The organism is Mesorhizobium xinjiangense (genome assembly GCF_009749525.1).
GTDB classification, from domain to species: domain Bacteria; phylum Pseudomonadota; class Alphaproteobacteria; order Rhizobiales; family Rhizobiaceae; genus Mangrovimarina; species Mangrovimarina xinjiangensis.
The window spans coordinates 113,496-167,500 of sequence record NZ_WOAC01000008.1; the positions used below are offsets into that span (position 1 = coordinate 113,496).

The window sequence follows — 54,005 nt, forward strand, 5'->3', positions numbered from 1 at the left end:
AAGGCGCTTGAAGGCTTCGGCCTTGTCGGCCTGAATTTCAACCGTCAGTTGCTCGCCCTGCATACGCAGGCGCGCGGTCACTTCACCGAGGCTGGCCGGGTTGAGCTGTATGCGAAGATCCCTGACCGGTCCGCTCGGCTGTGATTGCTCGGAATCCTTGACAGCCACGTTTTTGTCCAAAATCTGCTGCCAGTCCTGATCCTCGCCGAGCGCTGTGGCGAGGCTCGTGGCTGTCGGCGACGCGGACTGTATTGCAACCGGAGAGGGGATCGACTGATCTGCGACGACTTTTACCCCGGCGGGGCCATTCAGACCCTTCTCGAACGGATTGGAGGACGCCCGCCCGTCGCGGTTCGAAGGTGCCGGTTCCTCGCCTGCCGTGGCCGACATGCCGTCGCCAGCCGCCCCGCTCGCCGCAGGCTGTCGCGTCTGGCTCATCGCGTCGGCGGGATCCGACGGCCGGGACGGGGCAGGACCGCTGCGAGCTGCGTCTGGTTGTCCCGACGTCTTGCCGGCGTCGCCGGCGCGGTTTGTCCAGTCGAACGACAGCTTGCGATCCTGCGCGGCAATCGGCTGCATCAGGCTCGCTTCGGGCTGGTCGCCGGAGGCCGGCAGGATCGTCAGTGCGGCGGCAGGCAATGCCGCTCGTCCGTCGGGTGCAGGCGTTTCCCCGCCATCGATCTGCGCCTGCTGGCCGGTCCCCTCGGCGTCCGGCGGGGCGGACGTCTGCGCGCTGGCCCAGGAAAAGAGCAGTTCGAGAATCCCGGCCTGCGGCCTTGCGGCATCCTCGCCGTCTTGCTCGGGGTCGCGCTTGAAGCTCGGTCCATCCTCTTCGACAGCGGACGCGGCCGTGCGAGCGGAATTGTCGGACTCGGCATTGGACCCACTGGCTGACAACAGGCGCCCGAACGTCTCCGAGCCGTCCTTGTTTGCCGATTGCCGGCCACCGTCGCGGGCCGGCGGCTGCGTGCCGAGAACGGTTCCAACCTGGTTCATCGCTCGTCTTCCTCCAACAGGCGGTCGATCGCCCGCAGCTGCTCGCGCACGCTCGAAGCGATCTGCGGAACCTCGCCGGCGCTGTCTTCAAGCGCGGCAAGGGCATCGGATGCGGTCGCATCCGGTTCGCGGTCGAAATCGGCGGCGGCATCGCGCACGGTTTCGGACGATGCAGGACCATCTGCGGCGTCGTCCGTCTGCCTCGTCTCGGCGTCGGTTCCTGACGCGTCGTCGGCCCACACGATCGGCGGCGACAGGATCTGTGACGCGACGGTTTGCGCGCCGGCCAGCAGGCGCCTGTCGCGCGGCGACAGTGTGGTTGCATCGATGCGGTCGAACGCGGCGACGGCCTGGTCGATATCGTTGGACGTGATTGCGGCCATGGCCGCGTAGAGTTCGGTGCGCGCGTCCGACCCGGCTTCGACGGGGCCGGCAATCTCCTCGGCCCGTCCAGCGGCAAATGCCGCGCGTTCGCTGTGGCCCTGAATCGTGCTCGCGCGAGCCAGGCGCAGATAGATCGCTTCCTGCTGCGGGGTTGGCATGTAGGACACGATGCTTTCGATCTCCTGAGTCGATATCGTGCCGTGAAGTGCGACCAGACCGGCGACGAACGCATCGGCGAACTCGCTTGCATAGGGCGAGCGCAGGAAGCGCCGCGTATACTGGTTGGCGGCCCGCAGGAAGCGCTCGGCGTCGTCCAGCGCCACGCATATGGGCAGGCTGCGCCGCAGTGCCGCTTCTTCCACCAGCGTGCCGGGGGCGAGCAGCCGCGCCCGGTCGAGCGCTTCCAGACCGCTGGCGGCGTTGGCGGGGCCGGCGATCGATCCCCTGACCAGCGCCAGCAGCGCGCCGATCTCGCTTTCCTGCGCCATGGGATCGACCGATGCCAGCAACTGGCCAGCCTTGGGCAATTCGCCATGCGTATAGGCGACCAGCGCCTGGCTGATGGCGAGTTCGTCACCTTCAAGGCCGATGCGCGAAATCGCGGCCTCGACGGTCGTCGGGTTGCCGCCACTCATGGCGTAGATGAACAGGGCCGTCAGGTTGCGGCGGTCGTCGAACGCCGCGCCACCGGCCGTGCGGAACAGGTCGTCGGCAAATTCCAGCAGCTTTTTCTGCATCGGCAGCGCGGCGTGGTCGCCGCTGGCGAGCTGGTCCTGCACGAGCTGCAGCGAGCGCACCATCTGATAGGGTTCCAGCCTGGCAAACTCGACGGCCGGCGCGGGGCCGGTGGACATGGCGATGAGCGCGGCCAGTGCCATCCGGCGCATCATCCGTCGACCTCCAGCAGGATCTCGATGCGGCGGTTGGCTGCCGCCATCGGATCGTCGGGCTCCTTCAGCTTGCGGTCGGCGAAGCCTGCCACCACCACGATGCGCTGCTCGTCGAGGCCGGCGCGCACCAGCATGTAGTAGGCGCTGTGGGCGCGCGCCGTGGAAAGCCGCCAATTGTCGTAATCGCCGGAGCGGAAGGGGCGTGCGTCGGTGTGCCCCTGGATCTTGATCGCTCCGGACCTGCCGTCGAGAATGGCGGCGATCTTTTCCATGGCAAGAACGAGCTCGCGCCGCGGCACGGCCGAACCGATCTGGAACATCCCGTAATCGAGCTGGTCGGTCAGCGAGATCATGATGCCGCGATCAGCAGGCATGATGGAGATGCCGGCAAGTATCTTTTCCTTGTCGGGGAAGGCACGCGCCAGTTCCTCGCGCATTTCGCGCGCAATCTGCTGTGCCTTGTCGTTTGCCGCCGGTTGCGGAGCATTCTCGCGCTCATCCGGCGCGGGAGGGGCCTCATCGTCCTGCGGTTCCGGCACGGCCGTAGCAAGGGCGGTGTCCGGTTCCACGGCTTCTTCCGGCGTGTCGGCCGCCGGCGCGCCATCCGGCGTATCCGACGCGGCCTGGTCCTGGCGGGTGCCTTCGGTCGGGGTGGGGGACTGCGGAACCTCGTAGAGGCTGGGCGCGCCCGGCTCATCCTGTTCGACCTGCGTCGACCAGAAATCCGGGGCGAAAGGGTCGCGATATTGCTCGCCGCCCGAAGCGCCGGTCGCCGGACCTGAATCCTGCGCCCCGCCGTCGCCCTTGGGCGAGAGGTTCTGCAATTCGCCGGACTCCGCCGCGATCTCCGCCAGAACGGCATAAGGATCGGCAAACAGGTGTTCGTCGGATGCGGCATCGGACCGTTCGGCGTCCGCATCGCTCTGACGCGAGCGGGCGGCGGCCGTTTCTCCCGCTCCCGCATCGGCCGCCGATGCTCCCCTGGTTTCCACGTCGATGCCGCCGTCCTCGGCCTGAACCCCGGAGCCGGCTTCCTCGAGACCGCGGCGGCTGGTGTTGCGGTCGACCAGCTTGATGGGGTTGAAATAGCTGGCCACCGCCAGCCGGGTTTCCTCGTTGGAGGCGTTGATCAGCCACATGACGAGGAAGAAGCACATCATGGCCGTCATGAAATCGGCGAAGGCGATCTTCCACACCCCGCCATGGTGCCCGTCCTCGTCATCGCTGCGGCGATGCTTGACGATGATGATTTCCTGGGGCCGTTCGCTCGTGTCGCTCACGTTCATGCGACCGCCTCGGAAATCGCCTCGGACCATGCGCCAAGCCGCGTCTGATAGACGTTTTCGTCGACGGTCACGGTAAGGTCGTGGTCGCCGGTTTCGCTGAATTCGATGCTTGCCGTCCACGTCTCGGCGCGTTGGCGCAGCGCCTCGCAAAGCGAAGCGGAACCCTGGACCTGGATACGCACCGCGTCGCTATCGCGCACGGCCTCGCCAATCAGCGTTGCCAGCCGCTCGACCGCGCGCGTCTGCGCTTCGCCGCCGAGCACCGGCGTCAGCAGGCGGGCGACGATCGTGGTCGTCAGATCGGCCAGCCGGGACTCCATTTCGTTGAGCCGCTCCAGGAGCTTCTCGCTCGTCTCGGCCGAAAACTGTTCCTGCACGGCCGCCAGTGCCGCGGCATGGCGCTCGCGTTCGGCGGCCAGCGCTTCTTCCGCCTCGGCGTTGAGGCTTTCGGTGAGGGCGGCTTCGGCCGCTGTCACGGCTTCTGCGACCAAGGCATCGACGTCGGGTTGCGCTACCGCAGGTTCGGCTCCGCCCTGATCGAAGGGCATGTCGCCGAACACCGGCGCCAGTGCCGGAGCCCTGTCCTGCCGGCGTGCCGGGCCCCTGCGTTCGCCGAAATCGATCAGGTGATCTATCAGGGAGTGTGCCGTCATCAGGCTGCCGCAGCCTCGTTCTGCGCCCATTTGCGCAGGATCGCCGCCGTGCGCTCCTCATTGAGCTCGACCATCTGCGCGAGCCGTTCCTGCGGCGCCGGGCGCAGCTTCATCTTCAGTTCGTCCATGACGTCGGGATCGGCGTGCGCCTGCTGCTCCAGCGGGTCGGGCAGGGCGATGTTGCCGAGCGGGGCGCCGAGCGAAAGCTGCAGGTCCTCGAAGGTACTCGGTATTTCGGCCGGCGGCTCCTTGCCGGTCAGCGCATTGACCATCGGACGCAGCCCGAACCAGGACACGAGGAACACCACCGCAACGAAGGCGAGCGCGTTGATCATGGAGCCGGTATAGCGCCCGGCAACCTCCATGAAGCCCGGCGCGGCGATGCTCTCGCCGGCGATGTCGTCGACGAAGGTGACGGCCGACACGGTGATCCGGTCGCCGCGCTCCGTGGTCAATCCCGCCGCCGTCGAGGCCATGGCCTCGATCTCCTTGACCTTGGCGTCGACCATCTCGGGCGTCGCCTGCTGGCCGAGCACCTGCATGATGCGCTCCTGGTTGACGACGACGGCGATCGACATGCGGGTGATGGAATAGCCGTTGCTCACCGTTTCGATATGCTTGGAGTTGAGCTCGTAATTGGTGATCTCCTCGCGCCGCTGGCTGGCTTCGCTCGATTGCGGACCCTGTGTCGAGGCAACATCCTCTTCCGGCAGGTTCTGCTCCACCGTGGCCGGGGTGACGGTCGTGGTCTGCTCGGAATTGTCGTTCTCGCGGATGATCTGCACCGAACGCTCGACCCGGGAGTCGGGGTCGAAGATGGTCTCCTCGATCTGCCGGGCGTCGGTGTTGATGTCGGCCTTGACGCTGGCGCGGAAATTGTCGTGGCCGAGATAGGGCGACAGCGCCCGGTAGATGTTGTCCTCGATCTGGCTTTCCACGGTGCGCTCGATGCCCATGGAGCGGTTGAGAGCGTTGCTCATCGGGTCGTCGCCGGCGGCCAGGAGCGAGCCGTTGGAATCGAGCACGGTAACGTTGTCGACGGTGAGGCCGGGCACGGCGGCGGCCACGAGATGGCGGATCGCCACGGCGCTCCTGGCGGCGTTGGCGCTGCCGCCGGTGCGGATGACGACCGAGGCGCTCGGCTGGCGCCCCTGGCGGCGGAAATTGGCCTCTTCGGCCATGACGATGTGGACGCGCGCCGACTTGACGCCGGAAATCGACTGGACCGTGCGGGCGATCTCGCCTTCCAGGGCGCGCACCCGCGTGACCTCCTGCATGAAGGAGGTGAGGCCGAGGGAGCCGACATTGTCGAACAGCTCGTAGCCGGCATTGGCGCTGCCGGGCAGGCCCTTTTCGGCCAGGATCATGCGGGCGCGGCCGGTCTGGCCCGCCGGCACCATGACGGATTTGCCGTCCGAGCCGATGTCGTAGGCGATGCCGGCTTCGCCCAGCACGACGCCCATCTGACTGATGTCGCCGCGGTCGAGCCCGACATAGAGCGTCTCGTTGGCCGGTTTGTTCAAGTAGATCGAGCCGCCGATGACGACGGCCATGACGATCGCCATGATGCCGCCGAGCATGAGGAGGCGCCTGGTTCCGAGCGCGCCGAGATTGTTGAGGATCGTCTGAAGCTGTTCCGGCACTGTGTGCAATTCCCGCCGCAATTTCCGAATGATCGCGGCGGAAGGTTAGTGCGCGAAGCTTGTGCGAGAATGTAGAAAGGCCGCGGTCCGAAGACCGCGGCCATGTTTCCCCCGCCCAGCACCCCGAAGGGTGCTCCGACCGTTCGCTAGCGCGCGTTCGCTTCAAACGGAAACGTTTGAAGCAAAGATATGCGCGCCAGCTCAATATGCTGGAGCATGTACCTTTCGCTCAAACGATTCCGTTTGAGCGGGACATGCTCGGCGGTTTCGGGGATCCTGGTCCCCACCTGCCCCGAAACCGCGTGTCCGATTAGCGGAACAGCGACAGGATGGTCTGCGGGTTCTGGTTGGCGATCGACAGCGCCTGGATGCCGAGCTGCTGCTGGACCTGCAGGGCCTGCAGACGCGTCGACTCCTCGTTCATGTCGGCGTCGACGAGTTGGCCGACGCCACGGTCGATGGCATCCATCAGCGACTTGGTGAAGTCGTTCTGCATGTCGATGCGCGACTTCGCCGCGCCGAGTTCGGATGCGCCAGTGGTGATGCCGGAAAGGGCGGTCTCCACGTCCGTCAAGGCGTCGTTGAACGCGTCGTCGTCGGCGAGCGCGGTGACATCCAGATCAAGGATGCTAACACCGGATGCACCGGTCGCATCGTCGAGGATACCTGTCGTGGCGGCGGTGCTGTCGACCAGCCGGATGTTGGCCAGCGCCACATCGATTGAGCCGGTCGTCACCGCGCCAGTTGCGTCACGATTGTAAGATGCAATGACACTGAAATCCGTCGTGGTTCCGTCCGTATCGAGCAACTTGGCCCCGGCATAGCTCGCACCGGCAGCCTCGCCAAGCTGGTCCTGGAGAGCGGAGATTTCGCTCTGAATCTTGGCGCGGTCCTCGTCGCTCGACGATTTGGCAAGGAGAACCTTTTCCTTGATATCATCAACCAGGTCTTTGGCCGAGTTGATGGCCGTATAGGCAGTGTCGACCTTGCCTGCTGCGAGGCCAAGCGCGTCCTGGACGACGGAGTTGGCCTTGTTGTCGGAGCGCATGGTGGTGGCGATCGACCAGTAGGCGGCGTTGTCGGAGGCCTCGGCGACGCGCAGACCGGTCGAAATGCGACCCTGCGTGGTGGCCAAGTCCTTGTTGGTGTTGCGGAGCGTCTGCAGCGCGGTCATGGCCGACGCGTTGGTCAGGATACTGGACATGGATTGAGTCCCTTTTGAATGTACTACGATGTTTTGAGGGACATACCGGGCTGACCGGTAAAGCGGAGCGGCATCATGCCCATTGATCTCTGCATCGAGATCGTCCGCCATGCGTTCGGAAATCACTTGTGACGGCAATTTCTTACGAAATCTCTAACATACCGCCCATGTCAGGTAAATGACCGCACGAGGCTTCCCACCAGCAGGTTCCAGCCGTCGATCAGGACGAAGAACAGGATCTTGAAGGGCAGCGAGATCACTGTCGGCGGCAGCATCATCATGCCCATGGCCATGGTCACCGTGGCGACCACGAGGTCGATGACCAGGAAGGGCAGGACGATCAGGAAGCCGATCTCGAAGCCGCGGCGGATCTCGGAAATCATGAAGGCCGGCACCAGGATGCGCAGATCGACCGCCTCGTCCTGCACGACATCCTGGCCGCGCTCGCGGGCGAGATCGGCGAACAGGTCGAAATCGCTCTCGCGGACATTGTCGAGCATGAACTGGCGGAACGGCGAAGCGATGCGCTGCATCGCCTCGCTTTCGTCGATCTCATTGTTGACCAGCGGCCGCACGCCCTGGTTCCAGGCCTGATCGAAGGTCGGCGTCATGACGTAGAAGGTCATGAAGAGCGCGAGGCTGATCAGGATGAGGTTGGCCGGCGTCGTCTGCAGGCCGATGCCGGTCCTCAGAATGGAAAAGGCGATGATGAAGCGGGTGAAGCTGGTCACCATGATGAGCAGGCCGGGCGCCACCGACAGCACCGTCAAGAGGCCGAACATCTGGATGATGGTGCCGATCGTCGCCCCGTCGGCCTGGCCGGTCAGCGCGCCGAGGTCGATCTGCTGGGCGTGGGCGGGCGCGGCCAGGATGAGGAGCGCCGCGGCGGCGAGGAGCACTTTCATTCGAACAGCAGGGTCCTGATCATCAAGTCGCTCGCCAGCCCGTCGGAGCGGATGCGGGCGCGTTCGGCCAGATCGGTCTTGAGATGCTGGAAACCGCTTGCCCCTTCGATCTGGTTGAGGGTGACGGTGCGCATATAGGCCAGAAGGTCCTGATGGATCTTGCGCACGATCTCATCGTCCGGCGTGGCCGAGAAAACGACCGAGAGTTCCATGCGCACCCAGGTTTCGCTGGGCGCGGCGATGTTGGTCGTGATCGGCTCCAGCGGGATGATCGCGCGCGCCGGCCCGCCGCGGTTCTTGATGCCTGTCTGCGTTTCGTCTGCCGGCGCATCGCGTCCCGGCACGATCGAGCTCGGCTCCGGCATCGGCGTGCGGGCCAGGCTGTCATGCTTGAGATAGGCGCCGGTGAACCAGCCGCCGCCGATCGCCAGCAGCGTCATCGCCACGAGCACGCCGCTCTGCACGAGCAGCGAAGGGGATTTGTCCGGAGCGGATTGGTCCTCGGTGTTGGCCATGGCCGTGTCCAAGCAAGCGGTTCAGAAGGGCGAGATGGCGTCGAGGACCTGCGCGCCCCAGGGCGGCTGCTGGACCTCCGACAAGCGACCGCGACCGCCATAGGAAATGCGTGCCTCGGCGATGCGCTCGTAGGGAATGGTGTTGTAGGCGTCGATGTCGATCGGTCGCGCGATGCCGGCGATGGTGAGCACGCGCAATTCGGCGTTGACACGCACTTCCTGGGAGCCGCGCACGATCAGATTGCCGTTGGGCAGCACGTCGGTGACGACGGCGGCGACCGACAGCCTGATCTGCTCGGAACGGTTGGTCTCGCCGGACCCCTCCGACTTGGAGTTCGAATTGATGTCGAGATCGGCCGATCCGGACGAGCCGGCGCCGTCCCATTCGAATGCGCCGCCGATGCCGGTCGAGCGGCTCGTCTTCCGGCTGCGGTCGGATTCGTTGACCAGCTCGGCCTTGTCGTTGATCTTGATGAGGACGGTGAGGATGTCGCCGACGCTCAAGGCGCGCGCGTCCTTGTAGAGCCGGCTCTGGTCGTCGTCCCAGAGCGAGAAGCGCTTGACCGGCCTTGCCGGCGGCTCGGGATAGGCGCTGGCGGTCGAGGCCGCCGTCTCCAGCCCGGAACCGACGGGCGAGAGGGCAGGCTCGCGGCCGAGCTCGCGAAAATCGGTGGCGCAACCGGCAAGCAGCAGACCCGCAAGCAGCACGGCGGTGCGGCAGATCATGTCGGGTCCTCCGGCTTGGCGACGGCGGCAATGACACCGGTCAGCCTGGCGGCGGCCGGTGCGGCCATTTCGTTGAGGATGCCGCCGGCCTGGCGTTCCTTCAGCTTCATGAGAATGGCCGCGGCCAGGGCCGCATCCATCGCCTCCATGCGCTCGGCGGCGGCGTCCGGCCGCATCTCGGCATAGATGCCGACAAGGCTTTCCTTGGCCTGCTCGATGACCTTGTTGCGCCGCTCGAGCCACTGTTCGTACTCGCTGCGCTTGGTCTCGAGCTCGGTCATGCGTGCGTCGATCTCCTTCTTGAGATCCTCCAGCTGCCCGGCCTGTACGGCGTAGCGCCGGTCGCGCGCGGCATCGGCGATGTTGGAGCAGAAGGCGCGCACCTCGTCGGTCATCTCGAGCGTCGCGTCCTTGACCTGGGCCAAGGTCGGGCTCACCCCGGCGCTGCCCACGGCAAGGCCGGCGGCAAACATGGCAGCGGCGATGCCGATGCCGAGGTGCGGCCGGTCGGATTTGCGCCTGTCCTTGTCAGCCATTGCCGCCACCTACTGCACCACCAGCTCGGCCTGCAGCGCGCCGGCCGACTTGATGCCCTGGAGAATTGCGATGATGCCGTCCGGCTTGACGCCGATGCGGTTGAGCCCGGCGACGAGCGTTTGCAGGTCGGGCCCGTCGAGCATGGCGACCCGGCCGTCCTCCTGTTCGGCATCGATGATCGTCGAGGGCTCGACGGCCGTCTCGCCAAAGGAGAAGGGCTCGGGCTGGACGATGACGGGTTGCTCGGTGACGCGCACGGTCAGCGCGCCATGGCTGACGGCGACCTGCGATATCCGCACGTCCTGGCCGATCACGATGGTGCCGGTGCGTTCGTCGACGACCACTCGTGCCGGGCTGTCGGTATGGACCGGCAGGTTCTCGATCTCGGCGTAGAACCGTGCCGCCGAAATATCGGCCGGGCGCTTGATGAGAATGGTCCGCGAATCCTGCTCGCTCGCCACGCCGCGGCCGAAGCGCTCCTGGGCATAGCGGTTGATCCTGTCGGTGACGCGGATGGCGGTCGAGAAGTCGGGATTGCGCAGTTGCAGGGTGAGCACGCGGTCGTCGTTGAAGCGGGCTTCTATCTGGCGCTCGACGATGGCGCCGTTGGGCACCCGCCCGGAGGTCGGCACGCCCTTTGTCAGGGTCTCGGCCTCGCCCTGGGCCGTGAAGCCCGACACCGAAACCGGGCCCTGTGCAACCGCGTAGATCTCGCCGTCCGGCGCGCGCAGCGGGGTCATGACCAACGTCCCGCCGGCAAGCGAGGTGGCGTCGCCGAGCGAGGAGACGTTGACGTCGATGCGCGCGCCCGACTGGACGAAGGGCGGCAGGCTTGTGGTGACGATGACGGCGGCGACATTCTTGGCCCGGTTGCGCCCGCCATCGAGCACGATGCCGAGATTTTGCAGCATGGCGCGCACGGACTGCTCGGTGAACGGCGCGTTGCGCAGGCCGTCGCCCGTGCCGTTGAGACCGATCACCAGGCCATAGCCGATGAGCTGGTTGTCGCGCGCGCTTTGCACCATCGCGATGTCCTTGATGCGGGCGCTGGCGCCCGAAGGCTCGGGCAGATGGGACGGACCGCCGAGCGCGGCGATGTCGCGCCCGGCGCCGCCGCCCCCCGCAAACCCGCCGGACGGTTCGAAATCGGCGGCCACGGCCGACGCCGCGAGCAAGCCGGTTGCCGCGAGGATCATCAGGAGCCGCCGTGCGATCATCGGCCGCCGACCCTGATCGTGCCGTCGGCCATCACCATTCCGGACAAGATGGAGCCACTGTCGAGATTTCGCACCTTGACCACGTCGCCGATCGCGCCCGGCTGCAGCGGCACGCCGGTCGTCGAAATGCGCAGCGCGCCCTGGATATACTTGACCTGTACCGCCGTCCCGGCTTCCACCGCATAAGCCTCGCGCAGTGCGCTCAAGGAGACATATTTGCCCGGCAGAAGCGTGCGCCTGGCCACCTTGCCCTCGATCTGGTCGATGACGAGCGCGACGGAGCCCGGCGCCTTCCTGCCGGCGCGCAGGGTGACCTCCTTCAAGGCGTCGGCCTGGACCGTCTCGCCGGGATAGATGACCCGCTTGGGCGTCACGACGACGTCCTGGGCGATGGCCGGCCCGGCACCGCAGGAAGCGGCCAGAGCGACGGCAAGGGCGCACAGTGTTTTTGCGGAAAGCCGGCCCGACATCGTCCTACCTGATGTTCTGGGTGATGACGGCGGCCATCTCGTCGGCCGCCTTGATGACCTTGGAGTTCATCTCATAGGCGCGCTGGGCCGAGATGAGCTGGGTGATCTCCTTGACGGGATCGACATTGGAGTCCTCGAGATAACCCTGCTCGACCGTGGCGAAGCCCGGATCGCCGGGAATGCCGACATTGGCCTGGCCGGACGCCTCGGTTTCACGGAAGAGATTGTCGCCCAGTGGCGCAAGACCCGCCTCGTTGGCGAAGGTGGCGATGCTGAGCTGGCCGAGGTCTTCGAGGTCGAGCTGGCCGTCGATGCGGGCGAAGACCTGGCCCGACTTGTTCACGATAACCTCGACCGCGTCTTCGGGAATGACGATGTCGGGCACGACATTGTAGCCGTCCGCCGTCACCAGTTCGCCATTGGCATTGGTATTGAAGGAGCCGGCGCGCGAGTAGAGCGTCTGGCCGTCGGTGCCCTCGATCTGGAACCAGCCCGGCCCGCTGAGCGCCAGGTCGAACTTGTTGCCCGTGCTCGTCAGCGATCCCTGGACATGCAGGTTGCGGATGGCCGAGGTCTTGACGCCCAGGCCGATGCTCGCGCCCTCGGGCACCACGGCCTGGTTGGCGCGGTTGGGAACGCCTTCCAGCCGCTCGACCTGATAGAGCAGATCGGAGAATTCGGCGCGCGCCCGCTTGAAGCCGGTCGTGTTGATGTTGGCGATGTTGTTGGCAATGACTTCCAGGTTGAGTTGCTGGGCGTTCATGCCGGTTGCTGCGATGGCCAGGGCTTTCATGTCGGCTCAGCTCCTCAAATCGACATACGGCTGATTTCGAGATAGGCGGTCACGATCTTGTCGCGCACGGCGATCGCCGCCTGCAGGCTCTGCTCGGCGCTCATCACGGCGTCGACAACCTCGCGCGTTTCCGCTCCGCCCTGCAGCGCCTGCATGGACAGTGTCTCTGCGCGGTCGAGCGCGCCCACCGTCTGGGTGGCCGCTGCGGACAGCGCTTCGGCGAAGCTGGTGGCCGTCGCGGCAGGCGACACCGGCGCCGTCGGGCGGGCATCCAGTTCGCCGCCGGCCGGGCTGATGCCGATCCTGTCGAGTGGGTTTATTCCCGTGATCATGATTGCGACCTCATCAGATCGATCGTCATCGAAATCAGTTCGCGCGCCTGCTTGATGACCTGGAGATTGGCCTCGTAGGAGCGGTTGGCCTCGGTCATGTCGGCCATTTCGATGATCGGGTTGACGTTGGGCATCTTGACGAAGCCGTCGGCATTGGCCGCCTCGTGGCCGGGCATGTATTCGAGCGGAAACTCGGAACGATCGCGCTGGATGGAATCGATTTCGGCGAAAGCGGCGCCGATCTCGCGGTCGAGCGCCGAGGCGAAACTGATCGTCTTGCGCTGATAGGGATCGGCGCCCGGTTCGGTGCCCGTCGACTGGGCATTGGCCAGGTTTTCGGAGACGATGCGCAGGCGTTCCGATTGAACGTTGAGGCCGGAAGCGGCGATCTTGACCGTGGCGGAAAGCGGATCGAGCGGCATCACGTCCTCGTCGTCATCATCATCATGCGGTGGAAGGCCTTGACGATCGCCGTGTTCATTTCGAAGGTGCGCCGCACCTCTCCGGCTTTCACCATTTCCTGTTCGAGCGACACCGAGTTGCCCGACTCGTTGACGACGGCGTCGGCGTCCTCACGCACATTGACCGCTCCGGGGGCGGTCCCGATCGGTATGTGGCCGGGATGCGTGGGCGCGACGGCAAGCTTGCCGTTGTCGAGGACGCGCTCGAACGGTTCCACGTCGACCGCCTGATAGTCAGGCGTATTTGCGTTGGCGATGTTGCCGGCAACCGCCGACTGGCGAACCGAGAGCCAGCGTGCCTGTTGCGCAGCGAGATCGAACAGCGATACGGGTTCCATGATCCTTCCCTCGTCTGCGAAGAATCATAGGTGGCCAGTCTTGTGTGGACCTTGCGGGCAGCGCCCTGTTGCAAAGTGTAGCGGAATGCCGGCTCAGCGCTTTACCGATACCTGCAGGGCGCCGGCGTCTTGCGAGATTTCGACGACGCGATTGTCGTTGGTGCGCAACACCCATGCGCCGTTGAGGGTCTCGATCGCGGCCACGCGGCTGTCGTCCGGCAGGACCGAGCCGCGTTCGACGATCCACAGGCCTTTTGCGTCGCGAATGAGCGCCCGGCCGTTTGCCACATGGATCAGCGCATAGTTGGGAGGCGTTCCGGGGAAGGGCTGCTTGGCGGCGGCCGGCGCGTCCGGCCTTTGCCCGCGCGGCGGCAGGGAGCCGGTGGCCGCGTAGTCAAGCGACAGCCCGGTCAGATCCTCGGGAGGAAAACCTCTCGGCGTGTTCGTCATGGCCGCGCTGATGATGGAAGCGGCTTCGTTTCCCTCGAATTCGAGCGCGGCGACGCCGAATTTGTCCTGGTTGAGGAAGACATACCAGGGGAACGTCGCGGCGGCGACGGCGATGCCGATGCCCAGTCCGGCAAGCACGGCATCGGACATGTTGAACGTGTTGCGCCGATACCAGGGGAGCCTGTATGCGGCAGGCTCGGCAGCATTGCCCGGGTTCGCAATTGCGGACGGAGAAGCGAACATATTCTGTCCTGGAGCGGCATTAGCCATCGGTGTTCTCCTGTCGCTTCAAATGCTGCGCCAGATCGGCGAAGGGATCGGGGGAGCGCCGGTCGTGGGGGCTTTGCATCAGCGCCTCGTAGATCACCGGCACCTGCTTGACCGCGTTGTCGAGCTCGGCATCGGCGCCCGGCTGATAGGCGCCGAGCAGGCGGATGTCGCGCGTCTCCTCGTAGCGCGCGATCATGGCTTTCAGCCGTGTCACGAGCTTGCGCTGGTCTTCGGTCCAGGCCCGGCTGGCCAGACGCGAAACCGATGTCAGCGGATTGACGGGGGGATAACGCCCCTGTTCGGCGATCGACCGGTCGAGAACGACATGCCCGTCGAGAATGCCGCGCACGGAGTCGGCCACGGGGTCGTTGTGGTCGTCGCCATCGACCAGGACCGAAATGATCGCCGTGATCGAACCGGCCCCCTCGCGGCCCGGCCCGGCCCTTTCAAGCAACTTCGGCATATCGGTGAAGACCGAGGCCGGGTAGCCGCGGGCGACCGGCGGTTCGCCGGCGCCGATCGCCACCTCGCGCAGGGCGTGGGCAAAACGGGTGATCGAATCGAGCACCAGCAGGACCCTGTGGCCCTTGTCGCGGAAATATTCGGCCACCGACATCGCGGTTCCCGATGCGCGCCGGCGCATCATGGCGCTTTCGTCGCTCGTGGCGACGACGGCGACCGTCTTGGCCATGCTTTCGGCGCCGATCGTGTCTTCGAGAAATTCCCGCACCTCACGCCCGCGCTCGCCGACGAGCGCCACGACCACCGTGTCGAAGGCGTCGGCGCTGGCAAGCATGGCAAGCAGCGTCGACTTGCCGACCCCCGAACCGGCAAAGACGCCCAAGCGTTGCCCGTAGCAAAGCGGCGTGAAGATATCGATGACGCGCACTCCGGTGCGCAGATGGGCGTCGACGCGCTGCCGCGACAAGGCTGATGGCGGCAGGGGTGCCGTTTCGTCGGCGCCGGAAATGAGCGGTGCCCCGCCGTCCACCGCGCGTCCCAGCGCGTCGATCACGCGACCGCGCCAGGCCATGTCGGGGGCCAGCCTCTGCTCGCCGCGAATGAAGGCGATGTCGCCGACGCCGGCATCGGCTCCTTGCTCGTAAGGAGCGACGAGGACGTGATCGCGCGTGATCTGGACAACCTCGCCCGACCGGCTGCCGCGACGCGTGCGGTGCTCGACGACATCGCCGAGGCGGCAGGCCGAAGAGACGCCACGGACACGAAAATGCGTTGCCGAAACCTCCGTCACCGGGCCGCCCCGCCGGACCAGATTATCCCCCCGCGCCATCGCGGCATGAACAATCTCGAGGCGTTTCAGCGCGTCGGGCCGCGGCGCATGTTCCGTTGGATCAGGCGCCGGCTGTGCCGTATCGGCGAGCGACGGGACCGGTATGCCGGGTGCCTCCTCAGCGCTCGTCACCGTGCCATCTTCCATCAGGTGCCGATGGTCTTGACGGTCTTGTCGAGGGCTTCGCCGCTGTCACGCATGAGGGCGGAGGCCCGTTCGAAGGCGCGCTGAACCATGATAAGGCGCGTCATCTCCTCGACGGGATTGACGTTCGATTCCTCGACGAAGCCCTGCACCACGCCGATGTCGGTGCGGTCGACCAGCGCCTCGGGCGGTGCGGCCGGGACGACGGCGGAGTTGCCGTAGCGGACGAAATCGTCTCCGGGCGTATAGGCAAACAGCCCGATCGCCGCCACGGGGGCACCATTCTGGCGCAGCATGCCGTCGGCGCTCGCCACGGGCGGGCCTGCCAGGGGATCGAGCTGAATGGCCGCGCCGCCGGGATCGAGCACCGGATGGCCCTCGAGCGTCACGAGATCGCCGTTCTCCAGCATGGTAAAGCGCCCGTCGCGGGTCAGCACATTGCCGGCCGGGGTGTCGATGGAAAACCATGCATCGCCCTGGATGGCGAATTCGAGCGGATTGCCTGTCTGGCGCAGCGGCCCGGCCTGCGTGGGCAGGTAGGTCTTGCCGGTCGAGACGAAGGAGGTCGATTCGACCCCGACGCCCGACACCAGATCCTCGAACTTGACCTCCGTCGCGCGAAAGCCGACCGTGCCGGCATTGGCGACATTGTCGGCGATCGTCGTCAGGCGTTTTTCGAGCGCGAGTTGCGCCGAAAGGGAAACGTAGAGACCTGTTTGCAAGGGGTGTCCTCAGCTCTTCATCTGCTGCAGGGTCAGGAGCAGGTTGGTCGAAATGCCGTATTCGGCCGGCTCGCTGAACAATATGGAGACATTGTTGACGGCGGTCGTGTCGGGATTCTGCACGTCCCACATGGCGGTGAAGCGCCGCACCATTTCCGCCAGCGCTTCGGGGTCGCCGAAGTCTTCGATGTCGATGCGTTCCTTGATGAATTCGGCCTGCTTGTCGATGTCGAGCGCGGCGAACGAGTCGGGAAGGCCGAGCATGGTGTAGGTGACCCGGGCCAGGGCGCTGTCGGCGAGCAAGCCGTAGACGGATCCGACCTCCGGCGCCTTCCTCTCGAAATAAAGCGCAAGCCGCACGGCTTCGTTCTGGTTGCCCGCATCCTCTTCCAGAGTCTGGCGGACGTAGCGATCGACCGTGCCCTGCTGGGCCCTTTCGAACAGCGTCGCAGTCTCGCCGTGGCGGGCGAAGTTGAAGACCTCGGCGAATTCCTTGTAGCGCGAATCGGAAAGCTTGTTGGCAAAGCTCTCCTCGTCGTCGATGCCTTCCGTAAGCACCTTTTCCATGAAGGCCTTGGCGTAGTCCATATCCTCCAGGCCGTAGGCCTTCATGGCATAGCGAAACAGCCGGTCGTCGGACAGGAACGCGTCGATCGACTTAACGCTGGTGATGTTTTCCAGATAGTACTCGCTCTCGCGCTGAACCAGCGGCCGAGCTTCGACGCGATCCAGCGACCGGTCGAGGTCGCGCGTAATCAGGTTGTAGCTGAAATAAGTGCTGAGCATCGATGCCCCCGCATTGAGTTCGCCCATTGCGGACCATAACGGGCAATCCTTGCGCGAAGCTTTCCGGACGCCGCGTTCAAGCTTCACGCAAGGCACGGGCGCTAGGCAGGAAGCAAGTCGGGTTGTCTGGAGGCTGCGCGTTGGGGATCATCATTGGTTTTGCCGTTACCATGGGCTGTGTGCTCGGCGGCTTCATGGCCATGGGCGGTCATATCAACGTGCTCATGCAGCCCTACGAGTTCGTCATCATCGTCGGCGCCGCCCTTGGCATCTTCCTGGTCGGAAATCCGATGTCGACGGTCAAGGACACCGGGCGCGCGCTGATGGAGGCGTTTCGTCACGCGGTGCCCAAGGAGAGCGACTATCTGGAAATGCTCGGGCTGCTGCACAGCCTGATGCGCGAGTTGAAGACCAAGTCGCGCAGCGAGGTCGAGGGGCATATCGACAGCCCCGACGAATCGCCCATTTTCCAGGCCTACCCGCTGATCCTGAAGGACAGGGATCTGACGAATTTCATCTGCGACTATTGCCGCATCATCATCATCGGCAACGCGCGACCGTACGAGATCGAGGCGCTGATGGATGAGGAAATCCATACCATCCGCCACGACAAGCTGAAATCCTATCATGCGCTGATTGCGGTGAGCGACGGCCTGCCGGCGATCGGCATCGTTGCCGCGGTGCTCGGCGTGATCAAGGCAATGGGCGCGCTCGACCAGTCGCCCGAGATCCTGGGCGCGCTGATCGGCGCCGCGCTCGTGGGAACGTTCCTCGGCATCTTCCTGTCCTATGCGGTGGTCGGCCCGGTGGCCGCGAAGATCAAGAGCGTGCGCGACAAGCGCAACCGGCTCTACGTTATCGTCAAGCAGACATTGCTCGCCTACATGAACGGCGCCTTGCCGCAGGTGGCGCTGGAGTTCGGCCGCAAGACAATCTCGTCCTACGACAGGCCGTCCATCGATGCGGTGGAGCAGCAGACGCTGAATATCGGCAACGGCGAAATGAAGAAGGCGGCCTGAGATGCCCGAGACGATGCCCAAGGACGGCAACGGCATGGAAGCCTCGGTCCTGGAGCGGCTCATCGGCGCCACCGGGGCGCCGGACCATGTCATGCGAGCGGCGCGCAACTTCGCCGAACGCTCGCTGAAGCCGCTCGAGGACGCGCTCAACGAACTGTTCGGGCACAGGATCGATGTCGAATTGACCGACGTCAGGGTCGACCGGATGGCGGCGACGCTCGAGGGTTGTGCGTCAAACGAGGCGGTGATCGTTACGGCCTCGTCCATTTCGCCCGATGCACTGACCATGCGTCTCGACACGCAGGCCATCGGCGTCATCGTCGATCACCTGTTCGGCGCCGGTCCCGATATGCGGGCCGGCATTCTGGAGCACGAACTGTCCCAGATGGAGATCGACGCGTCCGCTCTGGCGCTGCAGAAAGCCGCCGGCGCTTTCAACGGCACGGGATGGCGTTCGCTGCAGATCAGGTTTCCACTGCCGCCGGTGGAGACCGGCGATGCGTTGCGCAAGATGAGCTTTCGCGACGGACCGTCGGTGCGGGTCGAGTATTCGATCGGCGCGCCGGGCCATTCCGGGACGCTGGTGGCGGTGCTGCCCCAGCGCGTCCTTCTCAACCGCGCCAATGCGGATGCCGGCGACGCGGCGGCGGCCGGCAAATGGAGCGAGCGCTTCAGCGAGGAGGTGCTGTACTCTCAGGTTACCCTGCAGGCGACCGTTCCGGCCGGGACGATGTCACTCGGCGAAGTCGCCGAATTGAAACGTGGGCAGCTTATCGAATTGAGCGCCGATGCGCCGGGCGAGGCACGATTGTCGGCCCGCAACAAGACGTTGTTCATGTGCGAGTTCGGCCGTCTCGGGCAGAACTACACCGTACGTATCAAGTCGGCCTACCGGGCCGGAACCGAGTCCCATGAAGGGCCGGGAGCCGCCTGATGACAATTGCAGGCAGCATCCCCGGCCACAGCGGAGAGTGGAGATGAGCAAGGCGAGAGCGGCCAAGACCGAGAACGAGGAAGTCGCGGCGGAAGATTTGGACAAGGCCATCGACGAATTGCGCGATGTGTTGCACGAGCAGCCCGGCGATGCATCCGGCGAGCCGGCGTGGCCCTCGGCAGACGTCGCCGCGTCGTTCGAGGCCGCGCAGCCGGCCGCGGCTTCGAACGGCCAGGACACCGGCGATGAGGAGGTTGGAACAGGCCTCATCATGAATATTCCCGTCGATGTGCAGATCGTTCTGGGCAGCGCGGAAATGCAGGTCTCCGAGCTCATGTCGCTCAAGAAGGGGGCGACCGTCGCGCTCAACAGGCGCATCGGCGAACCGGTCGACGTCGTCGTCAACGGCCGGCGCGTGGCGCGTGGCGAAATCACCGTGCTGGACAACGACCCGTCGCGCTTCGGCATCCGGCTGACGGAAATCATCGGCGGTTCGAGGGCCGCCTGAGGTGGAGATGGAGCAGCCTTTCGCAGACGCCGGCGGGGCGCCGAGCATGCATCTGCCATTCCTGACAAGGGCCCAGAAGGCAGCCGCCATACTGGTCGCCATGGGCAAGCCGGCGGCGGGAAAACTGCTGAAATATTTCAGCCATGAAGAACTGAAATCGCTGATCGAGGCGGCACGCCTGCTCAAGACCATCCCGCAAAGCGAGCTCGAGCGCATCATCGCGGAATTCGAGGACGAGTTTGCCGAAGGCGCCGGGCTGATGGATTCGGCTGCCACGATGGACAAGATCCTCAACGAATCGCTTTCGCCCGAAGAAGTCAGCGCGATCATGCGTTACGGCGCCGTCGAGGAAGCCGGCGACGGCACGCAATCAATGTGGGAAGCGCTCGAAAACCTCGAGCCCGACGTCGTCGGCTCGTTCCTCGCCAATGAGCGGCCGCAGACGGCCGCCCTGATCCTGACCAACCTCGCCTCCGGTGTCGCGGCAAAGGTGATGGTGACCATGCCCAAGGCGACACGCGGCGAGGTGATGAAACGCATGGTGGCGATCGGCCCGGTCAAGCCGCAGGCCATGAAGATCGTCGAAAGCAATGTCCGGCTGCGCTTGCTCGGCGAAAGCGCCAAGAAGTCGTCGACGGCCGGCCAGGCGCGCGTGGCGACGCTGCTCAACCAGCTCGACAAGAGCGATGTCGACGAAATGCTGGCCGATCTCGAGGGCGCGGGTTCGGCGGACGTGGCCGGCATCCGCGCGCAGCTCTTCGCCTTCGAGGACGTGGTTCACATGGGCGAGAAAGCGCGCAGGCTGTTGTTCGACGGATTCTCGACAGAGATCGTGACGATTGCCCTGCGTGGCGCCAGTTCCGATATTTCGGAGGCCGTCCTGTCGGCGCTCGGTGCGCGTTCGCGGCGCATGATCGAGTCCGAGCTTTCGGCCGATGACGGGAACACCCCGTCGTCCGACATCACCAAGGCCCGTAGGGCAATCGCCTCCACGGCCATCCGCATGGCCGGAGATGGCCTGATCGAACTGCCCTCGGCGGAGGATGCCGTCGCGTGAGCCGGGCAACCTGTTGCAGATGGTGCGGTTCGGACCGGTGAGGAATGGCTGAAGAACCCGACAAGGAAAGCAAGACCGAGCAGGCCACCGAGAAGAAGATCCGCGACAGCATGGAGAAGGGCAATCTTCCCTTCGCCCGCGAAATTCCGATCTTCGCCTCGCTGCTGGCCTTTGTTCTTTTTGCGCTGTTCTTCGCCTATGGGACGATGCTCGATCTGGCGGGTTTTCTGTCAACCTTTCTGGAGCGCCCCGAGGAATGGCGCCTGGAGACGGCGATGGATGCCATCGCCCTTTACAGGCTGGTGTTCATCGAGATCGGACGCGCCATCATCGTTCTGCTGTCTCTGGTCATGGCGGCCGGCATCGCCGCCTCCGTGCTGCAGAACACGCCGCGCATGGTCGGCGACCGCATCATGCCGAAACTGTCGCGCATCTCGATTGCCAAGGGTTGGGGGCGGCTGTTCGGCGCCAAGGGTTTTGTCGAATTTCTCAAGCAGCTCGGCAAGGTCCTCTTCGCAGGCATCTTCCTGATGTTCATCATGCACGACGCCCATATCCGCCTGCTCAGCGGGATGACCACGCATCCCGCCGCCTTCGGGATCGTCATTCGGGACCTGGTCGTGCAACTGGCGGTCGGCGTGACGCTGGCGATGGCCATCGTCGCTGCGGCGGATCTCTTGTGGTCGCGCTATCACTGGCTGCAGGAACTGCGCATGACGCGGCAGGAAGTGAAGGACGAGATCAAGCAGGCGGAAGGCGATCCGATCCTCAAGTCGCGCATGCGTTCGCTGGCCCGCGACCGTGCGCGGCGGCGCATGATGACGGCGGTGCCGACGGCGACGATGGTGATCGCCAATCCGACCCATTACTCGGTCGCACTGCGCTATGTGCGCGAGGAAAGTGCAGCGCCGATCGTCGTCGCCAAGGGACAGGACCTGATCGCGCTGAAGATTCGAGAGATCGCGGCCGAGCACGATATTCCGGTTTTCGAGGATGTGGCGCTCGCCCGCTCCATGTTCGATCAAGTTTCGGTTGATAGTTTGATACCTCCGCAGTTCTACCAGGCCGTGGCGGAACTGATCCGAATCATCCAGGCCAACGAGAAGGGCCCGACAACAGGCGACAGGCATCAATGATCCGGCAGCCCCATTCATCCGCCAGAGAGATCATCGTCGGCAAGGCAATTCAGGAGGTCGTGCGCGAGTTGCGCATGGTCGAGGTCGCCGACTATGTGGCCTTCATCCGGCTGGAGCATTTCGCCGCCATCGACGATCTCGTGGAATCGGCGGCCGAACTCTACTTCATGCCGGGCACGCTGCGCTTCGGCCATGGCGGCGACGTCGATCTGGCCTGGTCCGGCGAACCGACGATCACGCTCGACATGCAGTTGCGGCCGAGCGGGGCGACGATCTATTTCACGCTGACGCTCACCGCGCTGCGCGCCGGGATCGATGTGAGCTATGTCTCCTTCGACGACGCCTCCAACGATCCGACGGAAAACACGCGCCGCCTGGCCACGGCGATTGCAGGCGCGCGCATCATGAAATCGGAAACGCTCGGCGCCTGATCCGGATTTTCGCCGTGTCGGGCAGGCGGACTATTCCACGATCGACATGCGCATGGCCTTTGCCACGGCATGCACCCGGCTGACCGCATTGAGCTTTTGCGTCGACGCGGCGAGGTAGCGGTTGACGGTGTGCACCGACAGGCCGAGCTGGGCCGCGATCTCCTCGCTCGTCCTGCCGTCTGCGGTCAGTTGCAGGCATTGCACTTCGCGGCTCGACAACGCATCGAAACCGTTGACATGCGCCTGGGCCACGCTGCGGGCCGCGGCAAACAGCGGAAAGCAGCGCCGGTGCAGCTCGCACAGCGCCGCGTCATCCAGCGTGAGGCCATGACCGGCGAAGACGACGAAGCCCGAACCACTTCGGCAATAGACCGGCAGGGCGATGCCCGGCAGGTTCGGCGTCAGGGCGGCGATGGCGCGGGCCAGGATGAAGCGGCGCGAACCGGCGTCGGTGCGGTTTCCCGCCTCGCCGTGCCACCACACCGGGTCCAGCGGTCGCGCCTGTCGACGCGGCCAGGCATCGTCGGCAGTGCAAATGCGCCGGCTGGTCGCCGACACCTTGGGAAACTCGCTGTCGATGCATATGACGGGCTGGGAAGCGTGATCGGCGAAAACGCCGTAGAAGGCGGCACCCGCTTGGCTTGCCAAGGTCCGTGCCAGGCGCACTGCCTCGACAATCGCTTCGACATCGTGGAGGCTTGTCGCCTCGCGGTTTGCCGATCCCGTGGAAGCCGGCCCTTCGCCTTGTGTATATCCGTTGTGCCGGGCCATCCGCTCAGATCGCTCCCGAACGGATCGCGGCGGCGACCGCCATGGCCCGATTGCGGGCCCCGCAGCGCTGCATGGCGTGAACCAGATAGCTGTTCACCGTGTTGGAGGTGAGGCCGAGAATGACGGCGATCTCGTCGGTCGTCTTGCCCTGTGCCACCCAGTGGATGCATTCGCGCTCGCGATCCGACAGCGCTTCGCCGGACCCGGCCGAAGACAGCGCCTTGGACAGGCGCGACAGGACATAGGCGCTCATCATCTGAAGTTCGCCAAGCCTCTCCGGGCGGAAGGCATTTGCGGCGGGCGCGGCCAGGACGAGGTGATAATGTCTGGGGCCGGGGCGCAATTCGAGGCTGCAGAACGCCGCCAATCCGTGCTCGGCCAGGACTTCGCTGACCGATTGCGAAAACATCACCTCGGCAACGGCTTGGATCGACGCGGCCTGCTCGCCCATGGCAACGGCGTGCGCGCCCTCGGCCAAAGCGAGAATGTGATCGAGCCCGACGAGGTGGACGAGATCATAGGTCCAGTTGGAGGCGAGGATGCGTTCGCCCTGCCGTCCCGCGTCGCCCATGGTGGCGACGAGCAGGAAATGCGGCGCGCCGGCCACGCAGCATGCCGATGCCAACCAGCGCGAGAGATCGCGCCGGGTCGCGATTTGGTCGATGGCGGCCAGCGCCTCGGCGGAGACAAGCGAGGACGGCTTCGTCATGACCATCGACCCGCCGCGCATTTCATGCCCGCACCGGTGGCCGAGCGGGTTCGGTCCGGCCGGCATGGGGGCGAGGGGGTATCTGCGAATCGGGGCGCCATCTCCTCCGATGATCCCTGACGTGGCGTAAGGGTCAAGGCTGATGGTGCCAATGCACAAGGTTGTCACACGATTGTCGGCGTACGGGCCGCTATGCCTATACCGTCAGCCCCAGTGCCTCGCGGCGCTGCCAGCGCACGATCAGCATGACGGCGACGGCAGCGAGCCCGCCCGACAGGCCGATCCATATCCCCGCGCCGCCGAGGCCGGCGGGAAAGGCCAGCACCACGCCGAGCGGCAGGCCGATGCCCCAGTAGCCGATGGCGGCCTGGATCATCGGCACCTTGGTGTCGTGCAGCCCGCGCAGCATTCCGCTGGCGACGGCCTGTGCTCCGTCGACGATCTGGAACAGCGCGGCATAGGCCAGGAAGCTGACGGCGAGCGCCGCCACGGCCGCATTGTCGGGCACGGACGGGTTCATGAAGGCCCTGATGAGCAGATCGGGGAAGAACAGCATGACCAGCGCCATGATCGACATGAATCCGGTGCCGAGCCAGAAGGAGGTCCAGCCGGCGCGCGTTATCGCATCCGTGTTGCCGGCGCCGTAGGCGCGCCCCACGCGCACGGTCACCGCCTGGCCGATGCCCATCGGCACCATGAAGCTCAGCGAGGCGATCTGGATGGCAATGGCATGGGCCGCCAGCGCCGTCGCGCTGATGAGGCCCATCAGGAGTGCCGCGGCATTGAAAATGGAGACCTCGAAGGTCACGATGCCGGCGATCGGCAGCCCCAGCCTCAGGAGCTCGAAGAAGCGCGGCCAGTCGGGCCGCCAGAAACGGCCGAACAGGTTGTAGCGGCGGAACTGCCGGTCGGTCGTGACGACGATCACCAGGCCGATCAGCATGAACAGGCTCGACAAGGTGGTCGCCAGGCCGGAGCCGGCCACGCCCATGGCCGGAAAGCCGAGATTGCCGAACATCAGGCACCAGTTGGCGAGAACGTTGAAGGCGACGGCCAGGATGACGATGAACATCGCCCAGCGCGGCCGCTCCAGGGCGGAGATGAACGATCTGAGCACGATGTACCAGTAAAACGGCAAGAGCGCCCATTGCAGCCAGTGGACGTAGCTGCCAGCCCCGGCGGCCAGGTCCGGCTTCTGGCCCATGGCCAGGAGGATCGGCTCGGTGAACCACAGGATCAGCCAGATGGGAATTGCCACGGCAAGCGCGATCCACATGCCCTGGCGTGCGGTGCGGCGCACGTCGCGCACGGAATGGCGATCGCGGCCGAGCTCGCGCGCCATCATCGGCGAGGTCGCCAGGATGAGACCGAGGCCGAAGATCTGCGGCGCAAAGTAGAGATTGAAGCCCAGCGAACCGGCCCCGAGCGCCAGCGGGCCGAGCCGTCCCATCATCATGACGTCGGTTGCCGTCATGGCGTTCTGGGCGAGATTGGTCAGCACCATTGGCCAGGCGAGCCGGATCGTGGCGCGCAGTTCCGCGCCCCAGCCTGCCTCCCGCGCCGGAAGGGCCGGCGCCGAATAGATGTCGGTTCTCGCCATGTCGGGTGCTCCGGCCCGCGGGCATCGCAATTGCGCCCGCTGCCTCAAAAGGCAGCAGATGGACGTTCAGGACGCAGTCTGCAAGCCACTATGCGGAAATTTCGATTGTTCCAGCCATGCACTGTCGGACGGTATTCCATGTTGACATAAAGATATCCTTATGTGAACATCCGGCCTTGCAATTGCGAATGTCCCGAGCATAGGGGAATTATGTCTAACGTACAGGACGAGTTGTTTGGGCCGCTCGGTGAACGAGCGGACGGACGTGAGGTGCGCGCGGCGCTAGAGGCGGCTGCGCGCGAGCGTATTCTTATTCTCGACGGCGCGATGGGTACCCAGATCCAGGGTTTGGGTTTTGGGGAAGACCATTTCCGCGGCGATCGCTTCGGCGGCTGCGCCTGCCATCAGCAGGGCAACAACGATCTCCTCAATCTGAGCCAGCCGGCGGCGATCGAGGAGGTCCACTACAAATATGCCATCGCCGGCGCCGACATTATCGAGACCAACACATTTTCGTCGACGTCCATTGCCCAGGCCGACTACGGCATGCAGGACGAGGTCTACGATCTCAACCGTGACGGCGCGCGCCTTGCGCGCCGCGCGGCGATCCGTGCGGCCCAGGAAGACGGCAAGCGCCGCTTCGTTGCCGGCGCGCTGGGGCCGACCAACCGTACCGCCTCCATCTCGCCCGACGTCAACAATCCGGGCTTTCGTGCCGTCACCTTCGACGACCTGCGCATCGCCTATGGCGAGCAGTTGCGCGGGCTTATCGACGGCGGCGCCGACATCATCCTGATCGAGACCATCTTCGATACGCTCAACGCCAAGGCGGCGATCTTTGCCTGCATCGAGGTGTTCGAGGAAAAGGGCGTCGATCTGCCGATCATGATCTCGGGCACGATCACCGACCTGTCCGGCCGCACGCTGTCGGGGCAGACGCCGACGGCCTTTTGGCATTCTGTGCGTCACGCCAAGCCCTTCACCATCGGGCTCAACTGCGCGCTCGGCGCCAATGCCATGCGGGCCCATCTGGAGGAGATTTCCGGCGTCGCCGACACCTTCGTTTGCGCCTATCCGAATGCCGGCCTGCCGAACGAGTTCGGCGAGTATGACGAAAGCCCCGAGGCGATGGCGGCGCAGATCGAGGAGTTCGCGCGCGAAGGCATCGTCAATATAGTCGGCGGCTGTTGCGGGTCGACGCCGGATCACATCCGGGCCATCGCCGACGCCGTGTCGAAACATGCGCCGCGCTCCGTGCCCACGATCGAACCGCAGTTGCGCCTGTCGGGCCTCGAGCCGTTCACGCTGACCAAGGAAATTCCATTCGTCAATGTGGGTGAGCGCACCAACGTCACCGGCTCGGCCCGTTTCCGCAAGCTGATCAAGGCCGCCGATTACGCGACCGCGCTCGATGTCGCGCGCGACCAGGTGGAAAACGGCGCCCAGGTGATCGACGTCAACATGGACGAGGGGCTGATCGACTCGCAGCAGGTGATGGTGGAATTCCTCAACCTCATCGCCGCCGAGCCGGATATCGCCCGCGTTCCGGTCATGATCGATTCCTCCAAATGGGAGATCATCGAGGCCGGGCTGAAATGCGTCCAGGGCAAGGCGATCGTCAATTCGATCTCGCTCAAGGAGGGCGAGGAAGGCTTTCTGCATCAGGCCAAGCTCGTGCGCGCCTATGGTGCGGCGGTGGTCGTCATGGCGTTTGACGAAAAGGGTCAGGCTGACACGCAGGAGCGCAAGGTCGAGATCTGCGCCCGGGCCTACAAGCTCCTGACGGAGAAGGTGGGGCTGGCGCCGCAAGACATCATCTTCGACCCCAATATCTTCGCGGTCGCCACCGGTATCGAGGAGCACGACAATTACGGTGTCGACTTCATCGAGGCGACGCGCGAGATCACCACGAACCTGCCCTATGCGCATGTGTCGGGGGGGGTGTCCAACCTCTCCTTCTCGTTCCGCGGCAACGAGCCGGTGCGCGAGGCCATGCACGCGGTATTCCTTTATCATGCCATCCAGGCCGGCATGGATATGGGCATCGTCAATGCCGGTCAGCTCGCCGTCTACGAATCGATCGATGCGGAACTGCGCGAGGCTTGCGAGGACGTCGTCCTGAATCGCACGCCGAAGGAAGGCGGCACGGCAACCGAACGCCTGCTCGACCTTGCCGAACGCTACAAGGGCACCGGCGGTCGAGAGGCGCGGGAAAAGGACATGTCCTGGCGCGAGTGGCCGGTCGACAAGCGGCTCGAACACGCGCTGGTCAACGGCATTACCGAATTCATCGAGCCCGACACGGAAGAGGCGCGCAGCCAAGCGGAGCGGCCGCTGCACGTGATCGAGGGACCGCTGATGTCCGGCATGAACGTCGTCGGCGATCTGTTCGGCTCGGGCAAGATGTTCCTGCCGCAGGTGGTCAAATCGGCCCGCGTGATGAAGCAGGCTGTGGCCTATCTGCTGCCTTACATGGAGGCCGAGAAGGAGGCCGGCGGCGGCGAACACAAGAGCGCCGGCAAGGTGCTGATGGCGACCGTGAAGGGCGATGTCCACGACATCGGCAAGAACATCGTCGGCGTGGTGCTGGCCTGCAACAATTACGAGATCATCGACCTCGGCGTCATGGTGCCGTCGACCAAGATTCTGGAGACGGCGCGCGAACTAGATGTCGATGTGATCGGGCTGTCCGGACTCATCACACCGTCGCTCGACGAGATGGTGCATGTCGCCTCCGAGATGGAGCGCGAGGGCTTCGACATCCCGCTCCTGATCGGCGGTGCGACGACCAGCCGCGTCCACACGGCGGTCAAGATCCATCCGCGCTACGAGCGCAACCAGGCCATCTACGTCACAGACGCCAGCCGCGCAGTCGGCGTGGTGTCAAGCCTGCTGTCGCCGACGAAAAGGGCCAATTACATCGAGACGGTGCAGGCCGAGTACAAGAAGGTTGCCGACGCCCACGCGCGTTCGGAAGCCGCCAAGAAGCGCCTGCCGCTGGCAGCTGCCCGGGCAAACGCCCACAAGATCGACTGGGCGGCCCACGAGCCTCCCAAGCCGTCCTTCCTGGGCACGCGGGTCTTCGAGACCTGGGACCTGGCCGACCTGGCGCGCTACATCGACTGGACGCCGTTTTTCCAGACCTGGGAGTTGAAAGGGCGCTATCCGAAGATCCTCGATGACGAAAAGCAGGGCGCGGCGGCGCGTCAGCTCTTCGACGATGCCCAGGCCATGCTCAAGCAGATCATCGCGGAGAAGTGGTTCGCGCCGAAGGCGGTCATCGGCTTCTGGCCGGCCAATGCGGTGGGCGACGACATCTCGCTTTACACCGTCGACGGCCGCAAGGAGGAGTTGGCGCGCCTGTTCACGCTGCGCCAGCAACTTGCCAAGCGCGACGGAAAGGCCAATCTTGCGCTGTCCGACTTCGTGGCACCGCAAGACAGCGGCAAGGCCGACTATCTCGGCGGTTTCGTGGTGACGGCCGGCATCGAGGAGGTCGCAATTGCCGAGCGCTTCGAGCGGGCCAATGACGATTATTCCTCGATCATGGTCAAGGCGTTGGCCGACCGCTTCGCCGAAGCCTTTGCCGAGCGCATGCACGAACGCGTGCGCAAGGAGTTCTGGGGCTATGCGCCGGACGAGGATCTTTCGCCCGAAGAGTTGATCGGCGAGCCATATCGCGGCATCCGGCCCGCGCCTGGCTATCCCGCCCAGCCCGACCACACGGAAAAGACGACGCTGTTCCGGTTGCTCGATGCGGAGGAAAAGATCGGCGTCGAACTGACAGAAAGCTACGCAATGTGGCCGGGTTCTTCCGTTTCGGGTTTCTATTTCGCGCATCCCGAAAGCTACTATTTCGGGGTCGCGAAGGTCGAGCGCGATCAGGTCGAGGAATATGCCAGGCGCAAGGGCATGGCGATCGAGGAGGTCGAGCGCTGGCTCGGGCCGGTACTCAACTACGTGCCTTCGCAGTACGCCGAGGCGGCCGAATAGCCGGTGCCGTTCCTCTTGCCGGGGCGCAGATGCGTCCCGGCTGCCTCCATCTCCCTCTATAAATCATGAAGGGTCAGTATTGCTGACCTATTGACTTGCCGCTATAAGGTGATGCTCCATCTCCTTATCGGGAGGGAGTGCGCGGTGCAGCGGGAGGAGTTTGCATGGCAAGCAAGACGAGGCTCAGCCTCCATGTTCCTGAGCCGGAAGTGCGACCCGGCGACCAGCCGGACTTCTCCGATGTCGTGATTCCCAAGGCCGGATCGGTAGACCGTCCGCCGGTTGACGTCGATCCTCGCGAGATCCGCGATCTCGCCTATTCCATCATCCGCGTGCTCAACCGGCAGGGCGAGGCCGTCGGCCCGTGGGCCGGCACATTGACCGACGAGGAACTGGCGCAAGGCCTGCGCCACATGATGCTTCTGCGCGCCTTCGACGCGCGCATGCAGACTGCGCAGCGCCAGGGCAAGACCTCCTTCTACATGCAGCATATGGGCGAGGAGGCGGTGAGCTGCGCCTTCCGCAAGGCGCTCGAGCCCGGCGACATGAATTTTCCGACCTATCGCCAGGCCGGCCTGTTGATCGCCGGCGACTATCCGATGGTCGACATGATGAACCAGATCTATTCCAACGAGTCCGACCCGCTGAAGGGGCGCCAACTGCCGGTGCTCTATGCCTCCAAGGAGCACGGATTCTTCTCGGTTTCGGGCAATCTGGGCACGCAGTTCGTCCAGGCGGTGGGCTGGGCGATGGCCTCGGCGATCAAGAACGACACGAAAATCGCGGCCGGCTGGATCGGCGACGGCTCGACTGCCGAGAGCGACTTCCACGCCGCGCTCGTCTTCGCCTCGACCTACCGCGCGCCGGTGGTCCTCAACATCGTCAACAATCAATGGGCGATCTCGACCTTCCAGGGCATTGCGCGGGGCGGTTCGGGCACCTTTGCCGCCCGCGGCCTGGGCTTCGGCCTGCCGACGTTGCGCGTCGACGGCAACGATTATCTGGCCGTGCACGCGGTCGCCAAATGGGCGGTCGAGCGGGCGCGGCGCAATCTGGGGCCGACGCTGGTCGAATATGTGACCTACCGGGTCGGCGCGCATTCCACGTCCGACGACCCGTCCGCCTACCGGCCCAAGGAGGAATCGGAAGCCTGGCCGCTCGGCGACCCGGTGATCCGGCTGAAGAACCATCTCATCCGGCGCGGGCTGTGGACGGACGAACGCCACAAGCAGGCCGAGGCGGAAATCCTCGATTCCGTGATTTCCGCCCAGAAGGAGGCGGAAAAGCACGGCACGCTGCATTCGGGCGGCCGGCCATCGCCGCGCGACATGTTCGAAGGTGTCTACGAAACCATGCCGCCGCATCTGCGCCGGCAGCGCCAGAAGGCGGGGGTGTGAGGATGATGAGCCGCTTATGTGCCCCCTCCACCATGCTTCGCATGGTCCCCCTCCCCCGCTCCGCAGGGGAGGAGCCAGCGTCGCGGCAGGCCGCGCCTTTGATCCTCCCCCGTTCACGGGGGAGGGGGATCGCCGGAGGCGGTGGAGGGGGTGCCGTCAGCGCGGTGCCGATGTTGATCACAACCGGAGGCCTCCCATGCCCCGCATGACCATGATCGAGGCCATCCGCAGCGCCATGGACGTCGCCATGGGCCGCGACGACAATGTCGTCGTGTTCGGCGAGGATGTGGGCTATTTCGGCGGCGTCTTCCGCTGCACCCAGGGCCTGCAGCAGAAATATGGCCATACGCGCTGCTTCGACACGCCGATTAGCGAATTGGGCATCATCGGTACGGCGATCGGCATGGCGGCCTACGGTCTGCGGCCCTGTGCGGAAGTGCAGTTCGCCGACTACGTCTATCCGGCCTACGACCAGATCGTCTCGGAGGCGGCGCGCATCCGCTACCGTTCCAACGGCGAGTTCACCTGCCCGATCGTCATCCGCATGCCGACGGGCGGCGGCATCTTCGGCGGACAGACGCACAGCCAGAGCCCCGAGGCGCTGTTTACGCATGTTTCCGGCCTGAAGGTCGTCGTGCCGTCCAATCCGCGCGACGCCAAAGGCCTGCTCATTGCGGCGATCGAAGATCCCGATCCGGTGATCTTTCTGGAGCCGAAGCGGCTCTACAACGGACCCTTCGACGGCCATCACGAGCGCCCGGTCACGCCCTGGTCGAAGCACGAGCTGGGCGAGGTGGCGGATGGCCACTTCACGGTGCCGCTCGGCAAGGCCGCGGTGCGCCGCGAGGGCGCGGCACTCACCATCCTGGCCTACGGAACGATGGTCTATGTCGCGCAGACTGCGGCCGAGGAGATGGGTATCGACGCCGAGATCATCGACCTGCGCACGCTTTTGCCACTCGACCTCGATACGATCGTCGCCTCGGTCAAGAAGACGGGGCGCTGCGTCGTCGTGCACGAGGCGACACTGACCTCGGGCTATGGCGCCGAGCTCGCCGCACTCGTCCAGGAGCATTGCTTCTATCATCTCGAAGCGCCGATCGCCCGCGTCGCCGGCTGGGACACGCCCTATCCGCATGCCCAGGAGTGGGACTATTTCCCAGGCCCCCATCGGGTCGGCGAGGCGCTGATCGAAACGATGGAGGCCTGAGATGGCGGAACACACCATCAAGCTTCCGGATGTCGGCGAGGGTGTCGCAGAGGCCGAGCTCGTCGAATGGCACGTGAAGGTCGGCGACCTGGTGCGCGAGGACGCGATCCTCGCCGCCGTCATGACCGACAAGGCGACGGTGGAGATCCCATCACCCGCCGATGGCGAGGTGATCTGGCTCGGTGCGGAGGTCGGCGACGTGGTGCCGGTCGGCTCGCCGCTCATCCGGCTGATCGTCGAAGGCGCGGTCGCTGACGACAAGGAAGCCGACGCCGGGAACGCCTCCTCCGACGAGGCGGAAAAGTCGGCACCGCCGATTGAGCCCGCCGGCGAAAAAGAGACGGACAAGATCCGGGCCGACGTGCCGAGCGCGGAAACGACGCCTGAGGCCGCCGAAGCGGTGGCTCCGCGCCGGCCCTTGGCGTCGACCGGCCTGCCGCGGCCTGAAGGCGAAAAGCCGCTCGCCTCGCCGGCCGTGCGATTACGGGCCAGGGAAGCCGGCATCGATCTGCGCCAGCTGCCCGGCAGCGGGCCTGCCGGCCGGATCACACATGAGGATATAGACAGTTTTATTGCCCGCGGCGCCCAGCCGGCCGCGCGCGGGCTCATGCCCGACACATCGGTCGAGGAGATCAAGATCGTCGGCCTGCGCCGGCGCATCGCCGAGAAGATGGCGCTCGCCAAATCGCGCATACCGCACATCACCTATGTCGAGGAGGTGGACGTCACGGCGCTCGAGGAACTGCGCTCGAAGCTCAATGGCGAGCGCAAGGCAGAACGGGCCAAGCTCACCATCCTGCCCTTCCTGGTGCGGGCCATGGTCAAGGCGCTTGCCGAGCAGCCGCACATCAATGCGCGCTTCGATGACGAGGCGGGCGTCATTCATCGTTACGGCGGCATCCATATCGGGATCGCGGCGCAGACCAATGCCGGGCTCGTCGTGCCCGTGGTGCACCACGCCGAGGCGCGCGACCTTTGGGATTGCGCCGCCGAGGTCAACCGGCTGGCCGAGGCCGCCAAGGCCGGCACGGCGACGCGCGAGGAACTGACGGGGTCCACGATCACCGTCACCTCGCTCGGCGCATTGGGCGGCGTGGTGACGACGCCGGTCATCAATCATCCCGAGGTCGCGATCATCGGCGTCAACAAGATCATGGTGCGCCCGGTCTGGGACGGCACGCAATTCGTCCCGCGCAAGATGATGAACCTGTCGTCCAGCTTCGACCACCGCGTCATCGACGGCTGGGACGCCGCCGTCTTCATCCAGCGCATCAAGACGCTGCTGGAAACGCCGGCGATGATCTTCGTGGAGGGGTGAGGCGTGTTCCGCGCAGCGGACGAAAAGCCAACGATTTGGCTTTTCGAGCGACGAACGCCCGGAGCCATAGCGTAGGGCCGGAATCAGGTTGAGGATGTGAGACCATGAAAGAGATCTCCTGCAAGCTGCTCGTCATCGGCGCCGGGCCCGGCGGCTATGTCTGCGCCATTCGCGCCGGCCAGCTCGGCATCGACACGGTGGTCGTGGAGGCCGGGCGCCTCGGCGGCACGTGCCTCAATGTCGGCTGCATTCCTTCCAAGGCGGTCATCCACGCGGCCGAGGAGTTCGACAAGGTGGTGCATATGGCGGGTGGCGAAAGCCCGCTCGGCATTTCGCTGGCCAAGCCCGCCATCGATCTGGGCAAGACCGTCGCCTGGAAGGACCGCATCGTCGGCCGGCTCAACAACGGCGTGGCCGGACTGTTCAAGAAGGCGGGTGTGAAATCGATCCAGGGCTGGGCGAAGTTCCGCGACGGCAAGACGGTGGAGGTGGAAACCGAGACCGGCACCCAGCTCATTCATGCCGAGACGATCGTCATCGCAACCGGTTCGGCCTCCGTCGACCTGCCGCCGCTGCCGTTCGGCGGCAATGTGATCACCTCCACGCAGGCGCTGGCGCTCGATCGTGTGCCGGAGAAGCTCGCCGTCGTCGGCGGGGGCTATATCGGCCTCGAACTGGGCATGGCTTTCGCCAGGTTCGGCTCCGCCGTCACGGTCGTTGAAGCGCTTGATCGCGTGTTGCCGCTCTACGACGCCGAGCTGACGCGGCCGGTCCTGAAGCGTCTCGACGCGCTGGGCGTGAGCGTCATGACGGGCGCAAAGGCCAAGGGCATGTCGAAGAAGGGCGACACGCTCGTGGTCGAAAACGGCAATGGCGGCGAAGTGCGCCTGCCGGCCGACAAGGTGCTCGTCACCGTCGGGCGCAAACCGCTGACCGAAGGCTGGGGCATCGAGGAACTGGCCCTCGACATGGACGGCCGCTTCATTCGCATCGACGAGACCTGCCGCACCTCGATGCGCGGCATCTACGCCGTCGGCGACGTTACCGGCGAGCCGATGCTGGCGCATCGCGCCATGGCGCAGGGCGAGATGGTGGCGGAAATCGTCGCCGGACACCGCAGGACATGGGACAAGCGCTGCATCCCGGCCATCTGCTTCACCGATCCGGAAGTGGTCTCGGCCGGTCTGTCGCCGGAAGAGGCGCGGGCGACCGGCGTCGAGATCAAGACCGGGCAGTTCCCCTTCCAGGCCAATGGCCGGGCGATGACGATGCTCGGCGAAGACGGCTTCGTGCGCGTCGTGGCGCGCGCCGACAATCATCTGGTGCTCGGCATCCAGGCGGTCGGGCAGGGCGTGTCCGAACTTTCGGCGGCCTTCGGCCTGGCGATCGAGATGGGCGCACGGCTCGAGGACATTGCCGGCACCATCCATGCTCACCCGACCCAGGGCGAGGCGTTCCTGGAAGCGGCGATGAAGGCGCTCGGTCACGCCCTGCATATCTGAGCTGGAAAGCGACGGCTGCCGAGAACATGTCCCGCTCACACGGAATCGTTTGAGCTAAAGGTACATGTTCCAGCATATTGATTTGGCATATCTTTGCTTCAAACGGTTCCGTTTGAAGCGAACGCGCACTAGCCGTGATCGAGCCAGGCCTGGCGCATGCGCGCAGCGCGCTCGTTCGGCGCCAGCTTCGGGCAGGAGGCGCAAAGCTGGCCGTCATGCTTGAGATATTCCAGGCAGCAGGCCTTGCGGTCCAGCACGAGCTCGAAGCGCCCGCCGGTGATTTCGAGCGGTTTCAAACCGCTCATTCCGCTCAGCCCGGCGGCCGACATCCAGGCGTCGGCATAGGCTTCCACCGTTTCGGTGTCTGCGCCGGGCAGGTGATGGCGCAGATGCGAAAGCGTGCCGAGCAGGCGGTCGGCCAGAAGCCTGAACGCGATCACCGGCTTCATGCGCGCGACCGTGTTGAGTTCGTCGAGCAGCAGCTCGGCAAGGGCACGTAGCTCCTCGCCGCTTTGGCGAATGCACTCGGCGGTGTCTGTCGCGCCACGGCCCTCGTGCGGGATGCAGTAACCCACGACTTCGGCGTCACCGACGCGCTGTCCCATTGCCGAAATCGGCGCCACGCGGGCAGCGCCGTGCACGGCGATGACGCCAAGGATGACCGGCTGCCAGGTGAGCCAGGTCCAGCTTCTGACGGCGGCAAAGGCCCTGCCGGCCTCTGGATGGCGTTCGACAAGCGCGGCGCAAAGACGGCGAAGCTCGGCGCCGTTGTCGCCTCCCGGGCCCACCCAGCCGCTGTCCGGCAAGGGCCCGAGCGTGCCTTTCATGGCCGGCACGAGCTCAGCGGCGACCTTCAGCAGAATGTCGGTCGCATCGTCCTCGTCTTGCATGATGGGGGCAGCGAGCATCGTTCCTCGTCAGACCTTGCTGCGGATGCAGTCCGCGTCTGCCCGACGCTCGTCACCATCCGGCCAGCGGGACGGAAGAGGCAGGGTGAGAATTGGCTAAATAAGTTGAGCGCTGATGTCAATAATTTGGGTGCGTCCGGCATGGCCAGAATGGACTGGTGAATTGCGGTTTACAAAAGTAATATAATATGATTTTTGGTGTTCGGGGAAATCACCCCGAGCATTGATAGGGAGGAGACAGATGCTTTCGAAAAAAGCATGGATCGGCGCGTGTGCCGCCGCGTCGATGGGTTTTGCCGTGTCCGCTGCCACGGCGCAGACAATCGGATTTTCGCAGATCGGGTCGGAATCGGGATGGCGCGCCGCCGAGACGACACTGACCCATCAGGAAGCCGAAAAGCGCGGCATCGACCTTAAATTCGCCGACGCCCAGCAGAAGCAGGAAAACCAGATCAAGGCGCTGCGGTCCTTCATCGCGCAAGGCGTCGACGCGATCCTGCTTGCACCGGTCGTGGCGACCGGCTGGGACAGCGTGCTGGAGGAGGCCCAGGAGGCCGAGATCCCCGTCGTGCTGCTCGACCGCATGGTCGATTCGTCGAAGGATCTCTATCTGACGGCGGTCGGCTCGGACCTCGTCCATGAGGGCAACGTCGCCGGCAAATGGCTGGTCGACGCGACCGATGGTGAGGCGTGCAACATCGTGGAGCTTCAGGGTACCACGGGTTCATCTCCCGCGATCGATCGCAAGAAGGGGTTCGAAGACGCGATTGCCGGTCACGACAACCTCGAGATCATCCGCAGCCAGACGGGCGATTTCACGCGCACCAAGGGCAAGGAAGTCATGGAAAGCTTCCTCAAGGCGGAAGACGGCGGCAAGAATATCTGCGCGCTCTATGCGCACAATGACGACATGGCCGTCGGCGCCATCCAGGCGATCAAGGAAGCCGGGCTGAAGCCGGGCGAGGATATCCTGGTCGTCTCAATCGACGCCGTTCCGGACATCTTCAAGGCGATGGCGGCCGGCGAGGCGAACGCCACGGTGGAACTGACGCCGAACATGGCCGGTCCCGCCTTCGACGCGCTCGCCGCCTACATGAAGGATGGCACCATGCCGCCGAAGTTCATCCAGACGGAATCGAAGCTCTTCACGCCCGATGACGACCCGATGGCCGTCTATGAGGAAAAGAAGGACCTCGGCTACTAAGGGCGCCGGCCGGACCCGGCTACACTGCCGGGTCCGGCCCCTCTCGGCGCGTGGTGGCGCGCCGTCGACATACATCATTGGGAGGATTGGGGGTGACTGAAAGCCAGCCGCTTCTGTCGGCACGGGCCGTGACCAAGGTGTTTCCCGGCACGGTCGCGCTCGACAAGGTCGATTTCACGCTGCATGCCGGTGAGGTCCACGCGCTTCTCGGCGAGAACGGGGCGGGCAAATCCACGCTCATCAAATGCCTGACCGGTGCCTACCGGCGCGATAGCGGCGAGATCGTACTCGATGGCCGTGCCATCGATCCCAGGAATACATTGGAAGCCCAGAGCTTCGGCATCGGCACCGTCTATCAGGAGGTCAATCTGCTGCCCAATCTCTCGGTGGCGGAAAACCTCTATCTCGGTCACCAGCCGACGCGCTGGGGCCTGATCACGGGTGCCGCGATGAAGGCGGGGGCGCGGCGCACGCTGTCGCAATACGGGCTCGACATCGACGTCTCGCGCAACCTGGAGGAATTTTCCGTTGCCGTGCAGCAAGTCGTCGCCATCGCGCGCGCTGTGTCGCTTTCGGGCAAGGTCCTCATTCTCGATGAACCGACGGCGAGCCTCGATGCGCAGGAAGTGCGCTTGCTGTTCGACGTCGTGCGTTCGCTCAAGGAACGCGGGCTGGGCATTGTGTTCATTTCGCATTTCCTCGATCAGGTCTTCGAGATCAGCGATCGGATCACTGTATTGCGCAATGGCCGGCTGGTGGGCACGCAGATGGCGGCCGAGCTCGACCGCGTCAATCTCGTCAACATGATGCTCGGCCGGGAACTGGTGGAGGAAACGCGCCAGAGCGGCCGCACGGAGCGTCCCGACGGTCCGCCGCTGATCCGGTTCAGCAATTTCGGCCGCGCGGGCAAGATCGCGCCGTTCGATCTCGACATCCGCAAGGGCGAGGTGATCGGTGTCGCCGGCCTTCTGGGGTCCGGGCGCACCGAAACGGCAGAGGTCTTGTTCGGCGTCTCCGCGCACGACAGCGGCAGTGCCGTCGAAGGCGAAGAAACGCTTCCTCTCGGCACGCCACGCAATGCCATCGCGCACGGATTCGGCTTCTGCCCGGAGGACCGCAAGAGCGATGGGATCATCGGCGATCTGAGCGTTCGCGAAAACATCGTGCTGGCGCTGCAGGCGCGGCTCGGCTGGACGCGGCCGGTGCCGGCGCGCGAACAGGCGGCCATGGCCGAGGAGTTCATCGGCCGGCTCGATATCCGCACGCCCAATGCGGAAAAGCCCGTCGGCCAGTTGTCGGGCGGCAATCAGCAGAAAGTCATCCTGGCTCGATGGCTCGCCACCAATCCGCGCTTTCTCATCCTCGACGAGCCGACGCGCGGCATCGATGTCGGCGCGCATGCCGAGATCATCCGGCTGATCGAGGAATTGTGCGAACAGGGCATGGCGCTGCTCGTCATTTCCTCGGAGCTCGACGAACTCGTCGCCTACAGCCATCGCGTCATCGTCGTGCGCGATCGCCATCACGTCGCCGAGCTGGCGGGCGAGGACATCACGACGGACAATATGGTGGCGGCCATCGCGGCGCCGGAACGGGAGGACGCATGAGTGCGGCCGGACATCTACTGCGCCGGATAGCGCCCCAACTGGTGACGCTGGCCGCGACGCTTCTTCTGATCGCCATCGTGTTCCCAGGCTTCTTCGAGATCTCGATTGCCAATGGCCGGCTTTATGGCAGCCCGATCGATATCTTGAACCGCGGCGCGCCGGTGGCGCTCCTGGCGATCGGTATGACGCTGGTTATCGCAACGAAAGGGATCGACCTTTCGGTGGGCGCGGTCATGGCGATCTGCGGTGCCGTGGCGGCCGCGGCGATCACCAGCGGCATGGGGCTTGTTGCGACCCTGGCGCTGGCGCTTGGCGCCGGTCTTGCCTGCGGCCTGTGGAACGGCCTGCTGGTGTCCGTGCTCGGCATCCAGCCGATCGTGGCGACGCTGATCCTGATGGTCGCCGGCCGCGGCATCGCACAGCTGATCACCGAGGGCGCGATCCTGACCTTCTCCAATGAGGGGCTGATCTTCATCGGCTCCGGCGCCTTTTTCAGCGTGCCCATGCCGGTGCTGATCTGGGTGTTGGCAGGAGCGCTGGTGGCGCTCGTGGTGCGGCGCTCCGCGCTCGGCATGCTGATCGAGGCGATCGGCATCAATCGGCGCGCCAGCACGCTTGCCGGCATCAATGCCCGGGTGCTGTTGATCGCGGTCTACATGGCGTCCGGGTTGTGCGCCGCGCTCGCCGGCATCATCGCGGCCGCCGACATCAGGGGGGCGGACGCCAACAATGCCGGCTTGTGGCTCGAGCTCGACGCGATCCTTGCCGTCGTGATCGGCGGCACCTCGCTGCTCGGCGGGCGCTTTTCCATCCTGGCCTCGCTCATCGGCGCCATGATCATCCAGGCCGTCAATACGGGCATCCTGCTGTCGGGCTTTCCGCCGGAATACAACCTCATCATCAAGGCGGCGATCATTCTCGTCATCCTTGTCATGCAGTCGCCGGCAGTGCGAACGACGCTGATCTTCCTGCGCCGCGACAAGACGTCGTCGCAATCCGAAACCGAGCCGGTGGTCCAATGAACGCGCGCACGCTTCCCCTTCTGGCGACGCTCGCCATCTTCCTGGTCGCCTATGCCGTCTGCTACGCCCAGTTTCCGGCCATGCTGTCGACGCGGGTGATCGGCAATCTCCTGACCGACAACGCCTTTCTCGGCATTGTCGCCGTCGGCATGACCTTCGTCATCCTGTCGGGCGGCATCGACCTGTCGGTCGGCTCGGTTATCGCCTTTTCCGGCGTCTTCATCGCCGTGCTTCTGCGCGATACCGGCCTGCATCCGCTCATCGTGTTTGCCGTGCTGCTCGTCGTGACGACGGCTTTCGGCGCGGCGATGGGCGCCATTATTCACGGGCTGGAAATGCCGCCCTTCATCGTCACGCTCGCCGGCATGTTCCTGGCGCGCGGCATGGCCTATGTGTTTTCCATCGATTCCGTGCCGATCACGCACGAGTTCTACGACACGCTGCAGGACCTCTACTGGCTGATGCCGGGCAAGGGCCGGCTGACCCTGATCGGCGGCACCATGCTGGTGGTTTTCCTGGCCGGCATCGTGGTGGCCCACTGGACGCGCTTCGGCACCAATGTCTATGCGCTGGGCGGCGGCGCGCAGACGGCGCACCTGATGGGCGTTCCGGTCGGCCGCACGACAATTGCGATCTATGCGCTGTCGGGCTTCCTGGCCGGCCTTTCGGGCATCGTCTTTTCCATCTACACCTCGGCCGGCTATTCGCTCGCCACGGTGGGTGTCGAACTCGACGCGATCGCCGCCGTCGTCATCGGCGGGACGCTTCTGACCGGCGGCAGCGGCTTCGTTGCCGGGACGCTCATCGGGGTGCTGATCATGGGGCTGATCCAGACCTATATCATCTTCGACGGAACGCTTTCGAGCTGGTGGACCAAGATCCTCATCGGGGTCCTGCTGTTTGCCTTCATCGCCTTGCAGAAGGGCCTTGTCTGGCTCACCTCGCGGGAGAGGCGGTCTCCGGCCGGAGCACGATAGGGAACATGGATTTGCTCAGGACGGCAATCACCGGCAACGTGACGCGCAACAACCACGCCTTCGTGGTGCACGAGATCGGCAAGGCGATCATCAAGGGCGATTATGAGGTCGGCTCGCTGCTGCCCGGAGACGCCGAGCTGGCGGAGCGGTTCGATGTATCACGCACGGTGCTGCGCGAGGCGATGAAGACGCTCTCGGCCAAGGGGCTCGTCTTTGCCCGCGCGCGCATCGGGACCCGCGTCACCGAACGCACGAAATGGAACCTGTTCGACGCCGACGTGCTCACCTGGCATTTCGAGGCCGGCGTCACCGAGGAATTCCTGGGTCACCTCAGCGAGATGCGCCTGTCCTTCGAGCCGTTCGCCGCGCGGCTCGCGGCGAAGAAGGCCGGCGGCGAGGATATCCGGAAACTTCACGCCCTGGTCGACGGGATGGCGGCGGCGCGCAGCAAGGAGGTGTTCGCGGTCGCCGACCTCGATTTCCACCTGGCGCTGCTCGATGCCTCGAAAAACCCCTTCATGTATTCGGTCGGCAACCTGATCGAGGCGGCGCTGGTGTCGGCCTTCAAGCTGAGCTCGCCGGTGGAGGACGATACGCATGAGACGTCGGTCCGCCAGCACCGGCGCATCGTCAAGGCCATCGAGGCCCACAACGGCGACGCGGCCGCCGCCGCCATGGAGACGGTCATCATCGTCGGGCGCGACCGCGTGAAGGGCAAGATCGTCTGACGCAGTCTACGCCAGATCGGCCGGCAGCAGCGCCTCGGGCATGTTCTGATAGCTCACCGGGCGCAGGAAGCGGCGGATCGCCAGCGTGCCGACCGAGGTGGTCGAGACATTGGTGCTGGCCGGATAGGGGCCGCCATGCATCATGGCGTCGGCCACTTCCACGCCGGTCGGGAAGCCGTTGGCGAGAATGCGTCCCGCCTTGCGTTCCAGCACCGGCATGAGCTTTGCGGCAAGTGCGGTATCGCCGTCGTCCATATGCAGCGTGCAGGTGAGCTGGCCCTCGAGCGCATGGGCAACCGAGAGCATTTCGTCTTCGCCCTTGACCCGCACCAGAATGCCGAGCGGACCGAAGACCTCATGGGCTAGACCGGGATTGGCAAGGAAGGCCTCGCCGCTCACCGTATAGAGATAGGGGGCCGCATTGCGCCCATCGGATCCCGCGGCGACCAGTTCCGCCACGCCGTCGACCGTGGCAATGCGCGCCTGGCCGTCGCGAAACGCGCCGGCGATGCCCTCGGTGAGCATGGTCTGCGCCGCGACTTCGCCGAGCGCCTTGGTGGCCACTGTCTGGAAGGCATCGGCCTCGGCGCCGCCATTGATGATGGCGATGCCCGGATTGGTACAGAACTGGCCGGCGCCCATGGTCAGCGAGCCGGCCCAGCCGCCGGCGATCGCCTCGCCGCGCGCCGCAACGGCTTCCGGCAGCAGGAACATCGGGTTCACCGAGCCGAGCTCGCCGAAGAAGGGGATCGGCTCCGGCCGCTTGTTGGCCAGATCGAACAGGGCCCGGCCGCCGGCCAGCGAGCCGGTAAAGCCGATGGCCTTGACGAGCGGGTGCTGGACCAGCGCTTCGCCCGCCTCGCGCGTGTCGCTTTGCACCAGCGAGAAGACGCCCGGATGGACGCCGGACTTTTCGATGGCGGCCAGGATCGCCTCGGCGACGATCTCGCCCGTGCCGGGATGGCCGGGATGCCCCTTGACGACGACCGGGCATCCGGCGGCAAGGGCCGACGCCGTGTCGCCGCCGGCGGTGGAAAAGGCGAGCGGGAAGTTCGATGCACCGAACACGCCGACCGGGCCGATCGGCCGCTGAATCAGGCGCAGGTCTGGGCGCGGCGCCGGCTTGCGGTCGGGCAGCGCTTCGTCATGGCGCCGGTCGAGATAGTCGCCCTTCAGGATGTGATTGGCGAACAGCCGCAACTGGCCTGTGGTGCGGCCGCGCTCGCCCTCAAGCCTTGCCATGGGAAGGCCGCTTTCGCGGTGGCCGATATCAGTGATCCGGGCGCCGCGTGCCTCGATCTCGTCGGCGACGGCGTTGAGGAAGGCGGCGCGCTGTGCGCGCGTCGAATAGCCATAGGACCAGAAAGCCTCCTCGGCCGCCTTTACCGCGCGGTCGATATCGCTGCGGGTGCCGGCCGCATAATCGTGTGCCGGGCCGCTTGCCGGAGCGGAACGGAAGGTCGAGGCGCCCTCCACCCATTCGCCGGCGATCAGGTGTTTTCCGCTTGGCGTGTAGCTGTCGGTCATGTCTTCCCAGTGTCCTTGTTTGCCGGCTGCCGATTGGGCAGCCTATTCGATGAATGGATCGGTGACGATCCGCTTGCCGAGCATGAAGGCGTCGGCCACATGGATCAGCGGCGAGACGTCGACCTCGCTGGAGCCGGCGCGCAGGAGCTCGGCGAAGCGCGCATAGATGCCGTCATATTCGGCTTCCGGGCCTTGGCGGATCTCCTTGCCGTCGATCGCCATGGTCGCTCCGCCGGCCCCGAGATACAGCGTTCCGCCGTCGGTTTCCACCGTGATGTCCCAACTTTGCGGCCCTGTCTGGCGCCAGTCGAAATCGGCTGTGACTGCGACGCCGCCGGCCCCGGCAAAGGAAAGCCGCGCGGCGATCGGCGTATCGCGGTTTTGCGGGAATTCCAGCTCCGCCCCGGTGAGGTGAACGGGCTGCGGCATGATCTCGGTGAGGATCGACAGCGCGTTGATGCCGGGATCGAAGATGCCGACGCCACCGGCCTGCCAGATCCATTCCTGGCCCGGATGCCAGCGCCGCACGTCCTCCTTCCAGATGATTTCCACCCGGCGGATATTCTTGTCGGCCAGCCACGCCTTTGCCGGTGCCACGGCGGGCGCAAAGCGTGAATGCCAGGTGGCAAAGAGGGTGAGGCCGCGCTCGGTGGCGAGGCCTGCGAGCGTGTGGACCTCGGCGACGGTGGCGCCGGGCGGCTTTTCCAGAAGCACGTGGCGGCCCGCCTCGAGTGCTGCCCGGGCCATCTCGAAGCGCACCTGCGGCGGCACGCAGAGCGCTACCGTGCTCACATCGGGGCGCGCCGCCAGAAAGGTCTCCATCGTTTCGAAGTGATCGACGCCTTCGACGCTCGCGTGGCGGCTCACTGTGGCTGCCAGATCGAAGGCCGGGCTTTTCGCGATCGAGGGAATGTGCTGGTCGCGAGCGATCTTGCCGACGCCGGCAATGGCGATCTTCATCGGCTCAGTGGCTGTCACGGGGCACCGCCTTTCCGCGTCCGCCTTTGAGGAAATCGAAATCCGCGCCGGTGTCGGCGCCCTGCACATGGGTGTGGAAAAGCCGGGCATAACCGCTTTCGGGCGTCTCCACCGCAGGAGCCCATGCCGCCAGACGCCGTTCGAGCTCCGCCCCGGAGATGTCGAGATGCAGGCGGCGTCCCGGCACGTCGATCTCGATCATGTCGCCGTCGCGCACCACCGCCAGCGGCCCGCCGACGGCGGCTTCAGGCGAGGTGTGCAGCACCACGGTTCCATAGGCCGTGCCCGACATGCGCGCATCCGAAATGCGCACCATGTCGGTGATGCCCTTGCGCAAGACCTTCGGCGGCAGGCCCATATTGCCCACCTCGGCCATGCCCGGATAGCCCTTCGGCCCGCAATTCTTCAAGACCATGATCGAGGTCTCGTCGATGTCGAGCGTCTCGTCGTTGATCTTGGCCTTGTAGTCGTCGATGTCCTCGAACACCACGGCGCGGCCGCGATGCTTCATCAGACGCTCGCTGGCGGCCGAGGGCTTGATGACCGCGCCATTGGGCGCCAGGTTGCCGCGCAAGACGGCGATGCCGCCTTGCTGCGTCAGCGCCTTTTCGACCGGGCGGATGACGTCCTCGTTCCAGTTGCGCACCTCGGTGAGTTCGTCGCTGACCGGCTTGCCGGCGACCGTCAGCGCGTCGCCATTGAGCTTGCCCGCATCGAGCAGCATCTTCAGCACCACCGGCAGGCCGCCGGCATAGAAGAACTCTTCCATCAGATATTTGCCCGAGGGCATCAGATTGACGATGGTCGGGATGTCGCGGCCGAGCCGGTCCCAGTCGTCCAGCGTCAGGTCGACGCCGATACGCCCGGCGAGCGCCAGGAGATGCACCACCGCATTGGTCGAGCCGCCGATGGCGCCATTGGTGCGGATGGCGTTTTCGAAAGCCTCGCGGGTGAGGATGTCGGAGGGTTTCAGATCGTCCTTGACCATATCGACGATGCGCCGGCCCGTCAGATGCGCCATGACGCGGCGGCGGCTGTCGACGGCCGGAATGGCCGCATTGCCCGAAAGCGCCATTCCGAGCGCCTCGGCCATCGAGGCCATGGTGGAGGCGGTGCCCATCGTGTTGCAGGAACCCGGCGAGCGCGACATGGAGGCCTCGGCCTCCAGGAAATCGGCGCGTGACATCTTGCCGGCCTTGATGTCCTCCGACATCTGCCACAGCGCGGTGCCCGACCCGACGCGTTCGCCGCGGAACCAGCCATTGAGCATCGGCCCGCCCGAGACGACGATGGCCGGCAGATCGACGCTCGCCGCGCCCATCAGCAGCGCCGGCGTGGTCTTGTCGCAGCCCGCCAACAGCACCACCCCGTCGACCGGATTGGCGCGCAGCGCCTCCTCCACGTCCATCGAGCACAGGTTGCGGTACATCATCGCCGTCGGGCGCAAGGAGGGCTCGCCCGGCGAGAACACGGGAAACTCGACCGGCAGGCCGCCGGCCTCGTAGACGCCGTGCTTCACCCGCTGCGCGAGGTCGCGCAGATGCGCGTTGCACGGGGTCAGTTCCGACCAGGTGTTGCAGATGCCGACGACCGGCCGGCCGTCGAACAGGTCGGCCGGCAGGCCCTGGTTCTTCATCCAGGAGCGGTGATAGATGTTGTCGCGGCTGTCGCCGCCATACCATTCCTGAGAGCGCAATCTGCGCGGCCATTCGGCCTTCTTGAATGTCATGGGGTTCTCGTTTGCCTTTGCCTAAAGTGCTTTCACGGCGACGACTTCGTCGCGTTCCGGCCCCGCGGTTGCGTCAACGGGATTTTTCAGTGCAAGGCCGAATTCCGGCGCCTCGATCTCGAAGCGGTCGCCCGGCTCGGTGCGCACGCCTTCGGCGAAGGAGAGCGTCGCCGTGCCGAACATGTGGACATGGACATCGCCCGGCTGGCGGAAGAGCCCGTACTTGAAATGGTGGTGCTCCAGATTGGAGATGGTGTGCGACATGTTGGCCTCGCCCGACAGGAACGGCTTTTCGAAGATCGCCTTGTCGCCACGCACGATGCGCGAGGTGCCGCGGATGTCCTGCGGCAGGTCGCCGATCAGGATTTCGGGGCCGAAGGATGCCGGGCGCAGCTTGGAATGGGCGAGATAGAGATAGTTCACGCGCTCCATCACATGGTCGGAAAATTCGTTCGACAGTGCGAATCCCACACGAAAGACCGTGCCGTCGTTGCCGACGACATAAATGCCGGCAATTTCGGGTTCCTCGCCGGCATCGTCGGCAAAGGGCGGCGAGGCCAGCGGTGCGCCGGGCGCCGCCACGGCGTGACCGTTGCCCTTGTAGAACCATTCCGGCTGCACGCCGGGCTGGCCATTGGCCGGCTTTCCGCCCTCGAGCCCCATGCGGAACATGCGCATGGAGTCCGTCATCTCCGCCTCGTCGGCCTTGTGCTGCTGGTGCATGGAATCGCGCGTCGAGGCCGACCCCAGATGCGTCAGCCCGGTGCCGGTCAGATGCAGGTGCGCCGGATCCGGGTGGAGGATCGGCGGCAGCAGGCGGCCTTCTTCATAGGCCCGCTCGAGATCGACGGGGGCGGCGAAGCCCAGCTTGGCGATCCGGGCGGCAATGGTCTCGCCGCTTTTGGCGCAGTCGAGTGCCAGTTGATAGACGCTTGCGGCGTCGCGCAATTCATAGGCTTCGGTGCCCTCGCGGGCGACGACGCGCAGCGCGCCGTCCGGTGTCTTGATCTGGGAAAGGAGCATGGTCAGGCAGCCTTGTTCTTGTTGTAGACGTCGAAGATGACGGCGGCGAGCAGCACCAGGCCCTTGATGACCTGCTGCCAGTCGATGCCGATGCCCATGATCGACATGCCGTTGTTCATCACACCCATGATGAAGGCGCCGACGACGGCGCCGACGATCGTGCCGACGCCGCCCGACATCGAGGCGCCGCCAATGAAGACGGCTGCGATCACGTCGAGTTCGAAGGCGAGGCCGGCCTTGGGCGTGGCGGTGTTCAAACGGGCGGCGAAGACGAGGCCGGCCAGCGCGGCCAGCATGCCCATGTTGACGAAGGTCAGGAAGGTCAGCCGTTCGGTGTTGATGCCGGAGAGCTTGGCCGCCTTTTCGTTGCCGCCGATGGCGTAGATGCGCCGGCCGATGGTCGTGCGCCCGGCGAGGAAGGAATAGACGGCGATCAGGAGCGCCATGATGATAAAGACGTTCGGCAGGCCGCGGAACGTCGCCATGAGATAGCTCATATAGACGATCGCCAGGGCGATGACCGCGTTCTTTACCAGGAAGAAGGCGAACGGCTCGTCGACGATGCCGGACTTCTGCTGATGCAGCCTGTTGCGCGCCGCCAGGAAGAGCAGGGCCACAGCCGCGACAACGCCGAGGACGAGCGAGAACAGGTTGATGTTCTCGGCGCCGAAGATATCGGGAATGAAGCCGGAGGCGATCAGCTGGAAGTGGCGCGGGAAGGGGCCGATGGACTGGCCTTCCAGTAGCCACAGCGTCAGCCCCTTGAAGACCAGCATGCCGGCGAGCGTGACGATGAAGGAGGGGATCTTGTAATAGGCGACCCAGAACCCCTGCGCGGCGCCGATCAAGGCGCCCGCGGCCAGGCAGATGATCCCGGTCACGACGTAATTGACTTCCCAGTTGACGATCATGACGGCGGCGAGCGCGCCGATGAAGCCGAGCACCGAGCCGACCGACAGGTCGATATTGCCGCCGACGATGACCAACAGCATGCCGATCGCCATAATGACGATGTAGCTGTTCTGCAGGATCAGGTTGGTCAGGTTGACCGGTTTCAGCAGAATGCCGCCGGTGACGATCTGGAAGAACGCCATGATCGCCACGAGCGCGAACAGGATCCCGTATTCGCGCAGATGGTTGCGCAGAAAGCCGAAAGAGGATTTGGCGCCGGTTGTGGCGCCCTGAGCGGACGATACGATTTCGGTCATAGTCTTGTTATCCAGCCAATTGTCCTGCCGATTTGATGATCATCGACATGATGCGCTCCTGGGTGGCTTCCGCCGTCGGCAGCTCACCGACGATGCGGCCTTCGTTCATCACGTAGAGACGGTCGGAAATGCCCAGCAGCTCCGGCATTTCCGACGAGATGACGACGATGGCCTTGCCGGCCGCCGCCAGGTCGCGAATGATCGTGTAGATCTCGAATTTGGCGCCAACGTCGATGCCGCGCGTCGGCTCGTCGAGGATGAGGATGTCGGGGTCGGCGAACAGCCATTTCGACAGCACCACCTTCTGTTGGTTGCCGCCCGAAAGGTTGACCGCCTCCTGCGCCACCGAGGAGCACTTGATGTTGATCTTGTCGCGGAACTGCTCGGCCACCGCCTGCTCGCGGCGCTCGTCGACCACCATGTTGGACGCCACCGCCTCCAGCTTGGCCAGCGGGATGTTGCGCCGGATCGTCTCGTCGAGCACCAGGCCGTAGGTCTTGCGGTCCTCGGTGGCGTAGGCGAGGCCGGCGTCGATGGCGCGCCGGATGGTGGAAACGTCGGCCGGCCGGCCGTCGATCAGCACCTCGCCGGAGATATTCTGGCCATAAGCGCGGCCGAACAGGCTCATGGCGAGCTCGGTGCGTCCCGCGCCCATCAGCCCGGCAATGCCGACGACCTCGCCGCGGCGCACCGACAGGTTGGCGTCGTCGACCACTTTGCGCTCGGTGTGGATCGGGTGATGGACGGTCCAGTTCTTCACCTCGAAGACCGTCTCGCCGATCTTCGGCGTGCGCGGCGGATAGCGGTCGGACAGCGAACGGCCGACCATGTCGCGAATGATGCGGTCCTCGCTCACCGGCCCGGCGCTGCAGTCGATCGTGCCGATGGTTGCCCCATCGCGCAGCACGGTGATCGTATCGGCGACCTTCGAGATCTCGTTGAGCTTGTGCGAAATGAGGATGGAGGAGATGCCGCGCTCGCGGAACTCCTTCAACAGATCGAGCAGCGCGTCGCTGTCCTTTTCATTGAGCGAGGAGGTCGGCTCATCGAGGATGAGAAGCTTGACTTCCTTCGACAGCGCCTTGGCGATCTCGACGAGCTGTTGCTTGCCGAGCCCGATATTGGTGATCTTCGTCTCGGGGTGCTCGGTGAGCCCGACCCGGGCCAGGAGTTCGCGGGTTCGCCGGTTGGTCTCGCGCCAGTCGACGATGCCGCGTCGGGCGCGTTCGTTGCCGAGGAAGATGTTCTCGGCGATCGACAGGAGCGGCACCAGCGCCAGCTCCTGGTGGATGATGATGATGCCTTCACGCTCGCTGTCGGCAACGCCGCGAAAGGCCTTCTCCTCGCCGTTGTAGACGATCTGGCCTTCGTAGGAGCCATGCGGATAGACGCCGCTCAGCACCTTCATCAGGGTCGACTTGCCGGCGCCGTTCTCGCCGACCAGCGCATGGATCTCGCCGCGCTCGACCTCGATATTGACCCTGTCGAGGGCGACGACCCCCGGAAAGGTCTTGGTGATGTCGCGCATCTCGAGAATGATGTCGGATGACATGGCTCGCGTCCTAAGGGTAGGCGGGGTTATCGAGGATGGGGTGCCTTAGCCGGGACCCCACCCTCAATCCCTCCCCTCTCCTGAGCTTGTCGAAGGGGGAGGGAGGCAGACAGGTTGCGGCTACTGGACCTGGTCTTTGGTGTAGTAGCCGGTGTCTACGAGCCTCTCTTCCCAGTTGGCCGCCGTAACGGGCAGGGGCTCCAGGAGATAGGACGGCACGACCTTCACGCCGTTGTCGTAGGTCTCGGTGTCGTTGATTTCCGGCTCGCCGCCGCCGAGCACCGCATCGACCATGCCCACCGTGACACGGGCCAGTTCACGCGTGTCCTTGAAGATGGTGGAATATTGCTCGCCGCGCAGGATCGCCTTGACCGAAGGGATCTCGGCATCCTGGCCGGAAACGATCGGCATTTTCATGTCGCCGGAGCCGTAGCCGACGCCCTTGAGCGAGGAGATGATGCCGATCGACAGGCCGTCATAGGGCGACAGTACGCCGTGCACGGTCTTGCCGGTGTAGTTGGCCGAAAGCAGGTTATCCATGCGTGCCTGGGCGACGGAGCCGTCCCAGCGCAGCGTGCCGACCGTGTCCATGCCCATCTGGCCGGACGCAATGACGATCTTGCCTTCGTCGATCAGCGGCTGCAGCACCGACATGGCGCCGTCATAGAAGAAGTAGGCGTTGTTGTCGTCCGGTGAGCCGCCGAACAACTCGACATTCCAGGGCTCGGCGTCCGGGAAGCGCTCCTTGAGTCCGTCGACCAGCGTGTTGGCCTGCTGCACGCCGACCTTGAAATTGTCGAAGGTGGCGTAATAGTCGACATGCGCGCTGTCGCGGATCAGCCGGTCATAGGCGATGACCTCGATACCGGCCGCATCGGCGTTGGCGAGCGCATTGGACAGCGTGGTGCCGTCGATGGCGGCAATCACCAGCGCGTCGACCCCCTTGGTGATCATGTTCTCGATCTGGGCGAGCTGGTTGGGGATGTCGTCCTCGGCATATTGCAGGTCGGTCGAATAGCCGGCGTCTTCGAACTGCTTGACCATGCTCTGGCCGTCGGAAATCCAGCGGGCCGAGGATTTCGTCGGCATGGCGATGCCGACCGTTCCTTTTTCCTGCGCGCCGGCCGGGCCGGTGAAAGAGGCGGCGACGATAGCCGTCGTCGCCAGTGCAAGTGTCAGAAGTTTCATCTGGTCCTCCCAATAAATAGACGTGCCGCTCGAAGCGGCGGCGTTGCCGGACTGGCGAATTGCAGATCGAGACGGAAACGGTTCGGGCGGCAAAGACGGTGCCGGCCGCGAAGAAGTCGTTCCTCCCATCCTCCCGCGGCTGCTTGCGATCTGTCTGCCGCCCCCGCGAGGCCTGACAGTCCTATGAAGGGGTGATATGCAGGTCAAATGCGAACTTCGACGATTGATATGCCGATTCTGATATATTTATTGAATGGAGCCAATGCGTGAACGACCGGACGAAGCCCTTTGAAAGCGGCATCCTCATACGCCGCGGACTGAAGCTCACCCATCTGCGTCTGGTGGTCGCCTTGAAGGAGACGGGCCAGATGAGCGCGGCGGCGGCGCAACTGGCGATCTCGCAGCCTGCAGCTTCGCGCATGGCGTCCGAGGTCGAAGCGATCGTCGGCGTGCCGCTTTACGCGCGTCATGCGCGCGGCATCGTCCTGACGGCCTATGGCGAACGCCTTGCCGACAGGGCGCGGGCGACGCTGCAGGGGCTGGACGACGCGGCGCGCGAGATCAGCGAGATGGAGCGCGGCATGCAGGGCTCCGTTTCCATCGGCGCGGTGACCGGACCGGCGCTCGACCTCGTGCTGCCGGCGTTGCGCCAGGCGCGGCTGACCCATCCGGGCATCTCGATCACGGTCAGCGTCGACACGAGCGACCGCCTGGCGGAGGCCCTAATGGCGGCGCGGGTCGACTTCTTCATCGGGCGCATTCTCGGCGATGTCGATCCAAAGATGTTCGAGACGCGGCTGATCGCGGAGGAACCGATCAGCCTGATCGTGCGCAGCGGCCATCCCCTGACACGGCGGACCAGCGTCGCGCTCGAGGATTGCGTGGCTTATGACTGGGTGCTGCAGGCGCCGGGCGGGCTTTTGCGGCGTACGGTGGAAGCCCACCTGATGGCGCGCGGCATCGCCCTGCCCGACAAGGTGCTCGGCACCTCGTCGCTGTTGTTGACGCTCGCTTATATCAGCCGATCGAACGCGATTGCGCCGGTGGCCAAGGCGGCGGCAGACTTCTATGGCGGCGAGGAGGGGATGAATGCCCGTATCGTCGAACTGCCGGTGGATGAAGAGATCAGGGTCGAACCCTATTCCCTGATCCTTCACGCACAGCGTTCTCTCTCTCCGGCCTCGGAAGTCATGTTCGAGATGATCGCCACCGCCGCGCGCGCCGCGCCGGGACAATGAAGGACGCCACTCATGCCCGTGCCGCCTGGCGCGACGTGCCGCCAGGCGCCGTCCTCACGAATCGCGCGGCGTGGCGGCGGATGGCGAAGTTGACGGCCGCGAAGGCCACCAGGGCGGAAGCCACGTGGAGAACGACGACGAGATAACGAAAGTCGCGGCCGGCATCCGGCGGGGCCTGGAACTGAAACTCCAGGCGGCCGACGGCATAGAAGTAGGAGACGAGACCGACGATCGCGGCGAGGCCCGCGGCCCAGGCGATACGTTCGCGCAGCGTGCTGCGCAGGTCGGCGCGAATGGTGAAGACGACCAGGATGAGCGCGGCAATGGCCGGCGCCATGGCGTGCAGGCAGAAGAACGGCAGCCTGCGGATGATGAATGTCCAGACCGAACCGTCATAGGCGCCGTCGAATGCGCCGCGGTCCATCAGCGCCTGGGCGTAATCATAGAGAATGATCGCAACCACGACGAGGACGATCGGCAGGGCATATCGCTCGACGATGGCGGATACCGAACGATCGTCCGTTTCCGAGCCCGACGACAGTCGCTCGAGCGCCAGCATGTTGACGACGACCACGGCGAAGAAGAGGGGCACGTAATTCGACAGCAGATACAGGCCGGACATGGCGGGCGAGGCCGGCCAGAAATCCCAGCTCTCGCGTTTGCCGAGCGCGCCGTCGACAAAGGTCTGCATCGACGACATGGGCAGCACGACCCAAAGCACGACGGCACACAGGAGAAAGACGAGAATGCCGCTGCTCCAGGCTTTCGGCCGGCGTTCCTGGTCCGGCATCGAGACGGCGAGCGCCTTGGCGAGCTTGGGCAGTGCGCGCCCGCCGCCGCTCTTGACCGTGGCCACCGCGGCGGCAAAGATCAGGTCTTGCACGACGAAGCGCTTCTCGCGCGACGATCCCTGCCGGATCTCGTCAAGTTCGGCCTGCCGGTCGAGCTTCATCTGGCCGACATAGTCGCTGTAGAAGCTCGTGTCGGCAAAGGCGCCGATCCTGTGAATCCACTGGTCGCTCAGCATCTGCTCCAACTCTGCCGCCAGGGCTTCGGGCCCATCGCTGCGGGCCAGGATCTCGTCGGCGAAATGCGCCGAAATGCGGGCGACATGCTCGGGTATGCCGATCCAGCGATGGAAGACCTCCTTCTGGAAATTGGCGATCCTGTCCAGGCCGGGAAAGGGTTGGGTGAGGCCGACCATCATGGCCGCGACAATCAATGGGAAGATGGAGGGATCCGTCAGGTGCGACCGTCCGCTGTCGCCGCCGGCGATCGTCATCCAGCCTTCCAGCACGCCGGGCGGCACGGAGCAAAGCAGGGTATAGGCCGCAAAGGAGGCGAGGAGGAACGCCGCGAGCGCCGCATTGAACGTCCAGGCATCCGTAAAGTCCCTTGGGCGCAATTGCGCGATCAGGTTGGAGCGCGGGCTGGGCGTCGTCTGCGGTGCCGAGAATTCGCAGAACTTGCCGACCTGGCTGAACGACAGAACGGCCGCCCCGAACCAGAATGCGGGCGAGGAGAACAGGGCAAGCATGGCACTCTCTCCCGGTTCATTGTTTCGGGCAGTTGCCGTTCGGGCATTCCTGCGCCAGCGCGGCGGTTTCGATATGGAATGCGGGTGCCGATGCGACGGCCAGCGCCGCTAGCGCCAGCAGGAGGATCGACAGGCGATGGTTGCGCGTAGGAAGTTGCATGGAACCGCTCCGTCAATGTCACGATCACCAGAATGACAATTATCCCATGCTGGACGTGCGCCGTCTATGAACATTGTCACAGGAGGAACACCGCTCATCGACGTCGATGCCGGCCGGCCTATGCGGGAGCCCGGCAGAAGATGGGTCGCCGGCCCTGCGGCCAGGCCATGCGATGCCCGCACGAAACCGAAAATCCCGGCCCGCCGGCCCCTGCAAGCCGCCATTGCGCAGGAATGCAGCGCTGCCGTACCCGGAAGGAGGCCTCGTCGCCGCCTGTGAATAATTGATTTTCAATGTAATTTCAATGACTTAAAACTTTCCGGCAACGGGACGGCCGAAGCTGTCTGCAAAAGGTCCAAAAAAGTTTGTTTGTTGAGTTGACAGTATGGATTGGTGGCGACTATATACGCCTCACCAACGAGGGCGGCGGTGCCGCTGGCGGCAGAGAGCTTCGCCCTTGTGTTTGGGTTAATCAAGAGAGCCGCGTGAGCGACACTCGAGAAGGCTGGAAGGCGCAAGCGTAACGGCCGATGACATTGCGTATGCGGTGTCTGTTCTTTGACAATTGAATATTGGAAGAAAGAGAAACGTGGGCGGCAAGGTTCCTGCGGGTCTCGGGTCCTGGAAGGGATTTGAGGCTTGAAGAGACTTTGGCGGACACGTTTCGAGAGAAAGTTACACGTTCTTTTGACGGAGATATTTTCGCCGATCCTTTGGGATCGACGGAATTTTCGTTGAGGGACGGTGTGAATGTTCTCGTCGATTCAAGCGTGACCAATTAAAGCCAAATCAAGTCTTTCAAACATGAGAGTTTGATCCTG

Annotated in this window: 50 protein-coding genes and 1 rRNA gene (2 of these 51 cut by a window edge); 18 read left to right on the forward strand and 33 right to left on the reverse strand. The window is 64.9% G+C overall.

The genetic code is table 11. From position 1 onward, the window contains the following. From GM909_RS10735 to GM909_RS10830, 20 genes are all read right to left on the reverse strand, one after another. A protein-coding gene (locus tag GM909_RS10735) for a flagellar hook-length control protein FliK (RefSeq protein ID WP_157016386.1) crosses the window boundary here: on the reverse strand, positions 1-996 show its 5' portion. The gene continues 291 nt to the left of window position 1, outside the view; only the first 996 of its 1,287 coding nucleotides appear in the window; the start codon lies at positions 994-996; the stop codon falls past the left edge of the window. Beyond that, positions 993-2,270 carry a chemotaxis protein gene (locus GM909_RS10740; protein ID WP_157016387.1) on the reverse strand — a complete coding sequence of 426 codons (1,278 nt, stop codon included), beginning with the start codon at positions 2,268-2,270 and terminating at the stop codon, positions 993-995. The genes GM909_RS10735 and GM909_RS10740 overlap by 4 nt, the downstream gene beginning before the upstream one ends. Then, the gene (locus tag GM909_RS10745; RefSeq protein WP_157016388.1) at positions 2,267-3,556 is read right to left on the reverse strand and encodes a MotB family protein; all 1,290 of its coding nucleotides are present in this window, start codon (positions 3,554-3,556) and stop codon (positions 2,267-2,269) included. The genes GM909_RS10740 and GM909_RS10745 overlap by 4 nt, the downstream gene beginning before the upstream one ends. Continuing rightward, a complete protein-coding gene (locus tag GM909_RS10750) occupies positions 3,553-4,209 on the reverse strand; it encodes a hypothetical protein (protein ID WP_157016389.1) in 657 nt (218 codons plus the stop codon). The genes GM909_RS10745 and GM909_RS10750 overlap by 4 nt, the downstream gene beginning before the upstream one ends. After that, positions 4,209-5,852, reverse strand: coding sequence for a flagellar basal-body MS-ring/collar protein FliF (gene fliF / locus GM909_RS10755; RefSeq protein ID WP_157016390.1), 1,644 nt, complete (start codon positions 5,850-5,852; stop codon positions 4,209-4,211). Before fliF ends, GM909_RS10750 begins: the two co-directional genes overlap by 1 nt. A 310-nt stretch (positions 5,853-6,162) precedes the next feature. Beyond that, entirely contained in the window at positions 6,163-7,056 is an 894-nt protein-coding gene (locus GM909_RS10760) for a flagellin N-terminal helical domain-containing protein (protein WP_157016391.1), read from the reverse strand. A 170-nt stretch (positions 7,057-7,226) separates the two neighbouring features. Further along, entirely contained in the window at positions 7,227-7,961 is a 735-nt protein-coding gene (gene fliP, locus GM909_RS10765) for a flagellar type III secretion system pore protein FliP (protein WP_157016392.1), read from the reverse strand. Further along, positions 7,958-8,476 (reverse strand): flagellar basal body-associated FliL family protein, encoded by a 519-nt coding sequence (locus tag GM909_RS10770; protein WP_157016393.1) that lies wholly within the window; start codon positions 8,474-8,476, stop codon positions 7,958-7,960. Before GM909_RS10770 ends, fliP begins: the two co-directional genes overlap by 4 nt. A gap of 21 nt (positions 8,477-8,497) precedes the next feature. Continuing rightward, positions 8,498-9,202 (reverse strand): flagellar basal body L-ring protein FlgH, encoded by a 705-nt coding sequence (flgH, locus tag GM909_RS10775; protein ID WP_157016394.1) that lies wholly within the window; start codon positions 9,200-9,202, stop codon positions 8,498-8,500. Then, positions 9,199-9,738, reverse strand: coding sequence for a MotE family protein (locus GM909_RS10780; RefSeq protein WP_157016395.1), 540 nt, complete (start codon positions 9,736-9,738; stop codon positions 9,199-9,201). Before GM909_RS10780 ends, flgH begins: the two co-directional genes overlap by 4 nt. A 9-nt stretch (positions 9,739-9,747) precedes the next feature. Next, entirely contained in the window at positions 9,748-10,956 is a 1,209-nt protein-coding gene (locus GM909_RS10785; RefSeq protein ID WP_198174208.1) for a flagellar basal body P-ring protein FlgI, read from the reverse strand. Next, the gene (flgA, locus tag GM909_RS10790) at positions 10,953-11,426 is read right to left on the reverse strand and encodes a flagellar basal body P-ring formation chaperone FlgA (protein WP_157016396.1); all 474 of its coding nucleotides are present in this window, start codon (positions 11,424-11,426) and stop codon (positions 10,953-10,955) included. The genes GM909_RS10785 and flgA overlap by 4 nt, the downstream gene beginning before the upstream one ends. A 4-nt stretch (positions 11,427-11,430) precedes the next feature. Next, entirely contained in the window at positions 11,431-12,219 is a 789-nt protein-coding gene (gene flgG / locus GM909_RS10795) for a flagellar basal-body rod protein FlgG (protein WP_157016397.1), read from the reverse strand. A gap of 14 nt (positions 12,220-12,233) precedes the next feature. Then, on the reverse strand, positions 12,234-12,551 hold the full coding sequence (locus GM909_RS10800) for a flagellar hook-basal body complex protein FliE (RefSeq protein ID WP_157016398.1): 318 nt from the start codon (positions 12,549-12,551) through the stop codon (positions 12,234-12,236). After that, on the reverse strand, positions 12,548-12,973 hold the full coding sequence (gene flgC / locus GM909_RS10805) for a flagellar basal body rod protein FlgC (protein WP_157016399.1): 426 nt from the start codon (positions 12,971-12,973) through the stop codon (positions 12,548-12,550). Before flgC ends, GM909_RS10800 begins: the two co-directional genes overlap by 4 nt. Next, positions 12,973-13,350, reverse strand: a complete 378-nt coding sequence (flgB, locus tag GM909_RS10810) for a flagellar basal body rod protein FlgB (protein WP_157016400.1) — start codon at positions 13,348-13,350, stop codon at positions 12,973-12,975. Before flgB ends, flgC begins: the two co-directional genes overlap by 1 nt. A gap of 93 nt (positions 13,351-13,443) precedes the next feature. Further along, positions 13,444-14,043: a hypothetical protein gene (locus tag GM909_RS10815; protein ID WP_157016401.1), complete on the reverse strand. Its 600-nt coding sequence runs from the start codon at positions 14,041-14,043 to the stop codon at positions 13,444-13,446. Between the two features lie 19 nt (positions 14,044-14,062). Further along, positions 14,063-15,361, reverse strand: a complete 1,299-nt coding sequence (fliI, locus tag GM909_RS10820) for a flagellar protein export ATPase FliI (protein WP_235911829.1) — start codon at positions 15,359-15,361, stop codon at positions 14,063-14,065. 146 nt (positions 15,362-15,507) lie between these two features. Next, a complete protein-coding gene (flgF, locus tag GM909_RS10825; RefSeq protein WP_157016403.1) occupies positions 15,508-16,227 on the reverse strand; it encodes a flagellar basal-body rod protein FlgF in 720 nt (239 codons plus the stop codon). 9 nt (positions 16,228-16,236) lie between these two features. Next, positions 16,237-17,013 carry a DUF1217 domain-containing protein gene (locus GM909_RS10830; RefSeq protein ID WP_157016404.1) on the reverse strand — a complete coding sequence of 259 codons (777 nt, stop codon included), beginning with the start codon at positions 17,011-17,013 and terminating at the stop codon, positions 16,237-16,239. A gap of 140 nt (positions 17,014-17,153) precedes the next feature. Between GM909_RS10830 and motA the strand changes: the two genes are divergently transcribed. From motA to GM909_RS10860, 6 genes are read left to right on the forward strand one after another with little or no spacing between them, the layout of a single operon-like run. After that, positions 17,154-18,032 carry a flagellar motor stator protein MotA gene (motA, locus tag GM909_RS10835; protein ID WP_157016405.1) on the forward strand — a complete coding sequence of 293 codons (879 nt, stop codon included), beginning with the start codon at positions 17,154-17,156 and terminating at the stop codon, positions 18,030-18,032. Position 18,033: 1 nt separating this feature from the next. Beyond that, a complete protein-coding gene (locus GM909_RS10840; RefSeq protein ID WP_157016406.1) occupies positions 18,034-18,966 on the forward strand; it encodes a FliM/FliN family flagellar motor switch protein in 933 nt (310 codons plus the stop codon). A gap of 43 nt (positions 18,967-19,009) precedes the next feature. Continuing rightward, entirely contained in the window at positions 19,010-19,474 is a 465-nt protein-coding gene (fliN, locus tag GM909_RS10845) for a flagellar motor switch protein FliN (RefSeq protein WP_157016407.1), read from the forward strand. Between the two features lie 7 nt (positions 19,475-19,481). Continuing rightward, positions 19,482-20,531 carry a flagellar motor switch protein FliG gene (locus GM909_RS10850; RefSeq protein WP_235911822.1) on the forward strand — a complete coding sequence of 350 codons (1,050 nt, stop codon included), beginning with the start codon at positions 19,482-19,484 and terminating at the stop codon, positions 20,529-20,531. Positions 20,532-20,575: 44 nt separating this feature from the next. Further along, positions 20,576-21,667, forward strand: a complete 1,092-nt coding sequence (gene flhB, locus GM909_RS10855; protein ID WP_157016408.1) for a flagellar biosynthesis protein FlhB — start codon at positions 20,576-20,578, stop codon at positions 21,665-21,667. Then, positions 21,664-22,098: a hypothetical protein gene (locus GM909_RS10860; RefSeq protein WP_157016409.1), complete on the forward strand. Its 435-nt coding sequence runs from the start codon at positions 21,664-21,666 to the stop codon at positions 22,096-22,098. Before flhB ends, GM909_RS10860 begins: the two co-directional genes overlap by 4 nt. Positions 22,099-22,128: 30 nt before the next feature. On the opposite strand, the gene GM909_RS26385 is transcribed toward GM909_RS10860, so the two are convergent. The 3 genes from GM909_RS26385 to GM909_RS10875 form a co-directional block, all read right to left on the reverse strand. Further along, positions 22,129-22,869: a helix-turn-helix transcriptional regulator gene (locus tag GM909_RS26385; protein WP_157016410.1), complete on the reverse strand. Its 741-nt coding sequence runs from the start codon at positions 22,867-22,869 to the stop codon at positions 22,129-22,131. 4 nt (positions 22,870-22,873) lie between these two features. Beyond that, a complete protein-coding gene (locus GM909_RS10870) occupies positions 22,874-23,578 on the reverse strand; it encodes a helix-turn-helix transcriptional regulator (protein WP_198174209.1) in 705 nt (234 codons plus the stop codon). Between the two features lie 196 nt (positions 23,579-23,774). Further along, positions 23,775-25,178, reverse strand: coding sequence for an MATE family efflux transporter (locus GM909_RS10875; protein ID WP_157016412.1), 1,404 nt, complete (start codon positions 25,176-25,178; stop codon positions 23,775-23,777). Positions 25,179-25,388: 210 nt separating this feature from the next. Here GM909_RS10875 and metH point away from each other — a divergent pair, with 210 nt between their 5' ends. The 5 genes from metH to lpdA all read left to right on the forward strand — a co-directional run bounded on the left by metH (position 25,389) and on the right by lpdA (position 34,598). Then, the gene (gene metH, locus GM909_RS10880) at positions 25,389-29,171 is read left to right on the forward strand and encodes a methionine synthase (RefSeq protein ID WP_157016413.1); all 3,783 of its coding nucleotides are present in this window, start codon (positions 25,389-25,391) and stop codon (positions 29,169-29,171) included. A gap of 164 nt (positions 29,172-29,335) precedes the next feature. Then, positions 29,336-30,568 carry a 3-methyl-2-oxobutanoate dehydrogenase (2-methylpropanoyl-transferring) subunit alpha gene (locus tag GM909_RS10885; protein ID WP_157016414.1) on the forward strand — a complete coding sequence of 411 codons (1,233 nt, stop codon included), beginning with the start codon at positions 29,336-29,338 and terminating at the stop codon, positions 30,566-30,568. Positions 30,569-30,764: 196 nt separating this feature from the next. Beyond that, positions 30,765-31,778: an alpha-ketoacid dehydrogenase subunit beta gene (locus GM909_RS10890; RefSeq protein WP_157016415.1), complete on the forward strand. Its 1,014-nt coding sequence runs from the start codon at positions 30,765-30,767 to the stop codon at positions 31,776-31,778. A gap of 1 nt (position 31,779) precedes the next feature. After that, positions 31,780-33,096 carry a dihydrolipoamide acetyltransferase family protein gene (locus GM909_RS10895; RefSeq protein WP_157016416.1) on the forward strand — a complete coding sequence of 439 codons (1,317 nt, stop codon included), beginning with the start codon at positions 31,780-31,782 and terminating at the stop codon, positions 33,094-33,096. Between the two features lie 104 nt (positions 33,097-33,200). Beyond that, the gene (lpdA, locus tag GM909_RS10900) at positions 33,201-34,598 is read left to right on the forward strand and encodes a dihydrolipoyl dehydrogenase (RefSeq protein WP_157016417.1); all 1,398 of its coding nucleotides are present in this window, start codon (positions 33,201-33,203) and stop codon (positions 34,596-34,598) included. Between the two features lie 128 nt (positions 34,599-34,726). Here the strand turns inward: lpdA and GM909_RS10905 are convergent, their stop codons facing one another. Then, positions 34,727-35,506, reverse strand: a complete 780-nt coding sequence (locus tag GM909_RS10905) for a siderophore ferric iron reductase (RefSeq protein WP_157016418.1) — start codon at positions 35,504-35,506, stop codon at positions 34,727-34,729. A 286-nt stretch (positions 35,507-35,792) separates the two neighbouring features. On the opposite strand from GM909_RS10905, the gene ytfQ reads away from it, so the two are divergent. The 5 genes from ytfQ (at position 35,793) to GM909_RS10930 (ending at position 41,044) form a co-directional block, all read left to right on the forward strand. Further along, positions 35,793-36,710, forward strand: coding sequence for a galactofuranose ABC transporter, galactofuranose-binding protein YtfQ (gene ytfQ, locus GM909_RS10910; RefSeq protein WP_235911832.1), 918 nt, complete (start codon positions 35,793-35,795; stop codon positions 36,708-36,710). 92 nt (positions 36,711-36,802) lie between these two features. Beyond that, entirely contained in the window at positions 36,803-38,317 is a 1,515-nt protein-coding gene (ytfR, locus tag GM909_RS10915; protein ID WP_157016420.1) for a galactofuranose ABC transporter, ATP-binding protein YtfR, read from the forward strand. Continuing rightward, a complete protein-coding gene (locus GM909_RS10920; protein ID WP_157016421.1) occupies positions 38,314-39,339 on the forward strand; it encodes an ABC transporter permease in 1,026 nt (341 codons plus the stop codon). The genes ytfR and GM909_RS10920 overlap by 4 nt, the downstream gene beginning before the upstream one ends. Further along, complete coding sequence (gene yjfF / locus GM909_RS10925) at positions 39,336-40,316, forward strand: galactofuranose ABC transporter, permease protein YjfF (RefSeq protein ID WP_157016422.1); 981 nt, start codon at positions 39,336-39,338, stop codon at positions 40,314-40,316. The genes GM909_RS10920 and yjfF overlap by 4 nt, the downstream gene beginning before the upstream one ends. Positions 40,317-40,321: 5 nt before the next feature. Continuing rightward, positions 40,322-41,044 (forward strand): FadR/GntR family transcriptional regulator, encoded by a 723-nt coding sequence (locus GM909_RS10930; RefSeq protein WP_157016423.1) that lies wholly within the window; start codon positions 40,322-40,324, stop codon positions 41,042-41,044. A 6-nt stretch (positions 41,045-41,050) separates the two neighbouring features. Here the strand turns inward: GM909_RS10930 and GM909_RS10935 are convergent, their stop codons facing one another. The 7 genes from GM909_RS10935 to chvE form a co-directional block, all read right to left on the reverse strand. Beyond that, positions 41,051-42,571: an aldehyde dehydrogenase (NADP(+)) gene (locus GM909_RS10935; protein WP_157016424.1), complete on the reverse strand. Its 1,521-nt coding sequence runs from the start codon at positions 42,569-42,571 to the stop codon at positions 41,051-41,053. A gap of 42 nt (positions 42,572-42,613) precedes the next feature. Further along, positions 42,614-43,531, reverse strand: a complete 918-nt coding sequence (locus GM909_RS10940; RefSeq protein WP_157016442.1) for a Gfo/Idh/MocA family protein — start codon at positions 43,529-43,531, stop codon at positions 42,614-42,616. Between the two features lie 4 nt (positions 43,532-43,535). Then, positions 43,536-45,278, reverse strand: a complete 1,743-nt coding sequence (araD, locus tag GM909_RS10945; RefSeq protein ID WP_157016425.1) for an L-arabinonate dehydratase — start codon at positions 45,276-45,278, stop codon at positions 43,536-43,538. Between the two features lie 21 nt (positions 45,279-45,299). Further along, positions 45,300-46,301 (reverse strand): AraD1 family protein, encoded by a 1,002-nt coding sequence (gene araD1 / locus GM909_RS10950; protein WP_157016426.1) that lies wholly within the window; start codon positions 46,299-46,301, stop codon positions 45,300-45,302. Positions 46,302-46,303: 2 nt separating this feature from the next. After that, a complete protein-coding gene (mmsB, locus tag GM909_RS10955; RefSeq protein WP_157016427.1) occupies positions 46,304-47,509 on the reverse strand; it encodes a multiple monosaccharide ABC transporter permease in 1,206 nt (401 codons plus the stop codon). Between the two features lie 7 nt (positions 47,510-47,516). Further along, a complete protein-coding gene (mmsA, locus tag GM909_RS10960) occupies positions 47,517-49,061 on the reverse strand; it encodes a multiple monosaccharide ABC transporter ATP-binding protein (RefSeq protein WP_157016428.1) in 1,545 nt (514 codons plus the stop codon). Positions 49,062-49,181: 120 nt separating this feature from the next. Then, the gene (gene chvE / locus GM909_RS10965; protein WP_157016429.1) at positions 49,182-50,249 is read right to left on the reverse strand and encodes a multiple monosaccharide ABC transporter substrate-binding protein; all 1,068 of its coding nucleotides are present in this window, start codon (positions 50,247-50,249) and stop codon (positions 49,182-49,184) included. A 266-nt stretch (positions 50,250-50,515) separates the two neighbouring features. On the opposite strand from chvE, the gene GM909_RS10970 reads away from it, so the two are divergent. Further along, entirely contained in the window at positions 50,516-51,487 is a 972-nt protein-coding gene (locus GM909_RS10970) for a LysR family transcriptional regulator (protein WP_235911824.1), read from the forward strand. 10 nt (positions 51,488-51,497) lie between these two features. Here the strand turns inward: GM909_RS10970 and GM909_RS10975 are convergent, their stop codons facing one another. After that, complete coding sequence (locus GM909_RS10975; protein WP_157016430.1) at positions 51,498-53,024, reverse strand: hypothetical protein; 1,527 nt, start codon at positions 53,022-53,024, stop codon at positions 51,498-51,500. 16 nt (positions 53,025-53,040) lie between these two features. After that, complete coding sequence (locus GM909_RS10980) at positions 53,041-53,184, reverse strand: hypothetical protein (RefSeq protein WP_157016431.1); 144 nt, start codon at positions 53,182-53,184, stop codon at positions 53,041-53,043. 800 nt (positions 53,185-53,984) lie between these two features. Between GM909_RS10980 and GM909_RS10985 the strand changes: the two genes are divergently transcribed. Next, a 16S ribosomal RNA gene (locus GM909_RS10985) occupies positions 53,985-54,005 on the forward strand; it runs 1,466 nt beyond the window's last position.

Excerpts from the sequence above, each read along its gene's own strand:
- GM909_RS10740 (WP_157016387.1), bottom strand. The coding sequence starts at position 2,270 with ATGATGCGCCGGATGGCACTGGCCGCGCTCATCGCCATGTCCACCGGC.
- GM909_RS10745 (WP_157016388.1), bottom strand. The coding sequence starts at position 3,556 with ATGAACGTGAGCGACACGAGCGAACGGCCCCAGGAAATCATCATCGTC.
- GM909_RS10750 (WP_157016389.1), bottom strand. The coding sequence starts at position 4,209 with ATGACGGCACACTCCCTGATAGATCACCTGATCGATTTCGGCGAACGC.
- GM909_RS10760 (WP_157016391.1), bottom strand. The coding sequence starts at position 7,056 with ATGTCCAGTATCCTGACCAACGCGTCGGCCATGACCGCGCTGCAGACG.
- fliP (WP_157016392.1), bottom strand. The coding sequence starts at position 7,961 with ATGAAAGTGCTCCTCGCCGCCGCGGCGCTCCTCATCCTGGCCGCGCCC.
- GM909_RS10770 (WP_157016393.1), bottom strand. The coding sequence starts at position 8,476 with ATGGCCAACACCGAGGACCAATCCGCTCCGGACAAATCCCCTTCGCTG.
- flgH (WP_157016394.1), bottom strand. The coding sequence starts at position 9,202 with ATGATCTGCCGCACCGCCGTGCTGCTTGCGGGTCTGCTGCTTGCCGGT.
- GM909_RS10780 (WP_157016395.1), bottom strand. The coding sequence starts at position 9,738 with ATGGCTGACAAGGACAGGCGCAAATCCGACCGGCCGCACCTCGGCATC.
- GM909_RS10785 (WP_198174208.1), bottom strand. The coding sequence starts at position 10,956 with ATGATCGCACGGCGGCTCCTGATGATCCTCGCGGCAACCGGCTTGCTC.
- flgA (WP_157016396.1), bottom strand. The coding sequence starts at position 11,426 with ATGTCGGGCCGGCTTTCCGCAAAAACACTGTGCGCCCTTGCCGTCGCT.
- flgG (WP_157016397.1), bottom strand. The coding sequence starts at position 12,219 with ATGAAAGCCCTGGCCATCGCAGCAACCGGCATGAACGCCCAGCAACTC.
- GM909_RS10800 (WP_157016398.1), bottom strand. The coding sequence starts at position 12,551 with ATGATCACGGGAATAAACCCACTCGACAGGATCGGCATCAGCCCGGCC.
- flgC (WP_157016399.1), bottom strand. The coding sequence starts at position 12,973 with ATGCCGCTCGATCCGCTTTCCGCCACGGTCAAGATCGCCGCTTCCGGC.
- flgB (WP_157016400.1), bottom strand. The coding sequence starts at position 13,350 with ATGGAACCCGTATCGCTGTTCGATCTCGCTGCGCAACAGGCACGCTGG.
- GM909_RS10815 (WP_157016401.1), bottom strand. The coding sequence starts at position 14,043 with ATGTTCGCTTCTCCGTCCGCAATTGCGAACCCGGGCAATGCTGCCGAG.
- fliI (WP_235911829.1), bottom strand. The coding sequence starts at position 15,361 with ATGGCGCGGGGGGATAATCTGGTCCGGCGGGGCGGCCCGGTGACGGAG.
- GM909_RS10830 (WP_157016404.1), bottom strand. The coding sequence starts at position 17,013 with ATGCTCAGCACTTATTTCAGCTACAACCTGATTACGCGCGACCTCGAC.
- GM909_RS10840 (WP_157016406.1), top strand. The coding sequence starts at position 18,034 with ATGCCCGAGACGATGCCCAAGGACGGCAACGGCATGGAAGCCTCGGTC.
- fliN (WP_157016407.1), top strand. The coding sequence starts at position 19,010 with ATGAGCAAGGCGAGAGCGGCCAAGACCGAGAACGAGGAAGTCGCGGCG.
- GM909_RS10850 (WP_235911822.1), top strand. The coding sequence starts at position 19,482 with ATGGAGCAGCCTTTCGCAGACGCCGGCGGGGCGCCGAGCATGCATCTG.
- flhB (WP_157016408.1), top strand. The coding sequence starts at position 20,576 with ATGGCTGAAGAACCCGACAAGGAAAGCAAGACCGAGCAGGCCACCGAG.
- GM909_RS10860 (WP_157016409.1), top strand. The coding sequence starts at position 21,664 with ATGATCCGGCAGCCCCATTCATCCGCCAGAGAGATCATCGTCGGCAAG.
- GM909_RS26385 (WP_157016410.1), bottom strand. The coding sequence starts at position 22,869 with ATGGCCCGGCACAACGGATATACACAAGGCGAAGGGCCGGCTTCCACG.
- GM909_RS10870 (WP_198174209.1), bottom strand. The coding sequence starts at position 23,578 with ATGACGAAGCCGTCCTCGCTTGTCTCCGCCGAGGCGCTGGCCGCCATC.
- GM909_RS10875 (WP_157016412.1), bottom strand. The coding sequence starts at position 25,178 with ATGGCGAGAACCGACATCTATTCGGCGCCGGCCCTTCCGGCGCGGGAG.
- metH (WP_157016413.1), top strand. The coding sequence starts at position 25,389 with ATGTCTAACGTACAGGACGAGTTGTTTGGGCCGCTCGGTGAACGAGCG.
- GM909_RS10885 (WP_157016414.1), top strand. The coding sequence starts at position 29,336 with ATGGCAAGCAAGACGAGGCTCAGCCTCCATGTTCCTGAGCCGGAAGTG.
- GM909_RS10890 (WP_157016415.1), top strand. The coding sequence starts at position 30,765 with ATGCCCCGCATGACCATGATCGAGGCCATCCGCAGCGCCATGGACGTC.
- GM909_RS10895 (WP_157016416.1), top strand. The coding sequence starts at position 31,780 with ATGGCGGAACACACCATCAAGCTTCCGGATGTCGGCGAGGGTGTCGCA.
- lpdA (WP_157016417.1), top strand. The coding sequence starts at position 33,201 with ATGAAAGAGATCTCCTGCAAGCTGCTCGTCATCGGCGCCGGGCCCGGC.
- GM909_RS10905 (WP_157016418.1), bottom strand. The coding sequence starts at position 35,506 with ATGCTCGCTGCCCCCATCATGCAAGACGAGGACGATGCGACCGACATT.
- ytfQ (WP_235911832.1), top strand. The coding sequence starts at position 35,793 with ATGGGTTTTGCCGTGTCCGCTGCCACGGCGCAGACAATCGGATTTTCG.
- GM909_RS10920 (WP_157016421.1), top strand. The coding sequence starts at position 38,314 with ATGAGTGCGGCCGGACATCTACTGCGCCGGATAGCGCCCCAACTGGTG.
- yjfF (WP_157016422.1), top strand. The coding sequence starts at position 39,336 with ATGAACGCGCGCACGCTTCCCCTTCTGGCGACGCTCGCCATCTTCCTG.
- GM909_RS10930 (WP_157016423.1), top strand. The coding sequence starts at position 40,322 with ATGGATTTGCTCAGGACGGCAATCACCGGCAACGTGACGCGCAACAAC.
- GM909_RS10935 (WP_157016424.1), bottom strand. The coding sequence starts at position 42,571 with ATGACCGACAGCTACACGCCAAGCGGAAAACACCTGATCGCCGGCGAA.
- GM909_RS10940 (WP_157016442.1), bottom strand. The coding sequence starts at position 43,531 with ATGAAGATCGCCATTGCCGGCGTCGGCAAGATCGCTCGCGACCAGCAC.
- araD (WP_157016425.1), bottom strand. The coding sequence starts at position 45,278 with ATGACATTCAAGAAGGCCGAATGGCCGCGCAGATTGCGCTCTCAGGAA.
- araD1 (WP_157016426.1), bottom strand. The coding sequence starts at position 46,301 with ATGCTCCTTTCCCAGATCAAGACACCGGACGGCGCGCTGCGCGTCGTC.
- mmsB (WP_157016427.1), bottom strand. The coding sequence starts at position 47,509 with ATGACCGAAATCGTATCGTCCGCTCAGGGCGCCACAACCGGCGCCAAA.
- mmsA (WP_157016428.1), bottom strand. The coding sequence starts at position 49,061 with ATGTCATCCGACATCATTCTCGAGATGCGCGACATCACCAAGACCTTT.
- chvE (WP_157016429.1), bottom strand. The coding sequence starts at position 50,249 with ATGAAACTTCTGACACTTGCACTGGCGACGACGGCTATCGTCGCCGCC.
- GM909_RS10975 (WP_157016430.1), bottom strand. The coding sequence starts at position 53,024 with ATGCTTGCCCTGTTCTCCTCGCCCGCATTCTGGTTCGGGGCGGCCGTT.
- GM909_RS10980 (WP_157016431.1), bottom strand. The coding sequence starts at position 53,184 with ATGCAACTTCCTACGCGCAACCATCGCCTGTCGATCCTCCTGCTGGCG.